Origin of the sequence: Azorhizobium sp. AG788 (genome assembly GCF_943371865.1) — a bacterium.
Lineage (GTDB): Bacteria > Pseudomonadota > Alphaproteobacteria > Rhizobiales > Xanthobacteraceae > Azorhizobium.
The window spans coordinates 1-57671 of record NZ_CALRWL010000035.1 but is presented as its reverse complement, the minus strand read 5'-3'; the positions used below and the strand labels follow the sequence as shown (position 1 = coordinate 57671).

General features: G+C 66.7%; 47 protein-coding genes (1 of these 47 running past the window's edge). 38 read left to right on the top strand and 9 right to left on the bottom strand.

The window, feature by feature from the left end; translation table 11 throughout:
* The 22 genes from AAG816_RS18720 to AAG816_RS18615 form a co-directional block, all read left to right on the top strand.
* A protein-coding gene (locus tag AAG816_RS18720) for an alpha/beta hydrolase fold domain-containing protein (RefSeq protein WP_341991193.1) crosses the window boundary here: on the top strand, positions 1 to 417 show its 3' end. 468 nt of this gene lie to the left of the window's left edge; only the last 417 of its 885 coding nucleotides appear in the window; the start codon falls outside the window, past its left edge; its stop codon occupies positions 415 to 417.
* 23 nt (positions 418 to 440) lie between these two features.
* The gene (locus AAG816_RS18715; RefSeq protein WP_341991192.1) at positions 441 to 1670 is read left to right on the top strand and encodes an efflux RND transporter periplasmic adaptor subunit; all 1230 of its coding nucleotides are present in this window, start codon (positions 441 to 443) and stop codon (positions 1668 to 1670) included.
* A gap of 136 nt (positions 1671 to 1806) precedes the next feature.
* On the top strand, positions 1807 to 5019 hold the full coding sequence (locus tag AAG816_RS18710) for an efflux RND transporter permease subunit (RefSeq protein WP_341991191.1): 3213 nt from the start codon (positions 1807 to 1809) through the stop codon (positions 5017 to 5019).
* Between the two features lie 193 nt (positions 5020 to 5212).
* Entirely contained in the window at positions 5213 to 7300 is a 2088-nt protein-coding gene (locus tag AAG816_RS18705) for a methyl-accepting chemotaxis protein (protein WP_341991190.1), read from the top strand.
* Positions 7301 to 7674: 374 nt separating this feature from the next.
* Entirely contained in the window at positions 7675 to 8481 is an 807-nt protein-coding gene (locus AAG816_RS18700; protein WP_341991189.1) for an IclR family transcriptional regulator, read from the top strand.
* A 4-nt stretch (positions 8482 to 8485) separates the two neighbouring features.
* Positions 8486 to 10549, top strand: coding sequence for a hydantoinase/oxoprolinase family protein (locus AAG816_RS18695; RefSeq protein WP_341991188.1), 2064 nt, complete (start codon positions 8486 to 8488; stop codon positions 10547 to 10549).
* An 11-nt stretch (positions 10550 to 10560) separates the two neighbouring features.
* Positions 10561 to 12129, top strand: a complete 1569-nt coding sequence (locus tag AAG816_RS18690; protein ID WP_341991187.1) for a hydantoinase B/oxoprolinase family protein — start codon at positions 10561 to 10563, stop codon at positions 12127 to 12129.
* Positions 12130 to 12268: 139 nt separating this feature from the next.
* Positions 12269 to 13411, top strand: coding sequence for an ABC transporter substrate-binding protein (locus AAG816_RS18685; protein ID WP_341991186.1), 1143 nt, complete (start codon positions 12269 to 12271; stop codon positions 13409 to 13411).
* Positions 13412 to 13413: 2 nt separating this feature from the next.
* Complete coding sequence (locus AAG816_RS18680) at positions 13414 to 14172, top strand: ABC transporter ATP-binding protein (RefSeq protein ID WP_341991185.1); 759 nt, start codon at positions 13414 to 13416, stop codon at positions 14170 to 14172.
* Positions 14141 to 15118 carry a branched-chain amino acid ABC transporter permease gene (locus tag AAG816_RS18675; RefSeq protein WP_341991184.1) on the top strand — a complete coding sequence of 326 codons (978 nt, stop codon included), beginning with the start codon at positions 14141 to 14143 and terminating at the stop codon, positions 15116 to 15118. The genes AAG816_RS18680 and AAG816_RS18675 overlap by 32 nt, the downstream gene beginning before the upstream one ends.
* Positions 15115 to 15912, top strand: a complete 798-nt coding sequence (locus tag AAG816_RS18670; RefSeq protein ID WP_341991183.1) for an ABC transporter ATP-binding protein — start codon at positions 15115 to 15117, stop codon at positions 15910 to 15912. The genes AAG816_RS18675 and AAG816_RS18670 overlap by 4 nt, the downstream gene beginning before the upstream one ends.
* Positions 15905 to 16783: a branched-chain amino acid ABC transporter permease gene (locus AAG816_RS18665; RefSeq protein WP_341991182.1), complete on the top strand. Its 879-nt coding sequence runs from the start codon at positions 15905 to 15907 to the stop codon at positions 16781 to 16783. Before AAG816_RS18670 ends, AAG816_RS18665 begins: the two co-directional genes overlap by 8 nt.
* 21 nt (positions 16784 to 16804) lie before the next feature.
* Positions 16805 to 17137 (top strand): cupin domain-containing protein, encoded by a 333-nt coding sequence (locus tag AAG816_RS18660; protein WP_341991181.1) that lies wholly within the window; start codon positions 16805 to 16807, stop codon positions 17135 to 17137.
* A 35-nt stretch (positions 17138 to 17172) separates the two neighbouring features.
* Entirely contained in the window at positions 17173 to 18708 is a 1536-nt protein-coding gene (locus AAG816_RS18655) for an AMP-binding protein (protein WP_341991180.1), read from the top strand.
* Entirely contained in the window at positions 18705 to 19457 is a 753-nt protein-coding gene (locus tag AAG816_RS18650; protein ID WP_341991179.1) for an aldolase/citrate lyase family protein, read from the top strand. The genes AAG816_RS18655 and AAG816_RS18650 overlap by 4 nt, the downstream gene beginning before the upstream one ends.
* Before the next feature lie 439 nt (positions 19458 to 19896).
* Entirely contained in the window at positions 19897 to 21237 is a 1341-nt protein-coding gene (locus tag AAG816_RS18645; protein ID WP_341991178.1) for a CmpA/NrtA family ABC transporter substrate-binding protein, read from the top strand.
* A 134-nt stretch (positions 21238 to 21371) separates the two neighbouring features.
* Positions 21372 to 22292: a nitrate ABC transporter permease gene (gene ntrB / locus AAG816_RS18640; RefSeq protein WP_341991177.1), complete on the top strand. Its 921-nt coding sequence runs from the start codon at positions 21372 to 21374 to the stop codon at positions 22290 to 22292.
* A gap of 11 nt (positions 22293 to 22303) precedes the next feature.
* A complete protein-coding gene (locus AAG816_RS18635; RefSeq protein ID WP_341991176.1) occupies positions 22304 to 23098 on the top strand; it encodes an ABC transporter ATP-binding protein in 795 nt (264 codons plus the stop codon).
* A 33-nt stretch (positions 23099 to 23131) separates the two neighbouring features.
* The gene (locus AAG816_RS18630; protein WP_341991175.1) at positions 23132 to 24337 is read left to right on the top strand and encodes an FAD-dependent oxidoreductase; all 1206 of its coding nucleotides are present in this window, start codon (positions 23132 to 23134) and stop codon (positions 24335 to 24337) included.
* Between the two features lie 10 nt (positions 24338 to 24347).
* A complete protein-coding gene (locus AAG816_RS18625) occupies positions 24348 to 26123 on the top strand; it encodes a NirA family protein (protein WP_341991174.1) in 1776 nt (591 codons plus the stop codon).
* On the top strand, positions 26120 to 27718 hold the full coding sequence (locus AAG816_RS18620; RefSeq protein ID WP_341991173.1) for a sulfite reductase subunit alpha: 1599 nt from the start codon (positions 26120 to 26122) through the stop codon (positions 27716 to 27718). The genes AAG816_RS18625 and AAG816_RS18620 overlap by 4 nt, the downstream gene beginning before the upstream one ends.
* Before the next feature lie 124 nt (positions 27719 to 27842).
* Positions 27843 to 30575 carry a nitrate reductase gene (locus AAG816_RS18615; protein WP_341991172.1) on the top strand — a complete coding sequence of 911 codons (2733 nt, stop codon included), beginning with the start codon at positions 27843 to 27845 and terminating at the stop codon, positions 30573 to 30575.
* 106 nt (positions 30576 to 30681) lie between these two features.
* On the opposite strand, the gene ppa is transcribed toward AAG816_RS18615, so the two are convergent.
* Positions 30682 to 31215 carry an inorganic diphosphatase gene (ppa, locus tag AAG816_RS18610; RefSeq protein WP_341991171.1) on the bottom strand — a complete coding sequence of 178 codons (534 nt, stop codon included), beginning with the start codon at positions 31213 to 31215 and terminating at the stop codon, positions 30682 to 30684.
* 150 nt (positions 31216 to 31365) lie between these two features.
* Positions 31366 to 31875, bottom strand: coding sequence for a GNAT family N-acetyltransferase (locus AAG816_RS18605; RefSeq protein WP_341991199.1), 510 nt, complete (start codon positions 31873 to 31875; stop codon positions 31366 to 31368).
* A gap of 237 nt (positions 31876 to 32112) precedes the next feature.
* Between AAG816_RS18605 and AAG816_RS18600 the strand changes: the two genes are divergently transcribed.
* The 5 genes from AAG816_RS18600 to AAG816_RS18580 all read left to right on the top strand — a co-directional run bounded on the left by AAG816_RS18600 (position 32113) and on the right by AAG816_RS18580 (position 35479).
* A complete protein-coding gene (locus AAG816_RS18600) occupies positions 32113 to 32427 on the top strand; it encodes a hypothetical protein (RefSeq protein WP_341991170.1) in 315 nt (104 codons plus the stop codon).
* A gap of 78 nt (positions 32428 to 32505) precedes the next feature.
* Complete coding sequence (msrA, locus tag AAG816_RS18595; RefSeq protein WP_341991169.1) at positions 32506 to 33162, top strand: peptide-methionine (S)-S-oxide reductase MsrA; 657 nt, start codon at positions 32506 to 32508, stop codon at positions 33160 to 33162.
* A gap of 141 nt (positions 33163 to 33303) precedes the next feature.
* On the top strand, positions 33304 to 33999 hold the full coding sequence (locus tag AAG816_RS18590) for a fumarylacetoacetate hydrolase family protein (protein WP_341991168.1): 696 nt from the start codon (positions 33304 to 33306) through the stop codon (positions 33997 to 33999).
* 457 nt (positions 34000 to 34456) lie between these two features.
* Positions 34457 to 34762 (top strand): KGG domain-containing protein, encoded by a 306-nt coding sequence (locus AAG816_RS18585; protein ID WP_341991167.1) that lies wholly within the window; start codon positions 34457 to 34459, stop codon positions 34760 to 34762.
* Positions 34763 to 35095: 333 nt separating this feature from the next.
* A complete protein-coding gene (locus tag AAG816_RS18580) occupies positions 35096 to 35479 on the top strand; it encodes a hypothetical protein (RefSeq protein ID WP_341991166.1) in 384 nt (127 codons plus the stop codon).
* Between the two features lie 234 nt (positions 35480 to 35713).
* Here AAG816_RS18580 and AAG816_RS18575 read toward each other — a convergent pair whose 3' ends face one another.
* On the bottom strand, positions 35714 to 36040 hold the full coding sequence (locus AAG816_RS18575) for a hypothetical protein (RefSeq protein ID WP_341991165.1): 327 nt from the start codon (positions 36038 to 36040) through the stop codon (positions 35714 to 35716).
* A 361-nt stretch (positions 36041 to 36401) separates the two neighbouring features.
* On the opposite strand from AAG816_RS18575, the gene AAG816_RS18570 reads away from it, so the two are divergent.
* Positions 36402 to 38987, top strand: coding sequence for an HWE histidine kinase domain-containing protein (locus AAG816_RS18570; protein ID WP_341991164.1), 2586 nt, complete (start codon positions 36402 to 36404; stop codon positions 38985 to 38987).
* 58 nt (positions 38988 to 39045) lie between these two features.
* On the opposite strand, the gene AAG816_RS18565 is transcribed toward AAG816_RS18570, so the two are convergent.
* Positions 39046 to 39261 (bottom strand): hypothetical protein, encoded by a 216-nt coding sequence (locus AAG816_RS18565; protein WP_341991163.1) that lies wholly within the window; start codon positions 39259 to 39261, stop codon positions 39046 to 39048.
* A gap of 133 nt (positions 39262 to 39394) precedes the next feature.
* On the opposite strand from AAG816_RS18565, the gene AAG816_RS18560 reads away from it, so the two are divergent.
* A complete protein-coding gene (locus AAG816_RS18560; protein WP_341991162.1) occupies positions 39395 to 40708 on the top strand; it encodes a cation:dicarboxylase symporter family transporter in 1314 nt (437 codons plus the stop codon).
* Positions 40709 to 40719: 11 nt separating this feature from the next.
* Here the strand turns inward: AAG816_RS18560 and AAG816_RS18555 are convergent, their stop codons facing one another.
* Positions 40720 to 41670 (bottom strand): LysR substrate-binding domain-containing protein, encoded by a 951-nt coding sequence (locus AAG816_RS18555; protein ID WP_341991198.1) that lies wholly within the window; start codon positions 41668 to 41670, stop codon positions 40720 to 40722.
* A gap of 137 nt (positions 41671 to 41807) precedes the next feature.
* Between AAG816_RS18555 and AAG816_RS18550 the strand changes: the two genes are divergently transcribed.
* The 7 genes from AAG816_RS18550 to AAG816_RS18520 all read left to right on the top strand — a co-directional run bounded on the left by AAG816_RS18550 (position 41808) and on the right by AAG816_RS18520 (position 48521).
* On the top strand, positions 41808 to 42593 hold the full coding sequence (locus AAG816_RS18550; protein ID WP_341991161.1) for an alpha/beta hydrolase: 786 nt from the start codon (positions 41808 to 41810) through the stop codon (positions 42591 to 42593).
* Positions 42594 to 42606: 13 nt separating this feature from the next.
* On the top strand, positions 42607 to 43218 hold the full coding sequence (locus tag AAG816_RS18545; RefSeq protein WP_341991160.1) for a hypothetical protein: 612 nt from the start codon (positions 42607 to 42609) through the stop codon (positions 43216 to 43218).
* A 5-nt stretch (positions 43219 to 43223) separates the two neighbouring features.
* On the top strand, positions 43224 to 44036 hold the full coding sequence (locus tag AAG816_RS18540; RefSeq protein WP_341991159.1) for an alpha/beta fold hydrolase: 813 nt from the start codon (positions 43224 to 43226) through the stop codon (positions 44034 to 44036).
* An 8-nt stretch (positions 44037 to 44044) separates the two neighbouring features.
* Positions 44045 to 44593 (top strand): carboxymuconolactone decarboxylase family protein, encoded by a 549-nt coding sequence (locus AAG816_RS18535; protein WP_341991158.1) that lies wholly within the window; start codon positions 44045 to 44047, stop codon positions 44591 to 44593.
* A gap of 10 nt (positions 44594 to 44603) precedes the next feature.
* Positions 44604 to 45404 (top strand): SDR family oxidoreductase, encoded by an 801-nt coding sequence (locus tag AAG816_RS18530; RefSeq protein ID WP_341991156.1) that lies wholly within the window; start codon positions 44604 to 44606, stop codon positions 45402 to 45404.
* 1 nt (position 45405) lies between these two features.
* On the top strand, positions 45406 to 46326 hold the full coding sequence (locus AAG816_RS18525; RefSeq protein ID WP_341991155.1) for an amidohydrolase family protein: 921 nt from the start codon (positions 45406 to 45408) through the stop codon (positions 46324 to 46326).
* A gap of 101 nt (positions 46327 to 46427) precedes the next feature.
* Positions 46428 to 48521, top strand: a complete 2094-nt coding sequence (locus AAG816_RS18520) for a methyl-accepting chemotaxis protein (protein ID WP_341991154.1) — start codon at positions 46428 to 46430, stop codon at positions 48519 to 48521.
* A gap of 122 nt (positions 48522 to 48643) precedes the next feature.
* Here AAG816_RS18520 and AAG816_RS18515 read toward each other — a convergent pair whose 3' ends face one another.
* Positions 48644 to 50536 (bottom strand): sigma-54-dependent Fis family transcriptional regulator, encoded by a 1893-nt coding sequence (locus AAG816_RS18515; RefSeq protein WP_341991153.1) that lies wholly within the window; start codon positions 50534 to 50536, stop codon positions 48644 to 48646.
* Between the two features lie 242 nt (positions 50537 to 50778).
* Here AAG816_RS18515 and adh point away from each other — a divergent pair, with 242 nt between their 5' ends.
* Together adh and adhP are read left to right on the top strand one after the other, a co-directional pair.
* Positions 50779 to 52299 (top strand): aldehyde dehydrogenase, encoded by a 1521-nt coding sequence (adh, locus tag AAG816_RS18510; protein WP_341991152.1) that lies wholly within the window; start codon positions 50779 to 50781, stop codon positions 52297 to 52299.
* A 99-nt stretch (positions 52300 to 52398) separates the two neighbouring features.
* Entirely contained in the window at positions 52399 to 53427 is a 1029-nt protein-coding gene (gene adhP / locus AAG816_RS18505; RefSeq protein WP_341991151.1) for an alcohol dehydrogenase AdhP, read from the top strand.
* A gap of 396 nt (positions 53428 to 53823) precedes the next feature.
* Here adhP and AAG816_RS18500 read toward each other — a convergent pair whose 3' ends face one another.
* The 3 genes from AAG816_RS18500 to AAG816_RS18490 form a co-directional block, all read right to left on the bottom strand.
* Positions 53824 to 54387: an invasion associated locus B family protein gene (locus tag AAG816_RS18500; RefSeq protein ID WP_341991150.1), complete on the bottom strand. Its 564-nt coding sequence runs from the start codon at positions 54385 to 54387 to the stop codon at positions 53824 to 53826.
* Between the two features lie 100 nt (positions 54388 to 54487).
* Positions 54488 to 56278, bottom strand: coding sequence for a ShlB/FhaC/HecB family hemolysin secretion/activation protein (locus AAG816_RS18495; RefSeq protein ID WP_341991148.1), 1791 nt, complete (start codon positions 56276 to 56278; stop codon positions 54488 to 54490).
* Positions 56278 to 57671, bottom strand: a 1394-nt coding sequence (locus AAG816_RS18490) for an MBG domain-containing protein (RefSeq protein ID WP_341991147.1), incomplete at its 5' end; no start/stop codon positions are given. The genes AAG816_RS18495 and AAG816_RS18490, both read right to left, overlap by 1 nt.

Genomic DNA, 57671 nt, shown 5'->3' with positions numbered 1-57671 from the left:
CGCGCCGCCGACGCCGGCTCGGTGGGGTGCAAATGGGCGGAGGGCTGGCGCACTTATCTGGGCACCGCCGACAAGGCGGCCCATCCCTATGCGGCCCCCATGGGCGCCTCCCGGCTTGCCGGTATTGCACCGGCCCTGGTGGTGACCTCGGTGGACGACCCCATGCATGACGAGGCGCTGCGCTATGCGGCGCGGCTGCGGGAGGCGGGCGTGCGCGCCAGCGCCCACACCCTGCCCGGCCCCACCGGCTGGCCCGAGGCCATGGCCGATCCCTTGCCGGAGGACGGCGTACCCCGTGCCTCGTGGGCCAGCGCGGTGCAGGCGCTGTTCTCCGCTTTCCTGTCCGATCCGCTCGCGGATTTTTCATCCTGCGCCACGGCCGCCCAGACGGCCGGGCCCGCACCCACCAATCTTTGATCGTCCGGCCGAGGAGGCCCGCCATGCTCCGTTTGTCCCTACGCGCCCGTTTGCTCGGTGCCGCCGTCGCCCTCACTGCGGTTGGCGGCGCTTATGCGCTCGTCTCGCCCACAATGATCTCCCGCGCCGTGGCCAGCGATGCTGCCGCCAAGGCGCCCCCCGCCATGCCGGTGGCGGTGGCGATCGTGGAAAGTCGCGACGTCACGCCGTTTGATGAGTTCTCCGGCCGGCTGGAAGCGGTGGAGCGGGTGGAAGTGCGCGCCCGCGTCGCTGGCGAGATCCAGAAGGTGCATTTTCGCGAAGGCGAACTGGTGAAGGCCGGCGACTTGCTGTTGACCATCGACCCGGCCCCCTATGCCGCCGAGGTGGATCGGCTGAAAGCCCAGATGGCCGCCGCCCAGGCCCGCGTCGCCCTTACCAAGAGCGACCTGGAGCGCGGCCAGCGGCTGTTCGAGACCAAGATCAGCGTCTCCCAGCGCGTGCTCGACGAGCGGGAGAATGCCAGCAGCGAGGCCGACGCCAATTATGCCGCCGCACAGGCGGCGCTGAAGGCGGCGCAGCTCAATCTGGATTATACCCAGGTCCGCGCGCCGGTGTCCGGCCGGGTGGGCAAGCTGGAGATCACCACCGGCAATCTGGTGGCCTCCGGCGCCACCGCGCCGCTGCTGACCACGCTGGTGTCGGTGGACCCCATCTATGCCAGCTTTGCCGCTGACGAGCATGTGGTGCTCAAGGCCCTGAAGGCGCTGGGCGGCGGCACCCTGGCCCAGACCCAGGTGGCACGCATCCCGGTGGACATCCTCACCGCCGCCGACGGTGCCGTGACCCGCCACGGCAAGCTGCAGCTGATCGACAACCAGATCGACGCCAAGAGCGGCACGGTGCGGGTGCGCGCCGTGTTCGACAATCCCGATGGCGAGTTGATCCCCGGCCAGTTCGTGCGCGTGCGCATGGGCCAGCCCAAGGCGGAGCCCACCTTGCTGGTGAGCGAGCGCGCGGTCGGCACCGACCAGAACAAGAAATATGTTCTGGTGGTCGATGCCGACAACAAGGCGATCTATCGCGAAGTCACCCTTGGCGGCGCCCTCGGCGGCCTGCGGGTGGTGACTGGCGGCCTGAAGAGCGGCGAGCGCATCGTCGTCAACGGCTTGCAGAAGCTGCGGCCGGGAGCCGTGGTTGCCCCCGAGGTGGTGCCCATGACCGTGGCGTCCGCCGATGCCGCCAAAGGCGGCGCGGACGTCGCGCAACGCTGATCAAAGGATCGGACCCGGCGCCGGGACTGCCCCCGCGCCGCTGAGTCCGGCCTGAACCTGACTATGAGCACGCCGCAACCGACCTGCCCCGCAGGCCGGCCAAGGCGGCTTTGACCCGCAAGGGTGCGAGGGCGACATGAACTTATCCAAATTCTTCATCGATCGGCCGATTTTTGCCGGTGTGCTGTCCGTTCTGATCTTCCTGGGCGGCCTCATCGCATTGCGGGTAATGCCCATTTCGGAATATCCCGAGGTGGTGCCGCCGCAGATCGTGGTGCGGGCCACCTATCCCGGCGCCAGCCCCAAGGTGATCGCCGAGACCCTCGCCACCCCTATTGAGGAATCGCTCAATGGTGTGGAGGGCATGCTCTACATGACCAGCCAGGCCACCACCGACGGCCTGATGACGCTGACCGTCACCTTCCGCCTCGGCACCGACCCCGACAAGGCGCAGCAATTGGTGCAGAACCGCGTCTCGCAGGCCGAACCCCGCCTGCCGGAAGAGGCGCGGCGCCTGGGCGTGACCACCATCAAGAGCTCCCCCGACCTGATGATGGTGGTGCATCTGCTCTCGCCCAATGACCGCTACGACATGACGTATCTGCGCAACTATGCGGTGCTCAACGTCAAGGATCGCCTCGCCCGCATCGACGGCGTGGGCGATGTGCAACTGTTCGGCTCCGGCGATTATTCCATGCGGGTGTGGCTGGATCCGCAGAAGGTGGCCGAGCGCGGCCTCTCCGCCAGTGACGTGGTGGCGGAGATCCAGGCCCAGAACGTGCAAGCAGCCGCCGGCGTGGTGGGCGCTTCGCCCGGCGTGCCCGGCCTCGACGTGCAGCTCACCATCAATGCCCAGGGCCGCCTTGCCACCGAGGAAGAGTTCGGCGAGATCGTGGTCAAGACCGGCACCCGTGGCGAGATCACCCGGCTGCGCGACATCGCCCGCATCGAATTGGGCGCCGCCGATTATGCCCTGCGCTCGCTGCTGAACAACAAGTCGGCGGTGGCGGTGCCTGTGTTCCAGTCCCCCGGCTCCAACGCCATCGCCATCTCGGACAAGGTCCGCAAGGTGATGGACGAGATCAAGGAGAACATGCCGGAGGGCGTGGAATATGCCATCGTCTACGACACCACCCAGTTCGTGCGCGCCTCCATCGATGCGGTGATCCACACCCTGCTGGAAGCGGTGCTGCTGGTGGTGCTGGTGGTGATCCTGTTCCTGCAGACCTGGCGGGCGTCCATCATCCCGCTGCTGGCGGTGCCCATCTCCATCGTCGGCACCTTCGCGGTTATGTATGTGCTGGGCTTCTCCATCAATGCGCTGACCCTGTTCGGCCTGGTGCTGGCCATCGGCATCGTGGTGGATGACGCCATCGTGGTGGTCGAGAATGTGGAGCGCAATATCGAGGCCGGCCTTGCCCCCCGCGAGGCCACCTACAAGGCCATGCGCGAGGTCTCCGGCCCGATCATCGCCATTGCTTTGGTGCTGATCGCGGTGTTCGTGCCGCTGGCCTTCATCACCGGGCTGACGGGCCAGTTCTACAAGCAGTTCGCCCTCACCATCGCCATCTCGACGGTGATCTCGGCCTTCAACTCGCTCACCTTGTCCCCGGCTCTGGCAGCGTTGCTGCTGAAGAGCCACGACGCGCCCAAGGACCGCCTCACCCGTATCCTGGATGCGACGCTGGGATGGCTGTTCCGCGGCTTCAACAAAGCCTTCAACCGCGGTTCAACGGCCTATGGCAATGGCGTCAAGGCGGTGATCTCCCGCAAGACGCTGATGATGGTGCTGTATCTGGGCCTGGTGGCGCTCACGGTGGGCATGTTCAAGACCGTGCCCGGCGGCTTCGTGCCCGGCCAGGACAAGCAGTATCTGGTGGGCTTCGCCCAGCTCCCGGACGGCGCCACCTTGGACCGCACCGAGGAGGTGATCCGCCAGATGAGCGACATCGCCCTGAAGACGCCGGGCGTTGAATCCGCCATCGCTTTCCCCGGCCTGTCCATCAACGGCTTCACCAACTCGTCCAATTCCGGCATCGTCTTCGTCAGCCTCAAGCCGTTCGAGGAACGCACGACACCGGACCTGAACGGCGGCGCCATCGCCATGACGCTGAACATGAAATATGCCGGCATCCGCGAGGCCATCATCGCCATGTTCCCGCCGCCCCCGGTGCAGGGGCTGGGCACCATCGGCGGCTTCAAGCTCCAGATCGAGGATCGTGCCGGCTTCGGCTATGAGGCCCTCGACCAGGCCACCAAGGCCTTCATGGCCAAGGCCACCCAGGCGCCGGAACTGGCGGGGCTGTTCTCCTCCTATCAGGTCAACGTGCCCCAGCTTTATGCCGACATCGACCGGGTGAAGGCCCGCCAGCTGGGGGTCGCCGTCACCGACGTGTTCAATACGCTGCAGATCTATCTGGGCTCGGCCTATGTGAACGACTTCAACACCTTCGGGCGCACCTACACCGTGCGGGTGCAGGCCGATGCGCAATTCCGCGCCCGCCCGGATGATGTGGGCCAGTTGAAGGTGCGCTCGTCAAATGGCGAGATGATCCCGCTCTCTGCTCTGCTCAAGGTCAAGCAGGCGGCGGGTCCGGAGCGGGCGATGCGCTATAACGGCTTCCTCTCCGCCGACGTGAACGGCGGCGCGGCGCCCGGCTTCTCGTCCGGCGAGGCGCAGGCGGCGGTAGAACGCATCGCGGCGGAAACCCTGCCCAAGGGCTTCAGCTTCGAATGGACCGAGCTGACCTATCAGGACATCATCGCCGGCAACTCCGCCATCTGGGTGTTCCCGCTGTCGATCCTGCTGGTGTTCCTGGTACTCGCGGCTCAGTACGAGAGCCTGACCTTGCCGCTGGCGATCATCATGATCGTGCCCATGGGCCTGCTCGCCGCCATGGTGGGGGTCTGGTACACGGGCGGCGACAACAATGTCTTCACCCAGATCGGCCTGATCGTGCTGGTGGGACTGTCGGCAAAGAACGCCATTCTCATCGTGGAGTTCGCCCGCGAACTGGAGTTCACCGGCTACACCCCGGTGGCCGCCGCCATCGAGGCCAGCCGGCTGCGGTTGCGGCCGATCCTGATGACGTCCCTGGCTTTCATCATGGGTGTGGTGCCGCTCGTCACCTCCACCGGAGCAGGCGCGGAAATGCGCCATGCCATGGGCGTCGCGGTGTTCGCCGGCATGATCGGCGTGACGGTGTTCGGCATCTTCCTCACCCCGGTGTTCTATGTGCTGCTGCGCCGCCTCGCCGGCAACCGGCCGCTGGTCCACCACGGCGCGGTGGAGCCGTTGGAGGGGCCCGGCCCGCACCCGGCCCCGCCGGTGCCCGCCCCGCACCACTGAGAACAAGGCCTTCCGCTTGAGGGGGGCGGGAACACCGCCCGGTTCCTGTCATCCCTCAACCCGGCACCGGCGGTTCGCCGCCGGTGCCGGAGACGCCTCTGATGGCGTACATTGATACCTATGCTGTGGTCAGCTTCACACAAGGATTCAACCCCAAGGTGCCGAAGACTGTATTCACACACTAGGCACCGTCATGCACCTGTCGATCAAGACAACGCTGATCTCGATGTTCGGCATTCTGAGTTTGATCCTGGCCGGACTGTGCTCCGTCGCCTTGCTCAATGCCTACCGCGCCTATGACGCTGCCTCTGAGGTCTCCGAACTGGCGGATATCGATCGTTACCTGTTTAACGCATTGTCGCAATTCCGCTTCGAGCGTGGCAACAGCATGACCGGCCTGAAGGCGGAGAATTCCGCCACGCTGGCGGCGACTGTGCGGCCCCAGCGGGCCGCCACCGACGCTGCCCTGGCGGCCGCCTTCGCCAATTTCGACAAGGTGGACGTCCCCGCCTTCAAGCCGCAGGTGGCCAAGCTGCGCAGTGACTACGAGATCATCAAAGCCCTGCGCCCGCAGATCGAGCGGGATTTCAACCTGCCTCTCTCCCAGCGCGACCCCGATGTGGGCAAGACAATCGACGCCGAAGGTCAGAAGATGCTGACCACGCTGGAGCAACTCTCGTCCACCGTCGAAGACGAGATCCTGCTGCATGATGCCTCCCTAGCTCCGATCATAACCGCACGGGTCATGGCCTGGGCCGCCCGCAGCTTCGGCGGTTCCAATGGGCTGATGATGAACTTCGCGGTGGCTGCCGGTCGCCCATTGACGCCGGAAGAAGTGAAGACCCTTACGATCAATGAAGCGCGCACCCAGTTTGCCTGGAACCAGGTGCGCAGCATAGGCAATCGCGTCAACACGCCCCAGTCTCTCAAGAGCGCCATCGACAACGCCCATGCGGTCTTCTTCAGTGGCGACTTCAAGGCCTTGCAGGACGCTCTGGTGGCCAAGATCGCCAATGGACAGAAGACCGAATTGACCTTTGACCAGTGGAATGGGCCGCTGACCACTAACCTCATTCCGCTCGGCAAGGTTGCCCTGACAGCAGTGGATGCTCTGAGCGAAACTGCGGCCGCCACGCGCGCCGAGGCCCAGCGCATGCTCGCGCTCTACAGTGGCGCGCTGGGAGTCTCTGTGGTCATTGCGGTCGCCGCTTTGCTCATCGTGCTGCGTCGGATCACCGGCCCGCTCTCGGCCCTCACCCGGGTGATGACCGAAGTCTCCGGCGGTGACCTCACGGTGGAGGTGCCCGGCGCCCGGCGACATGACGAGATCGGCTCCATGGCGAAGGCCCTGCTGGTGTTCAAGGACAGCCTGTTCCGCAATGCCCAGATGGAGCAGGAGGCCAAGCAGGCCCGCTTGGTGGCGGAAGAGGAACGCCGCCGCGGCATGCTGGCGCTGGCAGACCAGTTCGAGGCGGCAGTGGGTGGCATCATCGGCGGCGTATCCACCGCCTCCGGCGCCCTGCACCAGACGGCCCAGAAGATGACCGCCGCCGCACAACTCACCTTGTCCCAGTCCACGGCTGTGGCCGCCGCGGCCGAACAGGCGTCCACCAATGTGGTGATGGTGGCCTCCTCGGCGGAAGAATTGGGCGCCTCGGTGGGCGAGATTTCCCGCCAGGTGGAGCAGTCCTCGCAAATGTCGGCGATCGCGGTGGCAGAAGCCGCCAAGACCGGCGACGTGATCCGGGAACTGGCGCAGGCCGCCACCCGCATCGGCGACTTCATCGGCATGATTTCCACCATCGCCTCGCAGACCAACCTGCTGGCGCTCAATGCCACCATCGAAGCCGCTCGCGCCGGTGACGCCGGCAAGGGCTTCGCGGTCGTGGCCTCGGAAGTGAAGGTCTTGGCCACCCAGACCGGCAAGGCCACCGAGGAAATTGAATCGCAGATCAGCGCCATCCAGCAGACCACCCAGCAGGCGGTGGCGGTGATTGAGGGCGTCGGCGCCCAGATCCGCCGCATGAGCGAGGTGGCCGCCGGCATTTCGGCGGCGGTGGAGGAACAAGGCGTCGCCACCGGCGAGATTGTGCGCAATGTGGAGCAGGCGGCCACCGGCACCAGTTCCGTGACCACGCATATCGCCGACGTGGCGAAGACCGCCGACGAGACCGGCGCCGCGGCGGGACAGGTGCTGAACGCCTCCGCCGCTCTGACCGACCAGTGCAACCTGTTGCAGCGGGAGATGAAAATCTTCCTCAGCACCGTCCGGGCGGCCTGATCGCACATCGCAATCCTCCCAGACTGGCCGCGCGGAGCGATCCGTGCGGCCATTTTCTTTTGCGCGGGCGCCATCCACGCCCTTCCCGGGTGAGATGACCGCCCGGCCGGCGCTCGCCTGCTCTTGATCCAGTCATCAATAGCGCAACAGCGCGCCCCGTCCGGCTATGGCGACCAAAGGGCGGAAGGCCTTCCTGTGCCGCCGCGAGAGGCCTGCCGGCACGGCGGGCGAAGATCCGTCCATGGTGCAGCGCAAGATGAGAAAGGGTTTAGCGACCCTTGACCAAAGTCGAACTAGCCAATAGCCTGATGATAATGAAATGACGTTTCATTATTCAAAATGAAACGCACCGGAAACGCCACGAGGAACGGACCGTGCCAGCACGTGCGACCCCGCATGCCCAAAGCGATGCGGCGCCCTCTTCAGCCACTGGCACCAGCACGCTCGACCTCGCCTTGCGTATGGTCGAATACCTGGCGCTACAGAGCCGCCCCGTGCAACTGGCACAGATCGCGACGGCGTTTTCCGCCTCCAAGGCCACCGTCTATCGCCATTTGGTCACGCTCCAGCGCCATGGTTTTGTGCGACAGGATCCCGACACCGGGCGCTATGAGGCGGGCGTCAAATTGATGGTGCTGGGCGAAGCCCTGCGCGCCCGCTTCGACGTACTCTCCGCCGCCCGCGAAGACCTGATGCGGCTGCGCGACCAGACCGGCCAGGCGGTCACGCTCTGCGCCCTCATCGATGCCGAACTGGTGGTGCTGGAACTGGTGCAGGGCCGCACCCTGATCGAATTTGCCACCCGCCCCGGCACCCGGCTGGATTTCCACGCCAGTGCCCATGGCAAGGTGTGGCTGGCCTTTGGCCCGGCAACGTTGCGCGACACCGTATTGGCCGGGCCGCTCAAGGCCTGGACTGCAAGCACCATTTCCGAGTCCGCCGCGCTTCGCACCGAAATCGCGGCTGTCGCGACTCGCGGCTGGTCCACGGCCCCGGACGAAGTGATCACCGGCGTCAACACCCTGGCGGCCCCGGTGTTCGACCATCGCGGTGATCTTGTGGGATCGATCGCTATTGTCGGCGCCACCCAGTTCATTCCCCCCGTTCCCGATGACGCGCAGGTGGTGGAGGTGGTCGGCGCAGCCGGCCGCATCTCCAAGAGCCTGGGATGGAGACCCTGACCCCATGACCTATTCCCTCGCCGTCGATATTGGCGGCACCTTCACCGATATCGTGCTGCGCCACGCCGATGGCCGCCTCCAGGTGGACAAGACCCTGACCACCCATCACGATCTACTGGAAGGCTTCTTCCGCGGCGTTGACCAGGTGCTCGGCAAGGCTGGCGTCTCCGCCGACGACGTCAACGGCGTGGTGGTGCATGCCACCACCGTGGTCACCAATGCGCTGATCGAACGCAAGGGCCTGCCCACCGCTCTGGTGGTGACCGAGGGTTTTCGCGATGTGCTCGCCATCCGCAACGAGCACCGCTACGACATGTACGACCCGCAGATCGAATTCCCCGAGCCGCTGGTCCCCGCCCACCTCACCTTCGGCCTGAAGGAGCGGGTGCTGGCCGACGGCACGGTGCAGCTGGCCCCCACCGAGGCGGACATCGCCGCGCTGGCTGACACGCTGCGCGCGTCGGGCGCAAAGGCGGTGGCCATCTGCTTCCTCAACAGCTTCGCCAATGGCGCCAACGAGACTCAGGTGGCGACCGAGTTGCAACGGCTGCTCAACGACACCTTCATCTGCACCTCGTCCGACGTGGCCCCCCAGATCCGCGAATATCAGCGCGCCTCCACCGCCACGGTGAACGCTTATGCCATGCCGATCTCGCAGCCTTATCTGCGCCGGCTGAGCGAGCGCCTGCGCGATGAAGGCTTCTCCAACACCCCGCTCATCATGCTGTCGTCCGGTGGCGTGGTGGGGGCGGAGACCGCCGGCCGCAATCCGGTGCGCATGATCGAGAGCGGCCCGGCCGCCGGGGCGCTGGCCGCCTGCCATTATGCGGAAATGCTCGGCATCGACCGGCTGATGAGCTTCGACATGGGCGGCACCACCGCCAAGGCCTGCCTGATCGAGAACCGCACCCCGCTGGTCACCGGCCTGTTCGAGGTGGATCGCCGCTACCGCTTCAAGGAGGGCTCCGGCCTGCCGGTCACCGTGCCGTCCATCGACCTGATCGAGATCGGCGCCGGTGGCGGCTCCATCGCCCATGTGGATGATCTCGGCCTGCTGAAGGTCGGTCCCGAGAGCGCCGGCTCCAATCCTGGCCCCGCCTGCTACGGCCGCGGCGGCAAGGGGGCCACCGTCACCGATGCGGATCTGGTGCTGGGCCTGATCGATGCGGAGAACTTCCTCGGCGGCGACATGCCGCTCGACCTGCCCGCCGCCAACGCGGCCATGACCCGGCTGGGCGAAGACCTCAAGGTCTCGCGCATCCAGGCGGCGCGCGGCATCTATCGCATCGTCACTGAGGCCATGGCGTCCGCCGCCCGCACCCATGCCACCGATCGCGGCGTGGATTATCGCGGCTTGCCGCTGTTCGCCTTCGGCGGCGCCGGCCCGCTGCATGCCTGCGGCGTGGCGGACCTGTTGCAGAGCACGGCGGTGATCGTGCCGCCGCAATCCAGCGTACTGTCCGCGTTCGGAACCCTGGTGACGCCGGTGCGGCTCGATCTGGTGCGCTCCGACCTCACACGCGTGGACGGGCTGGATTGGGACCGCGTCGCCCGCATCATCGGCGATCTGGAAGCCGAGGGGCGCGCCGCCTTGCGCGAGGCCGGTTGCGCCAGCGCTGACGTCACCATCCTGATCGGCGCCGACATGCGCTATCTGGGCCAGCAGCATGAGGTCAACGTCACCTTCGACGCCGACCCGCGCGAGGCCCGCGACAGCGCCGCCATCGCCGATCTGTTCGCCGCCGCCTATCACCATCTCTATGGGGTGAACCCCTCCCATGTGCCGATGGAAATCGTCACCTGGCGCGTCACCGCGCGCGGCCCGGTGGTGCCCTTCCACGCCACCGCACGCACCTCGCAGGCGCCCGGCACGCCCAAGGCGTTCCGCAAGCTCCACGCCTGGAACGATGACCAGGACGCGGCGGTCTATGAGCGCATGAGCTTGGCCACCGGCCAGAGCGTCACCGGCCCCGCCATCATCGAGGAACGCGAGACCACCACCGCGATCCCGCCCGGCTGGACCGCCACCATCGACCGCTTCGGCTGCATCGTCGCCACCAAGAATTGAGGAAGAGAAATATGTCCGAACTCAAAATGGATGGCGTCGAGCTGGAAATCCTGTGGTCGAACCTGATCGGCGTGGTCACGGAGCGGGCCAAGGCCCTGCAGCGCATCGCCTTCAGCCCCATCGTGCGCGAGGCTGGCGATCTCGCCTGCGCCTTGTTCGACAAGCGCGGCCGCATGGTGGCGCAGGCCAATACCGGCACCCCCGGCCACATCAATTCGCTTGCCTTCGCCGGCGCCCATCTGGTGCGGCTGTTCGAGGGAAAATGCAGCCCCGGCGACGTGCTGATCACCAATGATCCCTGGCTCTCCGCCGGCCACTTCTTCGACATCACCATTCTCACCCCGATCTTCGACGGTGAAAATCTGATCGCTTATATCGGCTCCACCATCCACCACACCGATATCGGCGGCTACGGCATCGGCGCCGGTGCCCGCGACGTGCATGAAGAAGGCCTGTGGATCCCGCCGCTCAAGCTCTATGACAAGGGCGAGCCGGTGGAGGTGCTGCACGCCATCATCCGCCGCAATGTGCGCACGCCCGATGCGGTGTTCGGCGATCTCTCGGCGCAGGTGTCCTCCGGCCAGGCGGCCGCCGAGCATCTGATCGCGCTGTGCCGCCGCGCCGGGCTCTCCGACATCGAGACCCTGTCCGACGAGATCATCCAACGCTCGGAAGACGCGACCCGCGCGGCGATCCGCAAGCTGAAAGCCGGCACCTATCATGGCGAAAGCCAGTTCGACGTGCCCGGCGGCGAGATCATCACCCTGAAGACCGCTGTGACCGTGGATGCGGAGACCGGATCCATCATCGTCGACTTCACCGGCTCGTCGCCGCAGACCGCCACCGGCATCAATGTGGTGCTGAACTACACCCACGCTTATTCCACCTTCGCCATCCGCTCCTGCCTCAATCCGGACCTGCCGAACAACACTGGCTCGCTGGCCCCGATCGAGATCCGGGCGCCGGAAGGCTCGATCATCAATTGCAGCTATCCGGCGCCGGTGAATGCCCGCCATGTGGTGGGCATGTATGTGCCCATGCCCATCCTCAAGGCGCTCTATCAGGTGATGCCGGAACGGGTGCTGGCGGAAGGCTCCGGCGCGGTGTGGACCATGCAGGTGCAGGGCAAGCAGGCGGACGGGCGCCCGTTCACCTCCTCCATGTTCAACTATTCCGGCGGCATGGGCGCGCGGGCGGAGAAGGACGGGCCGAGCGCCACCTGTTATCCCACCGGCGTCGCCGCCGTGCCGATCGAGATCCTGGAAGCCGCGATGCCCATCGTGTTCGATCGCAAGGAATTGCGCCGCGGTTCGGGCGGCGCCGGCCGCACCCGCGGTGGCGACGGCCAGACCATCCAGTTCCACATGCGCACCGAGCATCCCTGGCTGCTCAATGCGGTGCCCAGCCGGCTGGAGAATGGGCCGGACGGCCTCGCAGGCGGTGCACCAGGGGCGGCGGGACGGTTCCTGGTCAATGGCCAGCCGGTGAGCGAAGCCAAGAAACTGACCATGCAGGCCGGCGACGTGGTGACTCTCGAAACACCGGGCGGCGGCGGCTACGGCCCACCCAAGGCCGCCTGATCCGACCTCCGGCGCATTGCGCCAATCCGACAGTCGCGTCCCGCTTCGGCGGGGTGCGGTGGACGCAGAACCGGCCGCAGCCAAAGGCCGGACAGTGATGACGCCAAACGCATCAAAAAAGAACCTCGGGAGGGACGCCGTGACGTTTCGCACTTTCATTGCCGCCGGCCTGCTCAGCGCCGTGTCGGTTCTCGCCGCCGGCGCCGCCGCGGCGCAGGAGACCTACAAGGTCGGCATTTCCGCCGGCCTCACCGGCTATGCCGCCACCGTGGATCGCGCCTGGCGCGACGGGGTGGAACTGGCCGCCGAAGCGCTCAACGCCCGTGGCGGCGTCATGGGCCGCAAGATCCAGGTGATCGTGGAGGACAACCGCTCCGAACCGCAGGAAGCGGTGACGGTCTATCGCAAGATGCTGTCCTCCGACGGCGCCCAGGTGTTCGTCTCCGGCTGCGTCTCGGCGGGCAATTTCGCCGCCGCCGGCCTGCTGGTGCGGGCCAAGGTGCCGATGATGCTGTGCTCCATCCTGCCGCAGCAGCCAGACCAGTTGAAGTGGGCCTTCTCCACTCTGCCCCCGGCGGGCTTCGAGGTGGAGAAGCGCCTGGAATATCTGCGCGACAAGACCCAGATCAAGAAGGTGGGCATCCTGCATGACCCCACGCCCTACGCCAATCTCCAGAAGAGCGTGGCGGAGAAGGTGGCGGCCAAATACGGCATCGAGATCGTCGCCATCGAGCAATACAAGCAGGACGATGCCGACCTCTCGGTGCAGATCAGCAAGATGCGCGCAGCCGGTGCTGGCGCGGTGCTCAAGATCGGGCTGGGTGGCACCACGCTCACCGCCGCCAAGAACATCAAGCAGCTGGGCGCCGACATGCTGCTGATGACCAGCCTGGAAGACCTGGCGGTGTTCGGCCCGGTGGCCGAGGTGCTGGGTGACAAGTTCTTCTTCGTCGCCTCGCCCTCGCAGGTCTATGACGCCTTGCCCGAAGGCCCGCTGAAGGCCGAGATTACTAAGTTCCTCGGCCCCTGGAAGGCCAAGTATGGCGATCGCGATCCAAACTGGGCCTCGCGCGGCTGGGATGGGCTGATGCTCACCGCCGCCGCCTTGGAGAAGGGCAAGTCGTTCGAGGGCTCAGCGGTGCGCGATGCCTATGAGGGCATCACCGGCTTCCAGGGCACCACCGGCGTCTACAATTTCTCCCCCGAAGTGCACCAGGGCATCACCATCAACCCGTTCGTGCTGGCCACCATCGTCAACGGCAAGATCAAGGTGGTGCAGTGAGCATGGCGCTCGCCCCGCAGCGGGAGGCGGCCTCCGCCGCGCCCGCCCCCGGCAGCGTCCCGATGCTGGAGGCGCGCGGGCTGTCCGCGCGCTATGGCCATGTGGAAGTGCTCCACCCCACGGACCTGTTCGTGGGCGAGGGCGAATTGGTGGCGGTGCTCGGCCCCAATGGCGCCGGCAAGTCCACCTTGCTGCGGGCCATCCTCGGGCTGGTGAGCAATTCCGGCAGCGTGCATCTGCGCGGCACGGCGCTGCCCCGGCTCGATCCGGTGGCGGTGGCCTCGCGCGGGGTGGTGCTGGTGCCGGAAGGGCGCGGCATCTTCGGCCCCATGAGCGTGGCGGAAAACCTGGAGCTGGGCGCCTATCGCCTCAAGGATCGCCACGAGTTCCAACGCCGCCATGAGAAGGTGATGGCGCTGTTTCCGCGCCTGAAGGAGCGGCTCACCCAGATCGCCGGCTCCATGTCGGGGGGCGAGCAGCAGATGCTGGCCATCGGCCGGGCGCTGATGGCAGGACCCCAGGTGCTGCTGCTGGACGAGCCCTCCCTCGGCCTTGCCCCGCGCGTGACCGGAGAAATCCTGGAGACCCTCGGCCGGCTGAATGGCGAGGGCCTCTCGATCATCCTGGTGGAGCAGAAGGCGCCGCTGGCGCTGCAGCTTGCCAATCGCGCCTACCTGCTGTCGGTGGGCCGCATCGTCGCCACTCTCGATCCACGCGAGATCACCTCTTATGACGAGCTCGCTCAGCATTACTTCGCCTGACACGAAGCCCCGCCAAGGCCGCCGCAACTGGCGCGCCGCGCTGCCTTATGCGGCGGTGGCGGGCGTGGTCGGCTATGCCGCCTTCGCCGGCGGCTATCCCGCCACCGTGGTGTCATTCGCGCTCATCTATGCGGTGTTCGTGATCGGGCTCAATTTGTTCATGGGCTTCGCCAATCAGGTGTCGTTCGGGCAGAATGCGTTCGCGGCCATCGGCGGCTACACCTCCGCCGTGCTCACCGCCACCTATGCCTGGGAGCCGCTGCCGGCCATGGCCGTGGGCATGGCTTTGGCCATCGCCGCCGCCTGCGCCATCGGCTATCCCACCTTGCGCCTGAAGGGCCATTATCTGGCCATGGGCACGCTGGCCATCGGGCTCATCGTCTATGAGATCACCGTGGAATGGCAGTCGGTGACCCAGGGTTATATGGGCCTGTCCGGCATCCCGCCCATGGGGGCACTCGGCTATGAGATCACCTCCGATCGCGGCCAGTTGCTGATGCTGGCGGGCGTGGTGGCGGGTGCCACCTTCCTCTCCGCCCGCCTGCGCACCTCGCGCATGGGCCGGGCGCTCTCCGCCGTGGCGGGCAGCGAGGAGGCGGCCCGCGCGCTGGGCATTCCGGTGGCGCGCTACAAGCTTTTGGCCTTCATCCTGTCGGCGGCGCTGGCCTCGCTCTCCGGCACGCTGTTCGTGCATGTGGTGGGCTTCGTCAGTCCCGAAGTGTTCGGCCTGCACATGGTCATTCTCACCTTCACCATGCTCTATGTGGGCGGCATCGGCACCATCGCCGGCCCGGTGGTGGGCGCGCTCATCATCAGCCTGCTGCCGGAAACGTTCCGCGGCTTCAAGGACTATCAGGACCTCGCCTATGGCGCGGCTTTGATCGTGATGCTGATCTACGCCCCCAAGGGCCTGTCCTCCCTCTTTGCCGCGCGGGGGGACAAATGAGCCGCCTGGTTCTGGAAAACGTCACCCGCCGATTCGGCGGGCTGGTGGCCGTGGACGATGTGAGCTTCTCGGTGCCCACGCAGGGCGTCACCGCGGTGATCGGGCCCAACGGCGCCGGCAAGACCACGCTGTTCAGCCTGATCTCCGGCTTCCTGCCCCCCTCATCCGGCCGCATCCTGTTCGACGGCACCGAGATCACCGGCCTGGCGCCGGAGAAGGTGGCCGCGCGCGGGCTGGTGCGCACCTTCCAGTTGGTGAAGCTGTTCGAGGATCTCACCACGCTGGAGAATGTGAAGGTGGGACGCCACCTGCACACCAAGGCCGGCCTGTTCGCAGCGCTCGCCCGCACACCCGCCGCCCGGCGGGAGGAGCGGGAGGTGGAGGCACGGGCGCGCGATCTGCTCGCCTTCGTAGGACTTGCTGCCAAGGCGGACGCCCACGCCTCGGGCCTCTCCTACGGCCAGCAGCGGCTGCTGGAAATGGCCCGGGCGCTCGCCGCCGATCCGCGCCTCGTCCTGCTGGACGAGCCGGCGGCGGGGCTGAACGGGGAGGAATCCGAACAGCTTTCCCGCATCATCCGCCGCATTGCGGAGGCCGGCACCACCGTGCTGCTGATCGAGCATGACATGACCCTGGTGATGAACACCGCCGACCGGGTGGTGGTGGTGGATTTCGGCCGCAAGATCGCCGAGGGCACCCCGGCGGAAGTGCGCGCCAACCCCGCCGTCATCGCCGCCTATCTCGGCGGCACCGAGACCGCTCCCACCCGCAGGACGGAGGCCGGCCGTGGCTGACTTTTCCTATATTCCCCAGGTGCTGGTGTCCGGGCTCGGCATCGGCTGCGTCTACGGGCTGATCGGCATCGGCTTCTGCGTCATCTACAACGCCTCGGGCATCGTGAACTTCGCCCAGGGCGCGTTCGTCATGCTGGGCGGGATGATCACCCAGGCGCTGCTCAACCGCTACGGCCTGCCCCTGCTGCCTGCCGCCCTCATCGCCATCGCCTTCGTCGCCTTGGTGGGGGTGGCGCTGGAGCGGGTGGTGGTGCGCCCGCTGTGGGACCGCAAGGCCACCATGTTCGCCATGATCCTGGCGACGCTGGCGGCGCAGATCGTCATCGAGCGCCTCACCCTGCTGGTGGGCGGCGACCAGCCGAAAACCCTGCCCATGTTCACGGACAGCCCGCCGATCCAGATCGGCGGCGTGGCGGTGAGCTATCAATTGCTGTGGATCGTCGGCTCGTCCCTGCTGGCGGTGGCGGCGCTGGCCGCCTTCTTCCGCCTGACCCGCACCGGCAAGGCCATGCGGGCGGTGGCGATCAATCGCGAGGCTGCCGCCCTCCAGGGCATCCCGGTCTCGCGCATGCTGGCGGCGGCCTTCGCCATCAGCGCGGCGCTGGGCGCCATGGCCGGCATCCTCATCACCCCCACCCAATATACCGCCTTCAACGTGGGCGTACCGTTCGCCATTTCCGGCTTCATCGCCGCCATCGTCGGCGGCTTCGGGCGGCCGTTCGGGGCGTTCCTGGGCGGGCTGATGCTGGGGCTGATCCAGTCGCTGGCCATCCTCGGCTTCGGCGCCGGCCTCAAGACTGTTGCGGCGCTCTCGGTGCTGCTGCTGTTCCTGTTCATCCGGCCATCCGGCATTCTCGGCGCCGCCAAATAACCCTATCTCCAGGAGCTTGCCATGGACATCACCCGCATCAATTGGAACGAGATGGAATGGACCCCGGTGCGCCAGGGCGTGGACCGCAAGGCGGTCTCTGGTGATGGCGCGACCGTGGCGCTGCATCGCCTCATGCCCGGCCACGAGCCGGTGCCGCACAGCCATCCCAATGAGCAGATCGCTTATATCGTCTCCGGCACCATCCGCTTCTTCGTGGGCGAGGACGAATATCTGGTCGGCCCCGGCGGCGTCATCGTCATTCCCCCCAACGTGCGCCACTGGGGCGAGGTGGTGGGCGATGAGCCAGTGATCAATCTGGATGTCTTCACCCCCCGCCGCCCCGAATACGCCTGAGCGCACCGCGCGCCAGGCCCCGAAGAGGTAGTCCCATGAACCTTGCGCTGTGGCTCGCCCGCGCCGGCCGCGAAAGCCCCGATGCCCCGGCCGTGGGCTTTGGCACTGCCACTCTCCTTACCTATGGGGCGCTGGCCGAGCGCGCTGCGCGCCTGGCCGGTGCCCTGCGCGGGCCCCTTCAGGTGCCGGTGGGTGGGCGGGTGGCGGTGATCGCCAAGAACGTCCCGGAATATCTGGAAATTCTCTACGGCATCTGGCTGGCCGGTGCGGTCGCGGTACCGGTCAATGCCAAGCTGCACGGCTCGGAATTCGGCTATATCCTCGAGCACTCCGGCGCCACCGTGGCCTTCGCCTCCAAGGACCTCGATGCCGCGCTGGCGCCGTTCGCGCCCGACAGCCTGCGCCACGTCCTGCCCATTGGCGGTGCCGCTTATCAGCAATTGCTCAGAGCAGAGCCTCTCGCCGTCCATCCCAGCACCGATGACGATCTGGCGTGGCTGTTCTACACCTCCGGCACCACCGGCCGGCCCAAGGGCGCCCTGCTCTCCCACGGCAATCTGGCCGCCATGTCCTATGCTTATGCCAGCGAGGTGGACCCCATCGCGCCCGGCGACGTGCTCTATCACGGCGCGCCCATGAGCCATGGCTCGGGCCTCTACATCATGGCCCATGTGATGCGCCGGGCGATCAATGTGGTGCCCGAAAGCGGCGCCTTCGAGCCGGACGAAATGCTGGCGCTGGCGGCTCATTGGGGCCGCACCTCGCTGTTTGCCGCCCCCACCATGGTCAAGCGGCTGGTGGCCTCCGGGGTGGCGTTCGATCCCGCGCGCCTGCGCTCCATCGTCTATGGCGGCGGGCCGATGTATGTGGAGGACACCATCGCGGCGCTCGACGTGTTCGGCGACCGGCTGGTGCAGATCTACGGCCAGGGCGAAACGCCCATGACCATCACCACGCTCGGCCGCGAGGACATCGCCAACCGCGCCGATCCGCGCTGGCGCGAGAAGCTGGGTTCCGTGGGCCGGCCCTTCGCCATGATCGATGTGGCGGTGGCGGATGGCGACGGCACGCCTTTGCCCGCAGGCGAAGTGGGCGAGGTGATCTGCCGTGGCCCCACCGTCATGTCCGGCTATTGGAACGACCCCGCCGCCACCGCCAAGGCCCTCAAGGACGGCTGGCTCCATACCGGCGACGTCGGTGTTCTGGATGAGGCTGGCTATCTCACCTTGAAGGACCGCTCCAAGGATCTCATCATCTCCGGGGGCACCAATATCTATCCCCGCGAGGTGGAGGAGGTGCTGCTCACCCATCCGCAGGTGCAGGAAGTCTCGGTGATCGGCCGGCCCGATCCGGAATGGGGCGAGGTGGTGGTGGCCTATGTGGTGGGCACCGCCCCGCCCGAGCCGCTGGATGCGCTCTGCCTGTCGCGCATCGCCCGGTTCAAGCGGCCCAAGCACTATGTCTATGTGGAGGCCCTGCCGAAGAACAATTACGGCAAGGTGGTCAAGACCGAGCTGCGCGACCGCGACGCCAAGAGCCTCACCGAACCCCAAGGCGGAGCCTCCGCATGACAGCGCCAGAAGCCTTCCGCGATCGTCTCAAGCGGCCGCTGATCGGCACCTTCGTGAAGACCGCCGCTTACCAGAACATGGAAATCCTTGCCCTGGCCGGGCTCGATTGCGTGGTCATCGACGCGGAGCATGCGCCCTTCTCCCCCGGCGATCTGGACCGCATGATCCTGGCCGGCCGGGCCGGCGGCCTGCCGGTGCTGGTGCGGGTGGCGGGGCTGGAGCCCGGCCCCATCGCCGCCTGCCTCGACATGGGCGCCACCGGCATCGTGGTGCCCCATGTGCGCAGCGTGGCCGATGCGCAAGCCGCGGTGGCGGCGGCCAAATATGCCGGCAGGCGCGGCTTCTCGCCCTCGCCCCGCGCCGGCGGCTACGGCACCCGCGGCGCCACCGCCTATCTCGCGGCAGCGGACGGCGAGACCTCGGTCTGGTGCCAGATCGAGGATGAGGAGGCGCTGGCGCATCTGGACGCCATCGCCGCCGTGCCGGGGGTGGACTGCCTGTTCGTGGGGCGGGCGGATCTGTCCTTGTCGCTGAAGGTGGAGAGCACCGCCGATCCCAAGGTGACAGAGGCGGTGCGCGCCGTGGGCCGCGCCTGCCAAGGCGCCGGCATCGCCGCCGGCCTGTTCGTGCCCGGCACGGCGGAAATCCGCGAGCGGATGGCGGAAGGCTATGATGCCTTCATCTGCGGCTCCGACCAGAGCTGGCTGCTGGACGCCGCCAAGGCGAAGAAGGCGGGGTTTCCGAGCTGAGACGCCCGCCAGAAATGGGACCACGCACCTGTGTTCAACCTCACAGGGGCTGGATGCCATTCTGCGCCTTTGAGGCCGCACCGCTGGGGACCAGCCGCGCTGCAGCGCACAAAGCGCAAGCAACTGCCCTCTCATTCTGCCTGAGATCCACGCAGAAGCCGACATGCCGCTTTTTCGCTCTTTCTAGAATGCGAACAATACCAGACGCTTAGGAAAACCTGCCATCTGGCACGTCTCTTGAATGGAGAAGGCGTGCCGTCAACGCTGATGGCGCACCCTATTCGTCCCAATGACGGGACCCGCAGCAGAGCCGCTGACACCGATGGCGAAACCGCCGTCCGGTTGTCCGCGGCTTTTTTCGTTTCTGGCCTCCGTCATCGCCGACCCGAACACCTAACCAGACGCCGGCTCAACGACAGCCGATCCACAGGGGAACAGAATGAGCGACGCGATCAAGTCCGGTTCCGCCCAGCCCACCACCGCCGGCGTCTCCCGCCGTTCGCTGCTGAAGGGCGGCGCCGCCGCGCTCGGCACCGCGGCCCTGTTCGAGGCGGCCAAGGTCGCCTTCCCCGGCGGCGTGCCCTCGGCCCATGCGGCGGCGCCGGAAACCACCAAGGCCATCCTCGGCTATATCGCGCTCATGGATGCCTCGCCTTTGGTGATCGCCAAGGAGAAGGGCCTGTTCGCCAAGCATGGCGTGCCGGATGTGGAAGTGGTGAAGCAGGCCTCCTGGGGCGCCACCCGCGACAATCTGGTGCTCGGCGGCGCCGCCAACGGCATCGACGGCGCCCACATCCTCACCCCCATGCCTTACCTGATTTCCACCGGCAAGGTGACCCAGAACAACGCCCCCACCCCCATGTACATCCTCGCCCGGCTCAATCTGGATGCGCAGGCGATCTCGGTCTCCAACGAATACAAGGACCTGAAGGTCACCGCCGATGCCTCGGCGCTGAAGAGCGTGTTCGCCAAGAAGAAGGCGGACGGCAAGGAAGTGAAGGTGGCCATGACCTTCCCCGGTGGCACCCACGATCTGTGGATCCGCTACTGGATGGCCGCCGCCGGCATCGATCCGGACAAGGACGTCTCCACCATCGTGGTACCGCCGCCGCAGATGGTGGCGAACATGAAGGTGGGCAACATGGACGCCTTCTGCGTCGGCGAGCCCTGGAATGAGCAGCTGGTCAACCAGGGCATCGGGTTTACCGCCTGCACCACCGGCGAGATCTGGAAGAACCATCCCGAGAAGGCCCTCGGCATGCGCGCCGACTTCGTGGACAAGAACCCCAACGCCACCAAGGCCATCGTCATGGCGGTGCTGGAGGCCCAGCAGTGGTGCGACAAGTTCGAGAACAAGAAGGAAATGTCCGAGATCGTCGGCAAACGGCAGTGGTTCAACGTGCCGGTGGCCGACATCTACGGCCGCACCATCGGCGACATCAATTACGGCAATGGCCGGGTGGTGAAGGGCTCCGACCAGTACATGAAGTTCTGGAAGGACAACGCCTCCTATCCGTTCAAGAGCCACGATGCCTGGTTCATCACCGAGGACATCCGCTGGGGCAAGTTCGAGCCCACCACCGACATTTCCGCTTTGGTGGACAAGGTGAACCGCGAGGACATCTGGCGCGCCGCCGCCAAGGAATTGAACGTGGCCAGCGCCGACATTCCCGCCACCACCTCCCGCGGCGTGGAAACCTTCTTCGACGGCAAGAGCTTCGATCCGAAGAACCCCACAGCCTACCTGAAAAGCCTCGGCATCAAGCGCGTGGAAGTGTGAGCGTGGGCGGGTCTTTCGTCTTCCACGCAACGCGGGTCATGCCCGGACTTGTGCCGGGCATGAGGAAACTCTCAGGGCGTGCAACCGGCGCCCTTTCACCGAACGCCTGAAATGCCTGAAGGGAACCGCAGCCCATGCCCGTGACCGCCCTCAAAGAGGCCCCGCAGCCCGCCCGCCTCGCCGGCGCTGCCCATCCGGCACCCGCCCAAGGCAGTGCCGCCGTGGTCCGGCTCAATCGGCCGAAGACGCCCCTCGCCAGCCGGGCGCGGGCAGCCGGGCATTGGCTGGCGGTGAGCGTGCTGCCGCCGCTGGTGGTGGCAGCACTGCTGCTGCTGCTGTGGGAACTGCTCTGCTCCGGCCCCGGCGCCACTTTGCCGCCGCCCAGCCGCATCTGGGCCGACAGCAAGGACCTGATCCTCGATCCGTTCTTCGTCGCCGGGCCGCAGGACATCGGCCTCGGCCTGCGGGTGCTGGTGTCGCTGCAGCGGGTGGCGGTGGGCTTTGGCCTGGCTGCCGTGGTGGGCGTGCTGGTGGGCGCGTTGATCGGCCAGTCCGTCTGGGCCATGCGCGGCCTTGACCCCATCTTCCAGATGCTGCGCACCGTGCCGCCTTTGGCCTGGCTGCCGCTGGCGCTGGCCGCCTTCCGCGACAGCAATCCCTCGGCCATCTTCGTGATCTTCATCACCGCAATCTGGCCGATCATCATCAATACGGCGGTGGGCATCCGCAACATTCCCCAAGACTATCGCAACGTCGCGCTGGTGCTGCGGCTGAACCCGATCGAATTTTTCTGGAAGATCATGCTGCCGTCGGCGGCGCCTTACATCTTCACCGGCCTGCGCATCGGCATCGGCCTTAGCTGGCTGGCGATCGTGGCGGCGGAAATGCTCACCGGCGGCGTCGGCATCGGCTTCTTCATCTGGGATGCGTGGAACTCCTCCCGCCTGCCCGACATCATCGTGGCCCTGGTCTATATCGGCGTCGTGGGCTTCGTCCTCGACCGTCTCGTGGCCGCTGTGGGTGGCTTCGTCACTCGCGGCACCTCGGCATCCTGAAGGAGGCTCCCATGTCCGCCTATCTCCAGCTCAGCCAGGTCGGCAAGACCTTTTCCCGCGGCGCCGCCAGTACGGAAGTGCTGAAAGAGGTGTCGCTCGACATCGCCAAGGGCGAATATCTCTCCATCATCGGCCATTCCGGTTGCGGCAAGTCCACCTTGCTCAATATCGTCGCCGGCCTCACCACCGCCACCACCGGCGGCGTGATCCTGGACGGGCGGGAGGTCAATGCCCCCGGCCCCGACCGGGCGGTCGTGTTCCAGAACCACTCTTTGCTGCCCTGGCTCACGGTCTATGACAATGTGCGCCTCGCCGTGGACAAGGTGTTCTCCGGCACGCGCTCCCGCGCCGAACGCCACGACTGGACCCTGCAAAATCTTGATCTGGTGCAGATGGGCCATGCCAAGGACAAGCGCCCGGCGGAAATCTCCGGCGGCATGAAGCAGCGGGTGGGCATCGCCCGGGCGCTGGCCATGCAGCCCAAGGTGCTGCTGCTGGACGAGCCGTTCGGCGCTTTGGATGCGCTGACCCGTGCCCATCTCCAGGACAGCGTGATGCAGATCCACGCCACGCTGGGCAACACCATCCTCATGATCACCCATGACGTGGACGAGGCGGTGCTGTTGTCCGACCGCATCGTGATGATGACCAACGGCCCCTCCGCCCGCATCGGCGAGGTGCTGGAGGTCAATCTGGTGCGCCCGCGCAAGCGCCTGGAGCTGGTGGCCAACCCCACCTATCTGAAAGCCCGCGAGGCGGTGCTGAAGTTCCTCCACGAGCGCCACCGCTTCGTGGACGCCGCCTGATCTCGCGCACCCATAACAATAAGGAAACGCCCCGTGAGCGAACCGCTCGTCATCGTTGGCAATGGCATGGCCGCCGCCAAGCTCTGCGAGGAGCTGAGTGCCCGCGCATTAGGGCGCTATGCGGTGGCGGTCATCGGCGCCGAGCCGGGCCTCGCCTATAATCGCGTGCTGCTCTCCGACGTGCTGGCGGGCAAGGTGCCCGCCAGCGACATCCAGATGAAGCCCGCCGCCTGGTGGCGGGCGCAGGGCGTCACCCTGATTCAGGGCCGCCCCGTGGCCGCCATCGACCGCCCCGGCCGCGCCGTGGTGCTGGCGGACGGCTGCCGCCTGCCGTTTGCCAAGCTGGTGCTGGCCACCGGTTCGCACCCCATCCGCCTGCCCTTGCCAGGCGCGGACCTGCCCGGTGTCACCACCTTCCGCGATCTGGCCGACGTTTCCGCGCTGCTGGCGGCCGCCAAGCCCGGCACCCGCGCCGTGGTCATCGGCGGCGGCCTGCTGGGGCTGGAGGCCGCCAGCGGCCTTGCGGGCGCCGGTGTCGCCACCACGCTCGTGCACCTCATGGAGCGGCTGATGGAGCGCCAGCTGGACGCCCCCGCCGCCGCCTTGCTGCGCCGGGCGGTGGAGGCCCGTGGCATCACGGTGCGGCTGGAGGGAGCCAGCGCCGCCATCGAGGGCGAAGGTCATGTCACGGGCCTGCGCCTGGCCGATGGCGAGGTGCTGCCCGCCGACCTCATCGTCATGGCCTGCGGCGTCAAGCCTAATGCGGATCTCGCCCGCGCCGCCGGGCTCACCTGCAATCGCGGCGTGGTGGTGGATGACGCCCTCGCCACCGACGATCCCGCCATCTTCGCCCTGGGCGAATGCGCCGAGCATCGTGGCGCCACCTATGGCCTCGTCGCCCCGGCCTATGAGCAGGCCCGCGTGCTGGCCCGCCGGCTGGCGGGAGGGGACGCGACCTATGCCGGCAGCGTCGTCTCCACCAATCTCAAGGTCTCCGGCGTGCATGTGTTCTCCGCCGGCGACATCTCTGGCGGCCCCAGTTGCGAAGACATCGTGCTCACCGACCGGGGCCTGTGCCTCTATCGCCGGCTGATCGTCAAGGACGACCGGCTGGTGGGCGCCGTTCTGTTCGGCGACACCGTCGACGGCCTCTATTATCTCGATCTCATCACCCACCGCCCCCCCATCACCGCGCTGCGCGCCGAGCTGGCCTTCGGGCGACCGGCGCTGGCCGCGTGAGGAGAGACCCATGAGCGGCGATTTCACCATCGATCAGAAGCGCTATCTGGAAGGCTTCGTCTCCGGCGCCCAGGTGGCCCGCGTGGCTCGCGCCCCCGGCGCGGCCGCCGCCGCCGAGCCCGCCGGGCCGGATGCCGCCAGCCTGAAGGCCATGGCCCGCACCGAAGCGGAAGGCATGAAGCTCACCCCCGAGGAGAAGGCCAAGCGCGAGGAAATGGGGCTAGACGCTTATAGCCGCATGGAAGCCGCGGCCGTCGAAGGCGTGTTCCCCAAGGGGCCGGACATCCTGCGCTGGAAATATCACGGACTGTTCTATGTGGCGCCGGCGCAAGACAGCTTCATGTGCCGCATGCGCATGCCCAACGGCATCCTCACCCATTGGCAATTGCGCGGCATCGCCGACATCGCGCAGACCCATGGCGGCGGCTATGCGGACGTGACCACCCGGGCCAATCTCCAGGTGCGCGAGATCCCCGCCACCGATGGCGTCATCCTGCTGGAGAAGCTCGTTGATCTGGGGCTCACGGCCAAGGGCGCGGGCGGCGACAATATCCGCAACGTCACCGGCACCCCCACCGCCGGCATCGACCCGCAGGAACTGCTCGACACCCGGCCCTATGCCAAGGCCTGGCACCACCACATCCTCAACACCCGCGCCATGTACGGCCTGCCGCGCAAGTTCAACGTCGCCTTCGATGGCGCGGGGATGATCGGCGCGCTGGAGGACACCAACGACATCGGCTTCCAGGCCATTGAGGTTAAGGACGGCTTCGGCGTCGCGGCCGGCGTGTGGTTCCGCCTCGCCCTGGGCGGCATCACCGGCCACAAGGACTTCGCCCGCGATACCGGCGTGATCCTCCCCCCCTGCGATGCGGTGCGGGTGGCCGATGCCATCGTCCGCGTCTTCATCGACAGTGGCGACCGCACCGACCGCAAGAAGGCCCGCCTGAAATATGTGTTGGACGCCTGGGGCTTCGAGAAATTCTTAGGCGCCGTGGAGGAGAAGCTGGGCGCCAAGCTCCAGCGCCTGCCCGCCGAGGCGGTGGCGCCCCGTCCCGAGCCGGACCGGCTGGCGCATCTGGGGGTGCATCCGCAGAAGCAGGCCGGGCTGAACTGGATCGGCATCGGCCTGCCGGTGGGGCGCATGAGCGTAGCGCAGATGCGCGGCCTCGCCGACATCGCCGCCCAGTATGGCGACGGCGACGTGCGCTTCACCGTCTGGCAGAACCTCCTGCTCTCCGGCGTGCCGGATGCCCGCGTGAGCGAGGCGAAAGCGGCCATCGTCGCGCTGGCGCTCACCGCCGAGCCGGACGTGCTGCAGGCGGGCATTGTCGCCTGCACCGGGGCGGCGGGCTGCCGCTTCGGCAATGCGGACACCAAGGCCACGGCCCTCGCCATCGGCGTCCATTGCGGGCCGAAACTGACGCTGGACAGCGCGGTGAACATCCATGTCACCGGCTGCCACAACAGCTGCGCCCAGCATTATATCGGCGACATCGGCCTGATCGGCGCCCGCGTCGCCATCAATGACGAGGGCGACACTGTCGACGGCTATCACGTGCTGGTGGGCGGCGGCTTCGGCAGCGAGGCCGCCATCGCCGAAGAGCTGCTCCAGGACGTGAAGGCACCCGATGCCCCGGGGGTCATCGAGCAATTGCTCAATCTGTGGATGGCCCAGCGCCTGCCGGGCGAAGCCTTCGCCGCCTTCAGCCGCCGCCTCGGCGCGCAGGCGCTGAAATCCCACCTCACGCTAAATGCCACGCCCGCCTTGGAGCGCGCCCAATGACCCTCCAGACCCGCGTCCCCCTGGTGCCCTTCCTGCCGGAGAGCGCCCCCTTCTCCCCCGAGCAGCGCGCCTGGCTCAACGGCTTCTTCGCCGGGGTGTTCTCCGCCGACGCCCCGCCCGGCGCCACCGCTTTGTCCGCCGCCGACAGCGCCGCCTTTCTGCCCGCGCCGGCGGACGACGATGATGCCCCCTGGCACGACGCCGCCATGCCCATCGACGAGCGTATGAAGCTGGCGGAAGGCAAGCCGCTCGCCCGCCGCATGATGGCGGCCATGGCCCAGCAGGATTGCGGCCAGTGCGGCTATCTGTGCGACACCTATTCCAAGGCTATCGCCTCGGGAACTGAGCCCAAGCTCAATCTGTGCGCGCCCGGCGGCAAGGAGACGGTGCGCATGCTCAAGCAGCTCGCCGCCGAGCTGGACGGCGCCCCCGCCCCCGCAGCGGAGGCAGCCGCAACGCCTGCTGCCGCGCCCGCGCCGACCACCCCCGGCACCCGCGACCATCCCGCCGACGTCACCTTCCTCGGCCGGTTCCGGCTCAATGGCGAAGGCTCCGAGAAGGAGACCTGGCATGTGGATTTCGATCTGGAAGGCTCCGGCCTCGAGTATGCCGTGGGCGACAGCTTCGGCCTGTTTCCGGTCAATGATCCCGATCTGGTGGCTCAGGTGCTGGCCGCTTTGCACGCCCCGACGGATTTCCCCATCGGCGAGAGCACGCTGGAACAGGTGCTCACCCGCAATGTGTGCCTGAAGTCCCCGCCCGACACGCTGTTCACGCTGATTTCCTACCTCACCGGCGGCACCCGCCGCGCCACCGCCAAGGCCCTGGCGGGGGGCGGCGATCCCGATGGCGATGCGGCGCTGCTGGATGTGCTAGCGGCACTGGTGAAATTCCCCGGCATCCGGCCCGATCCGGAAGCCTTCATCGAGTGCCTGGAGCCGCTCCAGCCCCGGCTCTATTCCATCTCCTCCAGCCCGGTGGCGACGCCGGGCAAGCTCTCCCTCACCGTGGATGCGGTGCGCTATGACCATGCCGGGCGCACCCGCCATGGGGTGTGTTCCACCTTCCTCGCCGGCCGGGTGGCGCCGGGCACGCGCATGAAGGCCTATGTGCAGAAGGCGCACGGCTTCGCGCTGCCGCCCGATCCCGCCACCGCCATCATCATGGTCGGACCCGGCACCGGCATCGCCCCGTTCCGCGCCTTCCTGCATGAGCGCAACGCCACCAAGGCGCCGGGCAAGAACTGGCTGCTGTTCGGCCACCAGCGCGAAGCCACCGACTTCTTCTATGCGGACGAACTGGCGCAGATGCAGGCCAGCGGCACCTTGACCCGCCTCGACACCGCCTGGTCGCGCGATGGCGCCGCCAAGGTCTATGTGCAGGACAAGATCCGCGCCGCCGGTCCCGATCTGTGGGCCTGGCTGCAACAGGGCGCGCATTTCTATGTCTGCGGCGATGCCAAGCGCATGGCCAAGGATGTGGAAGCCGCCGTCACCGAGGTGGCGGCCACCCATGGCGGGCTCCCGCCGGAGGAAGCCGCCCGCTTCGTCGCCGGGCTGAAGAAGGCCGGACGCTATCAGGCGGACGTCTACTAGCCGTGGCCCCCGCACCCGCCACGCTCCGGCTTTACAGCTGCCCCGGTTCCGGTTCAGCTTCCGCTCCGTCGGCGCCGGGCCGGTTGGAGCGCGCGGTTCCCTTATGGCTCACAGGACCTCGTCCATGAATGCGCCGCTGACCACGCCTCAGGCGATCGCCACCACCTGTCCCTATTGCGGCGTCGGCTGCGGCATCACCGCCACGCCGGATGGCATGGGCGGCGCGCGGGTGGCGGGGGATGAGACCCATCCGGCCAATCTCGGCCGCCTGTGCTCCAAGGGCGCGGCGCTGGGGGAAACCATCGGCCTCGACACCCGCCTGCTGCACCCCATGGTGCGCGGCGCCGACGGGGCGCTGGCTCGCGCCAGTTGGGAGACGGCCCTGGACCGCGCGGCGGAAGGGTTCCGCGCCACGCTGGCCGAACATGGGCCGCAGGCGGTGGCCTTCTATCTCTCCGGCCAATTGCTGACCGAGGATTATTACGTCGCCAACAAGCTGGCCAAGGGCTTCCTCGGCACCGCCCATGTGGACACCAATTCGCGCCTATGCATGGCCTCCTCGGTGGCCGGCCACAAGCGCGCCTTCGGCTCCGATACGGTGCCGGGCAATTATGAGGATCTGGAGCAGGCGGACCTGCTGGTGCTCACCGGCTCCAACACCGCCTGGTGCCATCCGGTGCTGTTCCGCCGCATGGTGGCAGCGCGGGTGGCGCGCGGCACCAGGATCGTGGTGATCGATCCCCGCCGCACCGCCACGGCGGATGAGGCCGATCTGTTCCTCCCCGTGGCCCACGGCACCGACACGCTGCTGTTTTCCGGCCTGCTGGTACATCTGGCCGATGCCGGCGCGCTCGATCCGGCCTACATCGCCGCGCACACGGAAGGGTTCGAAGACGCCCTCGCCCACGCTCGCTCTGTCGCACCGGATCTGGCCGCCACCGCCCGCGGCACCGGCCTGACGCTGGAGGACGTGGCGCGCTTTTTCGATCTGTTCCGCGCCACGGTGCGCACCGTCACCTGCTATTCCCAAGGGGTGAACCAATCGGCGCAGGGCACCGACAAGGTCAGCGCCATTCTCAATTGCCACCTGGCCACCGGGCGCATCGGGCGGCCGGGCATGGGGCCGTTCTCCCTCACCGGCCAGCCCAACGCCATGGGCGGGCGCGAAGTGGGCGGGCTCGCCAATCAATTGGCCGCCCATATGGGCTTTTCCCCCGCCGAGGTGGACCGGGTCCAGCGCTTCTGGGATGCGCCGCACATGGCGACCCGGGAAGGGCTGAAGGCGGTGGACATGTTTGCCGCTATTGAGCGCGGCGATATCAAGGCGCTGTGGGTGATGGGCACCAACCCCGCCGTGAGCTTGCCCCGCGCCGATGCGGTGCAGGCCGCGCTGGCCCGGCTGGATCTGTTCGTGCTGTCGGAGAATGTCGTCGGCACCGATACCGCGCTCGGCCGCCCGCACGTGCTGCTGCCCGCCGTCGCCTGGGGCGAGAAGAACGGCACGGTCACCAATTCCGAGCGCCGCATCTCGCGCCAGCGGCCCTTCCTCGCCCCGGCCGGGGAGGCCCGGCCCGACTGGTGGGCGCTCTCGCAGGTGGCCGCCCGCCTCGGCCACGGGACGGCCTTCGCCTATCAGGGACCGGCGGAGATTTTCCGCGAGCATGCGGCGCTCTCCGCCTTCGAGAATGACGCGGAATTCGGGAGCCGCCGCGACTTCGATCTCTCCGGTCTCGCCACCCTGTCGGATGCTGCCTACGAGACCCTCGCCCCGGTGCAATGGCCGGTGCGGGCGGCGGCGGACGGCGCCGGCGCGCCGGTGGGCACCGAGCGGCTGTTTGCCGATGGCGGCTTTTTCACCGCGAACCGGCGGGCGAAATTCATCCAGCCGGCGCCGCTGGCACCGCCGCAGGTCACGGCGGACTTTCCGTTCCTGCTCAACACCGGCCGCATTCGCGACCAGTGGCACACCATGACCCGCACCGGCCTCTCGCCCCGCCTGGGCAGCCATGTGCCGGCCCCGTTCGTGGCGGTGCATCCGGACGATGCGGCGGCGCTCGGCCTCACGGAGGCCCTGCTGGCCGCCGTCACCTCCGCGCATGGACGGGCGGTGCTGGAGGTGCGGCTCGATGCCGGGCAGGCGCGCGGCACGGTGTTCGCGCCCATTCATTGGAGCGCGGCCACCTCATCCGGCGGGCGGGTGGGAGCGCTGGTGCATCCGCGCACCGATCCGTTTTCCGGCCAGCCGGATGCCAAGGCGACGCCGGTGGCGCTGGCACCGGTGGCGGTCGCCGCCCAAGGCTTCCTGCTGGCGCGCACGCGCCTGGCGCCGCCGGACGGCATGGACTGGGCGCGGGCGCGGCTGGAGGGTGGCCATGGCTGGCGCCTCACCGGGCCGGCGGATCCCGCCGCCTGGGCCGCCTTCGCCCGCGCCACCGCCGAGGCGGCTGGCGTGATGGACACGCTCGCCGAAATCACCGACACCCATGGCCGGCGCTATCGCGCCGCCGCCTTCACTCCCTCCGGGGCGCTGGCCTTTGCCTTGGTGCTGGCCCCGCCGGGAGAGGCCCCGCCCTGGGATGCCCTCGCCGGACTGCTGGCGCAGGATGAGGTGAGCACCGCCGACCGCCGCGCCATCCTCTCCGCCCGCCGCGCCGATGGCTCGGCTCCCGGCGGTCCTTTGGTGTGCGCCTGCTTCGGCGTGCCTTATGGCGCCATCACGGCGGCCATCGCCGCCGGCGCCCGTGACACCGGCGCCATCGGCACCGCGCTCAAGGCCGGCACCAATTGCGGCTCCTGCCTGCCGGAACTGCGGCGGATGCTGTCCCAAGCCGCCGCAGAGGCTCCCGTTCCCGCGTAGGGCTGGGCCGCCCTTCCGACTCAAAAAGGGCCGGATGCTCGCGCATCCGGCCCTTTCTTATTCTGCCCTAAGCCGGCGCCATTGGCCGTCGGCGTGGGCGCGCGGCTCAGGCCTTGGTCTTGGCGCGCTCGATGCCTTCGACGATCAGCTTCTGGGCTTCCTCGGCATCACCCCAGCGCAGGATCTTGACCCACTTGTTGGGCTCCAGGTCCTTGTAGTGGGTGAAGAAATGCTCGATCTGCTTCAGCGTGATCTCGGCCAGATCGGTGTAGGACTTCACCGCTTCGTAGCGCTTGGTCAGCTTGGAGCCGGGGACGGCGATGATCTTCTCGTCCACGCCGCTCTCGTCTTCCATGAGCAGGACGCCCACCGGACGCACCGCCATCACCGCGCCCGGCACGATGGCGCGGGTGTTGGCGATGAGCACGTCGCACGGGTCGCCGTCGCCGGAGAGCGTGTGCGGGATGAATCCGTAATTCCCCGGATACCGCATGGCGGTATACAGGAAGCGGTCTACGAACAGAGCGCCGGATTCTTTGTCCATCTCATACTTGATGGGCTCCCCGCCAATGGGAACCTCGATCACCACATTGACTTCGTGGGGCGGGTTCTTGCCGATCGGGATCGCTTCGATACGCATGTGTCAGCGCTCACTTGCCGCGTCGAGCCGTTCCACACCGCCTGCGGGCACGGAACGAACTCTCGTTGAAAATCAGAGGCGGTATCAACGTCCAGAGCAACACTCTGGCCGGCGCCGGCCCTCAAGGATGTGCCGTTGGTGGCGGCGGTGCTACCGCTGCCAACCGAAAGCGGTCTTGTCCAGGGTTTTTGCGCCGAAACGTTCAGTTGAGGCTGCGACCGGTTGCCCTCCCAAGGCCTCATAGAAGCCGATGGCGGGACGATTCTCCGCCAGCGCCCACACCACCAGACCGTTCAGACCGGCCAATTGCAGATCCCGCCGCGCGGCGGAAAACAGCCGTTGCCCAAAGCCGAGGCCCTGATAGACGGGCTTGAGATAAATTTCGTAGATCTCGCCGCCATAAGCCAAGCTTTTGGCGCGGTTACCACCATAATTGGTGTAGCCCGCCACATCCTCACCCACCAGAAGCACCGAAATGCGGCTGCCGCGGCGGATGGCCGACTGCCACCACTGCGGGCCGCGCCGCTCCACCATCTGCTCCAGTTCCACACCGGGGATCAGGCCACGATAGGCCGTGCGCCATGCGTCGTCATGGATGGCCGCAATGGCGGGAGCATCTTGCGGTTTGGCGCGACGGATCTCAATGAGGCCTGTGCTCATGGGGCAATGGAAGCAAGAACCGGCCTGCTCTTCAAGGGGCGTGAACATCACGAAACCGCCTCATCCACCGCCCACGCCCGGGCCAAACCGGCGGAACGGTCACAAACAACAGTGAAAACACATGCATGGACAAACTGTTAGCCAGAGAGATACCGACGGTGTTCACCTCGCTTCGAACTTGCTCTAATGAAGGGCATTGAGCCCCGCCCCGCCTCTCCGGCCCATCAGCGAGCCGCCATGATCCGCTTTCTGTTCCGCTTTTCCGGCTTCTGGCTCATGGCCGGCGCATTCGTGGCCCTGGTCGTGGACGGCACTCGCTCCATCGCCGGCTCGCAATTGATCTTCACCTCCGCCCTCGATTCATGGACCGCCGTGTCACCCAACAGCCTCGACATGGCCCAGGCGAATCTGCGGGCGCTCTCGCCTTTGGCCTGGACCGGCGTGGCGGCGCCCGTACTCAGCCTGCCGCTGTTTCTGCTCCTGGGCGTGCTGGGCGTGGCACTCCTGGCCATCGGCCGGGCGCCCGAGCGCTCGCCCTTCGATGCCGACTGAAGCGCACCTGACAGGCATCCCCTCTCGCAACCGGCCGTGGGCATCCCCATATCTGCGGTCGAGATAAGGAGCGCTGCCATGTTCTGGTCGAAGAAGCCCCTGGACCTGCCTACCGCCGAGAGCGCCCTGAAGGGCCGCCCGGATGCCCTGCCCACCGCCCGCCTGCATCATGTGAACCAAAATCCCCTGAAGGGTCCGTATCCCGACGGATATGCCACCGCCATATTCGCCCTCGGCTGCTTCTGGGGCGCCGAGAGGGTGTTCTGGCAGACCCCTGGCGTGTGGGTGACGGCGGTCGGTTATATCGCCGGCCACACCCCCAACCCCACCTATGAGGAAGTGTGCAGCGGCCGCACGGCTCACACCGAGGCGGTGCGTGTCGTCTATGACCCCGCCAAGGTGAGCTATGGGGAGTTGGTGCGCCTGTTCTTCGAGAGCCATGACCCCACCCAGGGCATGCAACAGGGCAATGATGTCGGCACCCAATACCGCTCCGGCATTTATGGCGGCAACCCTGCCGAGGTTGCGGAGGCCAAAGCGGTGCGCGATGCCTATCAGGGCGCGCTGAAGGCCCGTGGCCTTGGCCCAATCACCACTGAGATCATCGACGGCGGCCCGTTCTATTTCGCCGAAGATTACCACCAGCAGTATCTCTCCAAGAACCCGCGCGGCTATTGCGGGCTCGGCGGCACCGGCGTCACCTGCCCGATCGGGGTCGGGGTCGCCGCGCAATGACTTTCGTGGCCGGGCAACCTCCGGCCGCGCTTCCCTTGGGGAGCCGATGAAATCGGCGTTTTCGGTTCCGAAGACTGATGGGCGCTTCAACTGGCGCCCAACTTGCTCTAAGCGGGAACGTCCGTTTCAGGAGCCCTCTCAATGGCCAATTCCACCTTTGTCATTTCGGCCCCGCCCGTCCCCACCTTGCCGGTGACGGGCTCAGACGCGCTGTTCCCCGTGCATCGCATCTATTGCGTCGGGCGCAACTTCGCCGACCATGCCATCGAGATGGGGCATGATCCCAATCGCGAGCCGCCCTTCTTCTTCCAGAAGAATCCGGACAATCTGGTGCTTTCGGGCGCCACTATCCCCTATCCCAAGCGCTCCAGCGACGTCCATTACGAGATTGAGCTGATCGTGGCGCTGAAGTCCGGCGGCGAGGACATCCCGCTGGAGAGCGCGCTCGACCATGTCTACGGCTATGGGGTCGGCATCGACCTCACCCGTCGCGACCTCCAGGGCGAGGCCAAGAAGCTCGGCCGGCCGTGGGAAGTCGGGAAGGCGTTCGAACAGTCCGCCCCCGCCACTGCCCTGGTGCCGGCGAGCCAAATTGGGCATCCCGATGCTGGCCGCATCTGGCTTTCTGTCAATGGCGACGTGAAGCAGGATGGCGACCTGAACATGATGATCTGGAAGGTGCCCGAGATGATCGCCACCCTCTCCACCTTGTTCAAGCTGGAACCGGGCGACCTGATTTTTGCCGGCACGCCGGCTGGCGTCGGACCGCTGAAGACCGGCGATGTGATCAAGGGCGGCGTAGCAGGCGTTGCCGAACTGGACATCACCATCGGTTGATCGTCAGGCGGTATCCCGGCCGGGCGCATCCGGCAGGCGGCGCACGAAGTCCGCGAAGGCTTCCGCCGCCTGCGGGCGCAGCGCTCCGCATGGTGCAGTACAGGGACATCGCGCGGCGGGGCTCGCATCGGCAGTACCCGCGCGTTCCCGCCGCGCCCACCACCAGGACAAATTCGTCCCGTACTCCAGGCAATCCAGAGCTGCTCTACTCGCCCTTCCACACAGCAGAGTTGGCAAGCCGAAAACCCAGCATCAGGGCGAACGTGTCGCCAGCCCTTCCGTCGATGGCCACTGGCTGTCACCCAGCCAGAAGGATAGATGCTTGCAAACACCCTCAAGCGCGCCGCTCAAGCTATCATACTGATACCATTGCATATTTTTATGATACTCCGCGGGAACGCACCCGCGGGCTCCTCGTTGGTCTCTTAAGGGCATGGGGAAAACGAGGAGACACACCATGGCAAACGAACAGCGTGACAACGAGCAGCGCGGCGGCTCCGGCAATTTCGCCAATGATCCGCAGCGGGCCGCTGAAGCCGGCCGCAAGGGTGCCCAGCAGGGTGGCCAAGCCCAAGGCGGTCAGCAATCCCAATCCGCGGGCGGCGACCAACAGCAGCGCGGCGCCGGCGACTCCAGCCAGGATCCATCCCGCGCTGCGCAGGCGGGCCATAAGGGCGGCCAGAGCGTACCCGATGACAAGCGCAGCTTTTCCCAGGACCCGGATCTTGCTTCCGAAGCCGGGCGCAAGGGCGGCCAGCGCTAGGTCCACGGAGCGATAGGTTCATTGATCGGGCCGATGGGGCCGATTAGTGGCTGCTCTTCGAACATCGATTGAAAGATGCCGGCCCGGATTTGACCGGGCCGGTCCTTTCGCCTCTCCGCATCGCACCGAGATATAGGTAAAAACCACCGCGTTGCAGCGACAGCCTCGTTCAAGCTCAACATGGGATTGAGCTGCCGGAGCAAGGGGCTCGCGAAACGAATTTCCGACTGACTCACTTTTCGTTTTCTTTGGAACGAAGGTAGAGGACGTGCGTTCCTATCGGGCGACGGTTTTCAAGGGAGATCCGCGCTTCGGCTACAGCGGCGAAGAGCCATGAGCCTGAGACGAGAGTGGCCGGGGAACACGCCGACGTCGGGCATAGAAGCCATCGCCGGTGCAGAAAGTGAGAGCCCGGTTCGGACGACCGTCGATCGGGAGGATAAAATGACATTGGAAGTGAAAACGCCACAAGCTCTCGCCCCCCCTCTCTGCATCTGGTTGGATGGTCATCGCCATGTCGTGCGTTCCCTTGGCGATGCGATCGATCTGTTGAACCGCGGCACCGGGCACCCGCTTGCGCGCTATTCTGAGCTGCTCGTTCACCAATTGGAAACCGCCTCCACCGCCGAACTCCAGGCCCGCGCATGGCAGGCGTTCCAAACCTGGATCGAAGCCTTGCGGGCAACGGCCATGATCGGCACGCGCTGCGCGGCCTGAAATCGTCGCCGGGACGGGGCAGAGATGCATTACGCTGCAGGCGCCACGCTCATCGTCACAGGCCCGGACATCGCCCGGGCTCCTCCCGCGATCTTGATTGGGCCTCACGACGACGCTCTGCTGAACGCGTCTCTTTGCGCTGCACCTACACTGTTGCACTTGGACGACCGATGCCCATCAGAGCGACTTCCGATGGCGAGTTCCGACGGAGAATCGTGCCCCGGAGACCCGCGTTCATAGCACCGTCAATGCCGCCGAGGCCGCCAGTACCGTCATAGCCGCCAGGATCACCACCCAGAACCGCATCGTGGGCAAGGCACCTGGCAGCGGTTGGCCGTTGGCTTCGCGCATCGCCGCCGCGAGTTGATCCAGTTCAACCTCGCCATCCACCGGGCGATCGCCCGGCTCCGGCGGCGTCGCGCTCAGGCGACTGGCGCGGTAGGATCGGCTCGGCTCGGCGTTGGGCGGAAAACCCCAGCGCGTCGACGCAGGAACGAGATCCTCACCGTCCGGCCTCATTGTGGCATCGAGGCTGAAGCGCCCCGCATAGGCCTTGGACATGGCTTCTCTCCATACATGTTAAAGATGCAACGGCAGGAACTGCCCAGAGTTCCCTGCCCGGCCCGAATCAGCCCATGTGCATACAACCCACAGGCGTGCACCCACTGTCGCGGCGCGGCCGCATCCATAGCCAGCGCCCGAGACCGATCGCTCGGCGCGCGAGATCGCAAACGGTGAGGGCCCCGGTGTGGGACCTGTCGCGCGCCGGCTCCTGGTGGGAACTCATCTCGGTGGAGGCGGTTAAACTGCAATCTGGGGCGCAGCAACGTCACTCGGTGCGATCCACGCAGCGCATTGCGTGCTACCGATCACGCAGGACGGCGGCCAAGACAACGCCAGCCCCCTCCGAGAGGCACGTTTCATGAGCGACCGCGACCCGGTCTTCGGTCAAGTCGATCTGACCAATTGCGACCGTGAGCCCATCCACATCCCCGGATCCATCCAGCCGCACGGCGTACTGCTGGCGCTGGATTCCAGCCATGCGGTGGTCGAGCAGGTCGCCGGCAGTACCGAACGGCTTCTCGGTGTTCCGCCCGAAGAGATCATCGGCCAGCGACTGGACAATTTACTCGGTGCCTCCGCGCTCTATCGCCTCCAGGCCGTGGTGGCGCAAAGCATCTGCGTGCCGCATCCCCAGTTCGCCTTCGAGGCGTTGCTCCAGACCACGGGGCAGATGCTCGACGCCGTGGTCCACATGAGTGGAGGCGGCATCATCGTCGAGCTTGAGCCCCGCCTGGAGATGCCCCAAGGCAATCCGCTGGTGCTGGTCCAGGAGATGATCCAGCGCCTCCAGGCATCTCAGGGGGTTGATGATTTCCTCGATGGCGTCGCCCACGCCGTCCGTGGGGCCACCGGCTTCGACCGGGTAATGATCTATCGCTTCCTGGAAGACGACAGCGGCGCGGTGGTCGCAGAGGCGAGAGGCCCCGAGATCGAGAGTTATCTGGGGCTGCGCTATCCCGCATCCGACATCCCCGTCCAGGCCCGGGCCATGTATCTCAAGTCGTGGATTCGCCTGATTCCCGATGCGCGTTATACGCCCGCCCCGCTGCAGCCCCCGTTGAACCCGCAGACGAACCGGCCTCTGGACCTGACCCACGCGGTCCTGCGCGCCGTCTCCCCACTGCACCTGGAATATCTGGCCAACATGGGGGTCGCCGCCTCCATGTCGCTATCGCTCGTGGTCGGCGGGAAGCTGTGGGGGCTAGTGGCCTGCCACCATCAAACTGTGCGCCACCTTCCCCACGGCGTGCGCGCCGCCTGCGAATTGTTCGCCCAGATGGCGAGCCTGCACCTGAGCGAAAAGCTGATCCAGGCGGAACAGGCGCTGCGGCTGCGGGCCAAGACCACCCTGCCGAAACTGATTGAGATCATGACGCAGGACGAGGACCTCGCCTCGGCCCTGACCCAGTATCAGCCGAATTTGCAGGACTACATTCCTGCAAATGGTGTGGTGGTGTGGTGGGAGGGCAAAGCCACCAGCAAGGGCGTCACCCCCAGCGGACATGAGATTGCCGCTCTGGTGGCGTGGCTCAACGCAACGATGCGCGAGGGCGTGTTCATCACCGATCGGCTATCGGAGTTGTATCCGCCCGCGGCAGCCTATGCGGCCATCGCCAGCGGCCTTGTGGCTTTGTCCATCTCTCGTGATCCCAAGGACTACGTGCTCTGGTTCCGGCCCGAGTTGTTGGAAACCGTCACCTGGGCGGGCAACCCCGCCAAGCCGGTGGAACCAGGAGATGACGGCGAGCGCCTGAGCCCGCGCAAGTCGTTCGCCGCATGGCGCGAGACCGTGCGCGGACGCTCACGCGCCTGGAATCCGGGCAAGCAGCAGGCCGCGCAGGACTTGCGACTTGCCATTCTTGAAATTGTGTTGCGCCGCCTGGACCTGATCACCCGGGAGCGCGAACGCGCCCGGGCGCAGCAGGATTTCCTGATGGCCGAGCTGGACCACCGGGTAAAGAACACCCTGGCCACCATTCAAGCACTGGTACTCTATTCCGCGAGGCATGCGCAGACGCTGAGGGCCTTTACCGAGACCATCCAGCAGCGCCTGCATGCCCTCGCGCGCACCCATGATCTTCTGACCCGAGGCCGCTGGGCGGGCGCCGATCTCAGTGCTCTGGTCCATGATGAGATGGATATGTACGGAGCAGCTCGCGTAACCATCGCCGGCCCTGTGGTGACGCTGAAGCCGAAGGCAGCCCTGAGCCTGTCTCTCGCGGTTCACGAGTTGGCTACAAACTCGGTTAAGTACGGTGCTCTGTCTGCGGATGGCGGCCAGGTGACGATTTTCTGGAAGGTCCCACCCGGCGCGGACGCGGCGCCCGCGCTGGCATTCGCCTGGATCGAGCGGAACGGCCCGGAGGTGACGCAGCCGACCCACAAGGGCTTCGGCCGCACGGTGATCGAACAGATGCTGGCGTTTGAAGTTCGAAGCACCGTTGACCTCCGGTTTTCGCCGGACGGCGTCACCTGCACCGCCATCGTGCCCGCAGACCTATTTGAAATGACGCAGTCAGCCTCGGCCGAACCGCTTCCGATTTCGCCAAGAGCGTTGCCGGATCCCGCACGAGAGCTGACAGGCCGTCGGGTCCTGGTGGTGGAGGATCAGACCCTGATCGCCATTGAGCTTCAGGATCTTCTGGAGCGCGATGGACTGGTCGTCGTTGGGCCGTTCGGGCAGCTGGACTCTGCCAGGGCTGCGGCTACCAGCGAAGGCTTCGACGCCGCTTTGCTGGACGTGGACCTCGACGGCGAGCGCAGTTGGGACGTGGCAGACATCCTGATCGAGCGCGGCATACCGTTCGCATTCACAACCGCCTATCAGCGAGAGGCGCTTTTCCCGGCTCGGTTTGACAACGCCGTGGTGCTGGCAAAACCCTATATGGAGGGGGTGGTCTTGGAGGGGATCAACCGGCTTCTGGCCCAAGGGACACGGGCTTGAGGTGCGTTCCGTCGGCAGCGATGCCACATGCGGTTGTCCATGGTGCGCTCCCTGCACGCTATTCCTCCCTCAGAAACCCTGCCCGCTTCAAGAATGAGGACTGGCCGACGGAGATGCCCGTTACGCCTTCCGCCAGCTCGATGTCTCCGGCGGAGAGCCGCGTGATCTCGTCCAGCGCCTCGGCAATGCAAGGCTGACCCACCTGCATCGCATTGCCCGACCGACCGCACATCCGATGGCAAAGAACCGGATCACATTCAATCAAAGAAGCCACGAGCGTTCTCATGCCTAAACGGCATAGCTTGATATCGCCCGATTGATTTGGACATGGCAGAGCTGAAGTTGGTGTAATCACCCGCGATAAAAAGGCGTGGCAAAGCTCGCCCGATCAGGGAGCACCATCGAACATGGCACGCCTTCGCCAGCTTTACGTCCAGGTGCTCATCGCCATTGCATTCGGCATCGCATTGGGTCTGCTCGCGCCGGCAACTGCCATCGAGATGGCGCCGTTGGGAGACGGCTTCATCGCCCTCCTGCGGATGCTGCTGGGGCCGATCATCTTCTGCTCCGTGGTGCTGGGCCTCACCCACGTGCGTGACATGCGCCGATTGGGCCGGCTGGCGTTCAAGGAGCTGCTCTATTTCGCGATCCTGACCACCGTGGGCATGGCGCTGGGCTTTGTCGCGGTCAACGTCTTCGAGCCGGGTGCGGGCCTGCATGCCACCAACCTCGTGATGAATGATAGTGTTACCAAGATCTCCACCACCGCCAGCGACTTCACGGCGGTCGGCTTTTTCATGTCGATCATTCCCCTCACCATCGTGGATGCCTTCGCCAAGGGCGAGATCCTCCAGGTGCTGCTCGTCTCGATCCTCACCGGCGCGGCGCTAAGCGTCGGAGTGAAGCAAGATTCCGCCATTCTCCGCGGCATTGAGGAGGCGCAGACCATTCTGTTCCGCATCCTCGGCTACATCATGATCGGCGCGCCCATCGGCGCGTTCGGCGCCATCGCGGCGGCAGTCGGCGCCGACGGCTCGGGCACGCTGATCTATCTGGCTCAATCGGTGGCGCTCTATTACGCGACGTCCCTGGTGTACGTGCTGGTAATCCTTGGCTCAGTCTGCGCGGTCGCCAACTTGCCGATGTTCAAGTTGATCCGACTGGTGCGCGAAGAACTGCTGCTGGTGTCGGGCACCGCGTCGGGCGAAGTGGCGCTGCCTCGGCTGATGCAGAAGCTGGAGAAGGCCGGGTGCGACGAGGCCGTCGTCGGCTTCGTCCTGCCGGCCGGCTACAGCTTCAATCTGGACGGTACCGCCATCTATATGGCCATCGCCGTGGGCTTTATCGCCCAGGCCACCGACACGCCGTTCTCGCTGGGTCAGCAGATTGGTGTTCTGGCCATCATGCTGCTGACCTCCAAGGGCGGCACGACGGTGGCCGGTGGCGCCTTCATCAAGCTGGCCGCCACGCTCCAGACGGTACGGGCACGGCCCCTCACAGGGCTTGGCATGCTGTTTGGGGTGGATCGCCTGATGGCGACCTGTACGGCGCTGACCAATGTCGCGGGCAACACTGTCGCCGTGTTTGTGGTCGCGAAGTGGGAAAACGCGTTCGATGCCGCGAAGTTCGCGTCCTACATGGCCGAACGCGCGGCGCTTCCGGGGGCCATATCCAGCGCGCTCCCGCTCTCCACTCCCGCTATAGCAAAGGCCGGCAAATGACCGCACGGGCGTCAGCGGATGTAGTCGTCCACCACCTTAGCGCCGAACCACGCCCCGGCCGCGACGCGTTCGACAATGACGCCGCGGACCACCTTGAACAGTTCATCCTTAAACAGGTCATCGGTGAAGCCGGCGGACTGGCCCTCCCGCGGCATGCCAATAGCCACCGTAGAGAGGAGCGGCGGCCGATCAATGATGCGCACCTGCATCTCGCCGCGCGCCGCCTCGCCCGCCACCGCCGCATGGGCCAGGATGGTCCAGCCCAGCCCACGTTGCACCATGGCCTTGGTCACGGAGACGCTGTCCACCTCCAGCACCACGTTGAGGCGGGCGCCACGCTGGATCGCCGCCTGCTCGATCATGCGGCGGTTGCTGTGGGGCAGCGACGGCAGGATGAGCGGCAGAGCCGACAGATCGCGCCAACGGATCGCCCGGCCATTGCCCTCGCCCTTGCCGATGGGCCCAGCCGCCACCATCCGCTCATGGAGAATGGGCGTGAGTACGATGCCATCCAGCGGCGGTGGATTGTAGAGCACCGCGAGGTCGAGGCGTCGGTCCAGCAGCCATTCCTCCAGCGAGGAACTGATGCCTTCGCGTACATGGATAGAGGCATGCGGCCAGCGCTCGCGCAGCGTCTCCACCACCAACGGTGCGACAACCAGACCCGCCGCTGGCGGCACGCCGAAGACCACATGCCCGGCGAAGCTGGTCTCCGGCGCCCGCACCAGCTCGGAAATCTGGTCCACCTGGCGCAACACCGCATTGGCGTGTTCCAGCAGCGAACTGCCGGCGCGTGTGAGGCGCACGCCGCGGCCATGACGCAGCAGCAGGCTGACGCCAATCTCCTCCTCCAGCTTGATGAGCTGACGGCTCAAGGCAGGCTGCGCGATGTTCAGGATGGTCGAGGCGCGGCTGATGCTGCCGGCGCGCGCCACCTGCACGAAATAGCGAAGGCCTCGGATATCGATGGTCGGTCTCCGTCATCAACTGGGGCCGGGGGCGCGAACGCGTCGGACAATTCTCTCGCAGGCGCTTCCGGTCCCGTCAAATCTCCATTTGGACCCGTTGCCGCATGAGTTGGATTGGCCTCGAAGACGTTATGCTGCGCTACGAGCTTTCCGGGCGTGGGAGCCCCGTTCTCGTGCTGCTGCACGAACTCGGGGGAAGTCTGGAGAGCTTCGACGGACTGATGCCGCAGTTGGAGGCTCACTTCCGCGTTCTGCGCTACGATCAGCGCGGGGCCGGTGGATCGGAGAAGCCGCGCCTTCCATTCTCGATGGCTGATCACGCCGACGACTTGGATCAGTTGGTGACGGCCCTCGGCCTTCCAACGCCGCTATTCCTGGCGGGTGTCGCAGCAGGCGCGGCGATCGCAGTGGCCTATGCGCTCGATGCGCCGCAGGCGGTCGCGGCGCTCGCCCTATGCGCACCCGCCCTGACGGTGGAGCGCGACCGTGTTGACTATCTCGCAGCGCGCTCTGAACTGGCCGTCACCGAAGGCATGGCCGCCATCGTCGACGGCAGCCTCGAGCGCTCGTATCCGCTGATTATGCAGCGCGATCCCGCCACTTATGCCGCCTATCGCTCACGGTTCCTGGCCAATGATCCTGTGGGCTATGCCCATGCCAACCTCGCCCTGGCCCATGTCCAACTGGAGCCCCGCCTGGAAGAGTTGCGCCAGCCCTGCCTGCTGCTGGCCGGCACCCACGATCTCCTGCGCCCGCCGCAGACCGTGGCACCGCTGGCGGCACGGATCGGGCATGGATCGTTTGACGTCATTGACAGCGGCCATCTGATGCCGGTGCAAGCACCGGAAGAGATGGGCCGCCAACTGGTGAATTTCTTTGCCGCTGCCAGGCGCAACGCCCTGGTGCGAGCCTCGTGAAAGCCGAACGCCCATGACTGCAAAGACTGCCAAGGGTCTCCTCCTGGTCACCATGGAGCCGCCGGCCGGCCTCGAGGAGGAATTCAATGACTGGTACGACACTGAGCATTTCCCCCAGCGCCGCGCCCTGCCCGGCTTCGAGAGCGCATCGCGCTGGATCTGCCTCAATGGCTGGCCGCGCTGGCTTGCGGTCTATGACCTCGCCTCCACTGCAGCTTTGGCCACAGAGGCCTATCATGCCGTCTCCGCCGGCAATTCGACGCCGTGGAGCAAGCGCATCCTGCCGCGCACCATAGGTCGGCAGCGGATCGTCGCGGACCAGATGCTGCCGGGCGATGCCCTCACCGGCCCCGCTGGAGAGACCTCCGCCCTGCTTCTGGCATGCTATCGGCCACGCTCTGAGCACGATGACTTTGCGAACCAGGCGAGGGCCGCGACATTGACACGGCACGGACTGTGTCAAATGCGCCTGTTCCGGCAAGAACAGGGAGGCGAGGCCGCCATCTGGTTGGTCGCGGAGTTCGCCGGGCCCGTATCGTGGGACAGCCTGTCCACCTCCCTGGGCGTGATCGCAGGCGTCGGCGCCCATCCCTTCAATCTCTATTCCCGCTATTTCCGCGGGTGACGGCCATGTCCACCACAACAATCGCCTCCCCCGGCGATCACATCATCACCTTGGACGGTCTCGCCTTTCGCTGCAGGATCGAGGGGGCTGACGGGGCGCCGTGGCTGGTGTTCAGCAATTCACTGATGACCGACCTCACCCTATGGGACGCGCAGGTTGCAGCCTTTGACTCCCACTTCCGCATCCTGCGCTACGACCAACGTGGGCACGGGGCAACCGGCGTGCCCACGGAGGATTGCACCATGGCGCAATTGGCCGGAGACCTGCTTGGCATCATGACCGCCTGCGGCATTGCTCGCGCCCACCTCGTGGGGATTTCCATGGGGGCGGCCACCTGCCTGGGCGCGGCCCTGAAATCCCCGGAGAAGGTCGCCCGGCTGGTGCTGGCGGACGGGCAGGCAGCAACACCGCCCGGTGGCGCGCAGGCCTGGGAGGAGCGCATCGCTGTGGCCCAAGGCCAAGGCATGGTCGGCCTTCGGGCGCCCACCCTGGCCCGATGGTTCACGCCGGCTACACTGGCGGCGAACGGCGCGGATGTGCAGCGCGTAGCCGCCATGATCGCGGCAACGCCGCTATCCGGCTTTCTGCGGGCGGTGCGAGCGCTGCAAGCCTTCGATTTTAGCGGCGACCTCGATCACTTGCCCTGCCCGGCCCTGATGCTGGCGGGTGCCGAAGACGGTGTCTTGCCTCGGACCCTTCGCACCCTGGCGGCAGCGGTGCCGGACGGCCGCTTCATTGAGATCGCCGGCGCCGGCCACCTCCCCAATATCGAGCAGCCGGCTGCATTCAATGCGGCCCTCGCCGATTTCCTCCTGTGAGAGCCGCCATGCGCATCAAGGACCTGACCCTCGACGAGATGACGCCGGCCCAGCGGGCCGTCGCTGATGAGGCCATCGCGGGCAAACGAGGCCGAGTTCCGGCACCGCTGCGGGCATGGTTGCACAGCCCGGAACTGGGCCGTCGCGCGCAACATCTCGGCGCGTTCGTGCGCTATGACACCAGCCTGTCGCCGGCTTTGTCGGAACTGGCCATCCTGGTGGTGGCCCGCTTCTGGACCTCCCATTTCGAATGGTACGCCCATGCGCGCGAAGCCCTCAAGACGGGCGTCTCGCCGGACGTGATCGCCGCCATCGCCGCCCGCGCAACACCGCCCCTGGAGAGCGAGGCGGACCAGATCGTGTTCGACTTCAGCACCGCGGTGGTGACCAGCGGCCGGGCATCCGACGCCCTCTATGCCCGCGCCGTCGCCGCCCTCGGGGAGAGCGGCGTGGTCGAGCTTGTAGGCATCCTTGGCTACTACACCCTGGTGGCCTTCACCCTGAACGTCTTCGACATCGGCCTGCCCGACGGAGAGACCTCCATTCTGAAAGCTTGAGGACCTCGCCATGACCGGCAGATTGGCAAACAAGATCGCGATCATCACCGGGGCCGGCTGCGTCGGCCCCGGATGGGGCAATGGCCGCGCGGCGGCGGTGCTGTTTGCCCGTGAAGGGGCGAAGATATTCGCCGTCGACAAGAACATGGCCAGCATGGATGAGACGCTGGAACTGGTGCGCGCGGAAGGCGGCTCCATCACCCCTCAGGCTTGCGACGTCACCGATAGCGCGCAGGTGGCCGCCATGATCGCCGCCTGCCGGGAGGCATTCGGCGGTATTGACATATTGGTCAATAATGTCGGCGGCTCGGCCCCCGGCGGGCCGGTGGAACTGTCCGAGGAGCAGTGGGACCGGCAGATCGCCGTCAATCTCACGAGCGTCTTCCTCACCTGCAAGCACGTGCTGCCGGCGATGGAGGCGCAAGGGGGCGGCGCCATCGTCAATACCGCCTCCACCTCCGGCATCCGCTGGACCGGCGCGGCGCAAGTGGGCTACGCCGCGGCCAAGGCCGGCATTATCCAGTTTTCCCGGGTCACGGCGGTGCAATATGCCGCCCGCGGCATCCGGGTGAACACCGTCATACCCGGTCAGATGCACACCCCCATGGTGGAGGCCCGGCTTGCGGGCCAGCGGGCGGGCGGTGACGTGGACGCGCTGCTGAAGACCCGTCTTGCGCGCATCCCCCTCGGCTTCATGGGCGACGGCCGCGACACCGCCGCCGCCGCTTTGTTCCTGGCCTCCGACGAGGCGCGCTTCGTCACCGGCACCGAGATCGTGGTGGACGGCGGCATGAGCGCGCGGTGTGACTGACATGGCATTGAACCTTACCCCCTGCCCGCCACCGCATCCCGCTCCCCACCCACCCGCGCGACGCCCGCCCGCGCGACGCCCGCCCGAGGACGCGTGCGATTCCCACTGCCACATCTTTGGCCCGTTTGAGCGCTTTCCCCTGCCGGACGATCGCAGCTTCACCCCCTCCGAGGCCCCAGAGCCGGCCCTGCGCGCCTTGCACGACACCCTCGGCTTCTCCCGGGCGGTGATCGTCCAGAGCCAAGGCCATGGCGTCGATCATGGTCCGCTACTGGAGGCCCTGGCGGGCAATCCCGAACGCTATCGCGGCGTGGCGTTGCTCAAGTCCTCAACACCGCAAGCGGACATCCTGCGCCTTGATGCCGCCGGTGTCTGCGGCGTCCGTTTCAATTTTCTCAGCCATCTGGGCGGGACGCCGGACCTGGATGCCGCAGGCATGGTGGCACGGCGGGTGGCGCCACTTGGCTGGCATGTGGCGATCCATGTGGCGGGAACGGATCTGGTGCGCCACGCCGATTTCATCACCGGTCTGCCAACGCCAGTGGTGATCGACCATATGGCGCGCCCCGATCTGGACGAAGACCTGGACGCCATCCGTGCCACTCTGTTCCGGCTCCTGGATACCGGCCGGGTCTGGGTCAAGCTCAGCGGCGCCGACCGCCTGTCGAAGGCGGGGGCGCCCTATGCGGACGTGGTGCCCTATGCCCGCAGCCTGCTGGACCATGCGCCCGAGCGCATGCTGTGGGGCAGCGATTGGCCCCATGTGAACCTCCACGGCGCCATGCCGGACGACGGAACCTTGGTGGACTGGATCGATGCCATCGCCCCAAGCGCGGATCTGAAGCGGCGCCTTCTGGTCGACAATCCGCAGGCCCTGTTCGGCTTTCCAGCCTCAGGCAATCCTCTCCGGCCAGAAAGGTAACGAGGACTTACCAAAACGCCCATTCCAGAATCCGCATTTTACCTTCGCCCGCAGCCTTGCTGGCATCTGGCACCACGCATTTAATCGATCCGGAGAGCGGTATGTTCAAGCGATTGTCCGTCAGCACGCTGTTGACGTCCGTCATTGCCCTTCTGGCCACGGCAACGGTGGGGATCCTGGCGCGCGGCGCCTGGGAATCCTCGCAGGCCCTGGCGGAGGCCACACGTATCGCGGCGGTGACCCGCGTTTCGGGTGACCTGTTTACGTCGCTGCACAACCTGCGCCTCGACCGGGCCTCATCCCTGCGCGACCTCCCGGCTGATCGGGTCTTCACATCGCTGACGCCGCAACTTGAGAGGTCGCGCACCGCGGAACTCCCGGCCCTGAAAGCGAGCGTGGCGGGGTTGCGGGCGTTGGACTTCCCCGGTCACGACACCGTTGCGGAGGAACTCGATCGTGCGGTGAAGCGGCTGGTGGCCCTGCACGGGGAATCCGTGACCGCTCTCGGCCGCCCGAAGGCGGAACGGCGTGCCGGGCTGCTCGCGGACTATTCAAAGGAAACCGCTGCCCTGCTTGAATTCCTGGACCGCACCTCGGCGCAATTGGTCAAATCGGTGAAGCTTCAGGATGCTTATGTGGATCAGATGCTCGAGCTCAAGCAGTTGGCCTGGGTCACGCGCAATGCCGCCGGTGACACCGCACTCCTGGTCTCCAATCCCCTCGCCGGCCAACCGCTGGTGAAAGACCCGCTGATCACATACGCCGCGATGGTCAGCAAGATCGATAGCACCTGGGCGGTACTGCTGGATCTCGCCGCGGGCATGCGGCTGTCGCCGGATCTGAGCGCCGCCATTGAGACAGCCAAGCGGGAGTTCTTCGCCCCCGCCTTCTCCGATCTGCGCCTGACCACCCTGAAGGCCCTGATCGCCGGCACGCCGCCGGGGATCTCGGGCGAAGACTGGACCCCGCTGGCAGTGTCCAAATTGACCTATCTCCAGGCGGTGGCGCAGAAGTCGCTCGACGACGCGACACGCTATGCGGAGGACCAGCAGGCGGCGGCGACCCGCGCGCTGTGGGTCCAGCTCGGTCTCCTGGCCACCGCGGCGGTGTTTGGCATCGCCATGATCGTCGTCGTGACCCGACGGGTCATCCGCCCGCTGGTCCGCCTGACCGGGGTCATGAAGGTTCTGGCGGGCGGCGACGTCAGCGTCACCGTGACCGACACCCGGCGCTCGGACGAAGTGGGAGCGATGGCGCAGGCTGTCCTGGTCTTCCAGCAGGGCATGGTGCGCAACAACCAGCTGGAGCAAGAAACCGCCCAGGCCAGGCTCCGGGCGGAAGAGGCGCGCCGAAACGGCATGCATGCGCTGGCCGACGAATTCGAGCAGGCGGTTGGCGGCATCATCCGCAACGTGTCGGCCTCCTCCGGGGCCCTGCACGAAACCGCCCAGACCATGACCGCTGCGGCGCGCAAGACCTCCACCCAGTCCACAGCCGTCGCGGCAGCAGCGGAGCAGGCGTCCACCAATGTGGTGATGGTCGCCTCCTCCGCCGAAGAACTGGGCGCATCCGTGGATGAAATCTCGCGGCAGGTCGAGCAGTCCGCCGATCTGTCCTCCACCGCGGTGGCGGAGGCCGCCAAGACCGGCGACGTCATCCGCGAACTGGCCCTGGCCGCCGCGCGCATCGGCGACTTCATCGGCCTCATCTCCAACATCGCCAACCAGACCAATCTGCTGGCGCTCAACGCCACCATTGAGGCGGCCCGCGCCGGCGATGCCGGCAAGGGCTTCGCGGTGGTCGCCTCCGAAGTCAAAGCCCTGGCCGCGCAGACAGGAAAGGCGACGGAAGAGATCGAAAGTCAGATCAGCTCCATCCAGTCCACCACCGATCATGCGGTGAAGGTGATCGACGGGGTGAGCACTCAGATCCGCAAGATGAGCGACGTGGCCACCGGCATCTCCGCCGCGGTGGAACAGCAGGGGGTCGCCACCCGCGAAATCGTGCGCAACGTAGATCAGGCGGCCACCGGGACCAACAGCGTCACCAGCCACATTGCCGACGTGGCCCGCACCGCCGATGAGACCGGCACCGCCGCCGCCCATGTGCTCACCGCATCCGCCGCCCTTTCCGAGCAGGCGCAGCAATTGGAAACCCAGATGCAGCGCTTCCTCACCACGGTCCGCGCCGCCTGAGATCAACGGCTCGGTCCCCAATCACGACAGCTGCGGGTGACCGGTTCACCCGCAGCTCCAAGCGACTGAGGACGGCCATTCGCTGTCGGATACCGCTCGCCCGTAGGAGCCTGAATAAGGACTTAGCTCTGGCGCCGCCGGTCCCAGAGCACCCGACGATACAGCGTACTGCGATCGATGCCCAAACGGCGGGCGGCGCGGGAGACATTGCCGCCGCACGCCTCCAGGGCGGCGCGCATGGCCTCGCGGGTCACGTCCGACAGGGCCCCCTCTCCGGTGGGAGGGACCGTGGGGAGTGCCGCTGCCTCCGGCTTCTCCCGCAGGAACTCGGACGGCAAGGCGGAGGCGTCCAGCGTCTGACCCGGCTCCGCAAGCGCCAGCATGGCCCGCAACAGGCCTGACAATTGCCGGAAATTGCCCGGCCAATCATGGTCCGCCAGCAAATCCTCCACCCCTGGCGACAGTGCCACGTTCAGTCCCGCGCCCCCGAGGCGCGACCAGATGGTGCGGACCAGATCCCGGCGGTCCGGCAAGGTGCGCAGCGCCGGCAGGTCGATCACATAAGGCGCAATGCGGAAATAGAGATCCTGGCGGAACTGCCCCGCCGCCACCAGATCGCCCAGAGCGCGATGGGTGGCGCAGACCAGAGCGAAATCCACCGGCACTGGCCGCCCGCTGCCCAGCGGCGACACGGCCCTGTCCTGAAGCACCCGCAGCAACCGGGCCTGCAGCCCCAGCGGCATGTCGCCGATTTCATCCAGGAACAGCACGCCGCCATCGGCCTGACGCAGGAGGCCCTTCTGCCCCTGCCGGCGGGCGCCGGTGAAGGCTCCTTCCTCATAGCCGAACAGTTCGGCCTCGATCAGGCTCTCCGGCAGGGAGGCGCAGTTGATCGCGATGAAGGGCTGCCCCGCGCGGGTGCTCCGGCCATGGAGCGCGCGGGCGAACATGTCCTTGCCGGTCCCGGTCTCCCCCTGGACCAGAACAGGCACATTGGCCTCCAGCAACCGCACCGCTCGCGCCAGCGCTGCCTGTGTCTGCGCCGACAGCACGGGCTGGGGCTCCTTAGAGGAGCGGGCGGACTGCGGGCTTAGCGAACTCTTCCCGCCACCGGTGATGCTGTGCGTGCGGGGGGCGATCACCCGGCCTATGACCTCGAGCCCCGCCTGGGTCCGCATCTGGCGCGGCGTCTGCGAAGGTTCTGCCTGCCCGAACACCTCTGTTGCGGTCACCTGATCCAGCGCGGACCAGTCGAGCTGGATCAGGTGCAGCCCATATCGATTGGCTGCCACCAAGCGCTCGCCCTCGAACACGAGGATGCCTTCACGCGCGGTACCCAGCAATTCCCGCTCGCGATGAAAGCGGAAGACGGTGCAATGGTCGAAACCGTGCTCGAACAGCCGATGCTCGATCTGCTCCACCGCCAGCCGCACCAGGCCGAGCGCATGCAGATGGCGCACGCCCGCATGGCCGGACATATCCAGCACCCCGGCGAGAGCCCCGCGCGGATCGAGAATGGGAGCGGCCGCGCAGGCCAGGATGCGGTGCGGATGGAAGAAATGCTCGGCGCCATGCACCGCGATCGGGCGCTTCTCCACCAGCGCCGTGCCGATGGCATTGGTGCCGGTGGCCGCCTCGCTCCACGGCACGCCGGGGCGCAGGTCCACCTTGGAGGCGCGGTCGGCGAAGTCCGCATTGCCGGCCATGTCGAGCACGAGGCCCGCGGCATCGGTGAGAATGACCACGCTGTCGGTCAGCTTGGCATCCGCCCGCAACGCCTCGATTTCCGGCCGGGTCATCCGGCGCAGCAGATCGTGGCGCTGCTGCAGCTCGCGCAAAGCGGGCGCGCTGATGGGCTCGACCCGCGGGGGATCGGCAATGTCCAGCCCCTGCTGCGCGCAACGCTGCCAAGAGCGCAGGATCGGCGCCGCCACCAGCCCCTCGGCCACCTCTCCATGGGTGAAGAAGCGCTGCCGCGCCGAGCGCACAGTCTCCGTCGTCGCCTGCGGCGCCATGGGCTGCGTCCTCCGAACTGTGGCAATCTGCAACACATGTTGCAGTTGGCATCTCTGTGTTGCTCCAATTCTCGCATGCAACACCCAGGACCGTCTATGGTCTCAGTTCAGAACTGATCTCGACTATTTGACACAGCCTCGATTTGCAGAGACTTCCCGCATTGCAGCGCAGGTTTGCAATTGCGAAATCAGGCAATTGGCACGGCCGCTGCACAGCTCCCGGCATCACGAGGGAGGATAAAATGAACAAGCCTGCATTCCTGTCAGCCCAGTCGCGCTCGCCGTTCAAGCCGCGCTATGGCAATTTCATCGGCGGCCAGTGGGTGGAACCGGTGGATGGCCGCTATTTCGACGACACCACCCCCATCACCGGCGAAGTTCTGACCCAGATCCCGCGCTCGCAGAAGGAAGACGTGGAGCTGGCGCTGGATGCCGCCCATGCGGCCAAGGACGCCTGGGGCCGCACCAGCACCACTGAGCGAGCGCTCATTCTGAACCGCATCGCCGACCGGCTGGAAGCCAATCTCGAGCTGCTGGCCCGCGCCGAGACCTGGGACAACGGCAAGCCCATCCGCGAGACCATGGCGGCGGACATTCCCCTCGCCATCGATCATTTCCGTTATTTCGCCGCCGCCGTGCGCGCCCAGGAAGGCTCCATCGGCGAGGTGGACCATGACACCATCGCCTATCATTTCCACGAGCCGCTCGGCGTGGTGGGCCAGATCATCCCGTGGAACTTCCCCATTCTCATGGCCACCTGGAAGCTGGCGCCCGCCCTGGCGGCGGGCAACTGCGTGGTGCTCAAGCCCGCCGAGCAGACCCCGGCCTCCATCCTGGTGCTGGTGGAGCTGATCGCTGACCTGCTGCCGCCGGGCGTTCTCAACGTGGTCAACGGCTTCGGCCTGGAGGCCGGCAAGCCTCTGGCGTCGAGCCCGCGCATCGCCAAGATCGCCTTCACCGGCGAGACCACCACCGGCCGGCTCATCATGCAGTATGCCAGCCAGAACCTCATTCCCGTCACCCTGGAACTGGGCGGAAAATCGCCCAACATCTTCTTCGCGGACGTGCCGGCGGAAGACGATGACTTCCTCGACAAGGCGGTGGAAGGCTTCGTCATGTTCGCCCTCAACCAGGGCGAGGTGTGCACCTGTCCCAGCCGGGCGCTGATCCAGGAGAGCATCTATGACCGCTTCATGGAGAAGGCGCTGAAGCGGGTGAATGCCATCGTGCAGGGCGATCCGCTGGATCCGGCCACCATGATCGGCGCCCAGGCCTCTGGCGAGCAGATGGAGAAGATCCTCTCTTATATCGACATCGGCCGCCAGGAAGGCGCCGAGGTGCTGGCCGGCGGCGCGCAGGCCCATTTGGAGGGCGCTCTGGCGGGCGGCTATTATGTCCAGCCCACCGTGTTCCGCGGCCACAACCGCATGCGCGTGTTCCAGGAGGAGATCTTCGGCCCGGTGGTGTCAGTGACCACCTTCAAGGACGAAGCCGAAGCCCTCGCCATCGCCAACGACACCCTCTACGGCCTTGGGGCCGGGGTGTGGACCCGCGACGGCACCCGCGCCTATCGCTTCGGCCGGGCGATCCAGGCCGGGCGGGTATGGACCAATTGCTACCATGCCTATCCCGCCCATGCGGCGTTCGGCGGCTACAAACAGTCGGGCATCGGGCGCGAGAACCACAAGATGATGCTGGACCACTACCAGCAGACCAAGAACCTGCTGGTGAGCTACAGCGCCAAGGCCCTGGGCTTCTTCTGATCACGCCACCCCGCCCGTCCGCAACAGCCATCGCGGACGGGATGGCGCGCGGCGCTGAGGCTGCGCGCCTTGCCCTTCCAGCCATCAGGAGTTTCCATCATGTCCAAGACCATGAGAGCCGCCGTCGCGCGCACCTTCGGTCAGCCGCTGGTGTGCGAAGAGGTGAAGATCCCCGAGCCCGGCCGCGGCCAGATCCAGGTGAAGATCCAGGCCTCCGGCGTGTGCCACACCGACCTGCACGCGGTCGAAGGGGATTGGCCGGTGAAGCCCAACCCGCCCTTCATTCCCGGCCATGAGGGCGTGGGCTTCGTCTCCGCCGTCGGTGCGGGTGTCACCCATGTGAAGGAAGGCGACCGGGTAGGCGTGCCCTGGCTCTATTCCACCTGCGGCCATTGCGTGCACTGCCTCGGCGGCTGGGAGACCTTGTGCGAGGAGCAGCAGAACACCGGCTATTCGGTGAATGGCGGCTTTGCGGAATATGTCATCGCCGATCCCAATTATGTCGGCCACCTGCCGGCCAATATCGGTTTCGTGGACATCGCGCCGATCCTGTGCGCGGGGGTGACGGTCTATAAGGGCCTGAAGGTGACCGATACCAAGCCGGGGGATTGGGTGGTGATTTCCGGCATCGGCGGCCTCGGGCACATGGCGGTTCAGTATGCCAGGGCCATGGGCCTCAACGTGGTGGCCGTCGACATTGCCGATGACAAGCTGGACCTGGCCCGCCGGCTCGGCGCCAGCCTCACCGTCAATGCCCGGGAGCAGGACCCCACGGCGGTGATCAAGAAGGAGATCGGCGGTGCCCATGGCGTCCTGGTCACGGCGGTCTCCCCCAAGGCGTTCGAGCAGGCGCTCGGCATGGTGCGCCGAGGCGGCACCATCGCCCTCAACGGCCTGCCACCCGGCAGCTTCCCGCTGCCCATCTTCGACATGGTGCTGCAAGGCATCACCGTGCGCGGCTCCATCGTCGGCACCCGGCTCGATCTGCAGGAATCCCTGGACTTCGCCGCCGAGGGCAAGGTCAAGGCGACGGTGCAGACCGACCGGCTGGAGAACATCAATGCCGTGTTCGACCGCATGCGCCGGGGTGAGATCGAGGGCCGCATGGTCATCGATATGAACGCCTGAGGAGTCGGGGCGGGACGTCCCCGCCCCTTCCTCTTTGCGAAGTTAGCCTGTCCATCGCCCCCGTCACCACCACGCCCGCGGCCCAGAATTCTCCGGCGGAGATCGTCGCCGCACGGCGCTGCGCCATCAATCGGACGCCGCCGCGCACGACGAGAGCATCGCCGCGGTCGCCCGGCCGTACCACCATTCGCACACCCGATGTGGGGGGCCCCCGCGGTGGTCTCCCTGCGCGGGCGATGCATCTCTAAGTTATTAAATATATTGGGCCTTTGGCTGGGGGACTCGGCATTGACCTTTTCCCCAACTCCCATCCTGGAGGGGACGGCTCAAATCCATGGCCATGGATTGGCCCGCCCCCTCCGCCACGCGCCGATGGGCACGGCGCGCTTCAGCGCGCTACTTCTGGCTGGCATCCAGGGCGGCCGCAAAGCCGTTGAAGGAGACCGGGAGCTGGACCTTGCGACGTGAGCCGTCCTCGAAGGTGAGAACTCCGGGACCGCTGGCGCTCCGCAGCGCCTGGACCTGATCGGGCTTCAGCTCCAGCTCAGCAAAGCAGGACCGTGGACATGTCTGGAAGGCGAGGGTCAGGGGGGATGCCTTCTCCGAGGTCTGCACGGTCACGCCGGCGGGCAAGCGCACGCCGGGCGGCAGCTCGACGATCAGACGCATGGGATCCGTCTTCGTGGCGCGGCCGAGCGCGATCTGGGCGATGGCGCCCTGTCCGCCTTGGGCTTGAAACGTTTGCGCCACTTCGCAGGCTTTGGGCTGGCCCTCGGGACTGGCGCACCGCACCAGCCAATCCTGGTAGGTGGCCGTGGTGGTCTGCGGTGCGGGCGGCGTCTGCGCGCCCGCGCTTTGGCTCATGCCCGCAAGCGCGATGCCCACCATCCCGCATAGCGGCAACACCCGCGCCAGCGCGCGGGACCGTCCGGCCCACGACCAGACCATTTTCACACTCATCTCAGGTCCTTTTCCGGAAGATGGCACCCGCACGCGTGGCGATGCCTTGCTTCATCGCCCGCGCGAGGAAGCCGTTGGTGTTGAGGGACATCCCAAGTCGTCAGTAGCTCACATACACCCGGGCCTGGAGGTTGAAGTCTCCGGCTTTGGTATAGGTGGCGTCGGTCAGGGCGAAGCCACCCACCAGGGTGGCGGTGACGTTGCGGTTCAGCGTGTAGTCCACGCCGAGGCCGACACCGGCCAGGGAGGAATCGTTGCGCGGCACCGTGCCCAGCAGCCCCTCATAGCCATAGCTCCGCCCCCAGCCCAGGTCGAAGAAGCCGTAAGGCGAGACCTGGTCGCTGATGCCCTTCACCCCAAGCGTGGACAGGAGGGCGAATGTCGGGGTGCGCAGTTCGTTGCGCCACACCAGCCCGGTATCCGCCGTCGCATCATCCAGCGTATAGCCGCGGGTCGCGTAGAGGCCGCCCAGGCTCATCTGCTCGGTGTCCGGCAGCGGCTGGCCGGCGGCCAGCACGCTGAGGTCGCTCACCCAGTTGAAGCCCGCCGGCAGGCGCGTGACCCGATTGAGGTCCGCCAGGCCATAGACATATTGGACATCGGTGACCCGGCCACCGCTATAGGCGCTCCATCGCGCCGCATTATTGCCCCCGATCACCCCGCCGGGATTGACCACCAGCTTCACATCCAGGCTGGTGGTGCCATAGGCATCCCCGCGGGCCACCGACCATCCGGCGCTCATTTCGAACAGATCTGCAGTGGCCCCCCCAATATCCACGCCGGTGAAATAGCTGCCGCGGGAGGCGGTCTTGCCCGTGACGCCCAGGATCAGGTCCCCGGCATAGAGGCCGGGGACGAGGTTGGAGATCGCGGTGCGATAAGAGATCGGGATTTCCAGTGTGGTGGTGTCGAAGGCAAAAGACGTGGGCTGCCCGTTCTGGCGCGTGGCCACATAGTTCGGCGCGATCTCGATGCTCTGGCGCTCGCCGGTGGACAGGACGAGGCGCGCCGCCTGGCTGTAATAGCTGGGCTGCTCCGCCCCGGCGCCCACGCGACCGGGATCGGTCCAGAAGTTCGGGCTGCCGGTGACCTGATAGGACAGGAAGCTCTCCGGCACCCCGAGGAAGGCCGCGCCGAAGCCGGCGAAATAGCGGTCGAAACCGGTGGCATGGGTGCCGGTGTTGGACCAGCCGGCGAAGATCTGCCACGGCTTCTGCGGCGTCACTTCCAGGGTGAGGGTGCTCAGGCCCACATCGTCTCCGGGCGCGAATACGCCGGAGACCGAACGGTAGGGATAGCGGTTCAGCCAGACCAGATCCTCGTCCAGCGCATCGGCGGAAATCCGCTGGCCCGGCCCTGTGCGGACCCGACGCACCAGGGCCGCCTCGGTGCCCGCCTCGGCACCGGAGACCTTCACCGATCCGGTGCGGAACTCCACCACCCGCAAGGTCAGCACGCCGCTGGTGACCTCCTGCGGCGGCAGGGTGACGGAGACGAAAGGATAGCCCGCCTCGCGATAGACCTTGGCGATCGCCGCCTGGATGTCGCTGACCTGCTTGCGCGACAGCGGCTGGCCGAGGAAGGGGGCCAGCGCCCGCTCCAGCGCCGCGTGCGGGATATCACCGATGGCGCCGATGCGGATCCCGCGGCCGCCTCGGGTGAGCACACTCTCCTTGGCGCCGATGAGGGTGATGCCGGAGAGCGCCACGCCGAGCGCCGTATCGTCGGGGCTGCCGGCCAGATCCTGTGGCCCGATGACCAACCGTCCCTGCCCGGAGACCACCGGCGGCAGATTGCGTTCCACCGGCGCCCGCACCTGAGCGAAGGCGGGATCGCACACGAAAAGGCCAAGCGCCGTGGCGGTGAGGAGGCGGAGGTTGAAGCGGGACATCAACGGACGGCACCTGATTGCGCCAGCGCTGATTGCACTTGGAACGTCAGCCAGCGGCCATAATTCTGATTGTCGGGATGGGGCGAGCGCTCGCAGGCGGAGGAGAAGGAAGATCCGCTGCATCCGCTGCCGGAGGCGCTCGTCGAAGTTGAAGACGATGCCGTGCCGGTGTCTGACCCACTCTCCTGGATCAGCACCACGATCTGGCTGGTCTGGACCCACTGGTCAGTTGGAGGCTGTGGAACCAGAAGGGTGGGCAAGCTGGACACGATAACGGTCTGAGCGACTTGCGCTGGAGTTGCCGCCGTCCCTCCCCCGGCCGTATTTCCACCGCCAGGGGCAGGCGCGACTGTGAGCACCCCGCCCACGTAGGTGAGCCGGTAATTGCCGGAGGCCGCCAGCGTGTTTTGCTGGATCGCATAGGTGCCCGCCGGTGATGTGGCATCCGCCGACGTACTGAGAACGCCGGTCAGGCTGTCGCCATTGACAAGGTTGCCGCTGGAGACCGACCAGGTCAGCACCGGATTGGCGGCGCCGAAGGCACGGCTCTGATCATCCGCCGTCACCGTGAGCGGACGGGCCGTCACCGCGACGGTCGCCCCGATATAGGTGAGCGTGTAGTTGCCGGAGGCCGCCAGCGTCCCCCGGGTGATGCCGTAGCTCCCCACATTGGCGGTGGCGCTCGCGGTCGTCGCCAGGGCGCCGGTGAGGCTGTCGCCATTCACCAGCCCGCTGCCGCCCACGCCATAGGTCAGGGTCGGGACCACATTGCCATAGACCATGCTCTGGCCATTGGCCGTCACCGTAAGCGGACGGGCCGTCACCGCGACGTTCGCGCCGATGTAGGAGGTGATGGTGTAGTTGCTGTTGGCCAGCGTCCCCTGGGTGATGCCGTAGGTCCCCACATTGGAGGTGGAGCTGGCCGTGGTCGCCAGGGCACCGGCGAGGCTATCGCCGTTCACCAGTCCGCTGCCGCCGACGACATAGGTCAGGGTTGGCAGGCTGTTGCCATAGACCATGATTTGGGCATTGGCCGTCACCGTGAGCGGACGCGCCGTCACCGCGACGTTGGCGCCAGTATAGGTGAGCGCATAGTTGGCCGAGGCCGCCAGTGTGCCCTGGGTGATGCCGTACGTCCCCACATTGGACGTGGAACTGGCGGTGGTCGCCAGCGCGCCGCTGAGGCTATCGCCGTTCACCAGCCCGCTACCGCCCACCACAAAGGTCAGCGTCGGCAGGCTGTCGCCATAGACCATGCTCTGGCCATCCGCCGTCACCGTGAGCGGACGCGCCGTCACCACGACGTTGGCGCCGGTATAGGTGAGCGCATAGTTGGCCGAGGCCGCCAGCGTGCCCTGGGTGATGCCGTAGGTGCCCACATTGGAGGTCGAGC

Coding starts and splice junctions, on each gene's coding strand:
- AAG816_RS18520 (WP_341991154.1), top strand. CDS start 46,428: ATGTTCAAGCGATTGTCCGTCAGCACGCTGTTGACGTCCGTCATTGCC.
- AAG816_RS18605 (WP_341991199.1), bottom strand. CDS start 31,875: ATGAGCACAGGCCTCATTGAGATCCGTCGCGCCAAACCGCAAGATGCT.
- AAG816_RS18680 (WP_341991185.1), top strand. CDS start 13,414: ATGGCGCTCGCCCCGCAGCGGGAGGCGGCCTCCGCCGCGCCCGCCCCC.
- AAG816_RS18615 (WP_341991172.1), top strand. CDS start 27,843: ATGAATGCGCCGCTGACCACGCCTCAGGCGATCGCCACCACCTGTCCC.
- AAG816_RS18655 (WP_341991180.1), top strand. CDS start 17,173: ATGAACCTTGCGCTGTGGCTCGCCCGCGCCGGCCGCGAAAGCCCCGAT.
- ppa (WP_341991171.1), bottom strand. CDS start 31,215: ATGCGTATCGAAGCGATCCCGATCGGCAAGAACCCGCCCCACGAAGTC.
- AAG816_RS18625 (WP_341991174.1), top strand. CDS start 24,348: ATGAGCGGCGATTTCACCATCGATCAGAAGCGCTATCTGGAAGGCTTC.
- AAG816_RS18675 (WP_341991184.1), top strand. CDS start 14,141: ATGACGAGCTCGCTCAGCATTACTTCGCCTGACACGAAGCCCCGCCAA.
- AAG816_RS18515 (WP_341991153.1), bottom strand. CDS start 50,536: ATGGCGCCGCAGGCGACGACGGAGACTGTGCGCTCGGCGCGGCAGCGC.
- AAG816_RS18635 (WP_341991176.1), top strand. CDS start 22,304: ATGTCCGCCTATCTCCAGCTCAGCCAGGTCGGCAAGACCTTTTCCCGC.
- AAG816_RS18695 (WP_341991188.1), top strand. CDS start 8,486: ATGACCTATTCCCTCGCCGTCGATATTGGCGGCACCTTCACCGATATC.
- AAG816_RS18525 (WP_341991155.1), top strand. CDS start 45,406: ATGGCATTGAACCTTACCCCCTGCCCGCCACCGCATCCCGCTCCCCAC.
- AAG816_RS18710 (WP_341991191.1), top strand. CDS start 1,807: ATGAACTTATCCAAATTCTTCATCGATCGGCCGATTTTTGCCGGTGTG.
- AAG816_RS18690 (WP_341991187.1), top strand. CDS start 10,561: ATGTCCGAACTCAAAATGGATGGCGTCGAGCTGGAAATCCTGTGGTCG.
- AAG816_RS18500 (WP_341991150.1), bottom strand. CDS start 54,387: ATGAGTGTGAAAATGGTCTGGTCGTGGGCCGGACGGTCCCGCGCGCTG.
- AAG816_RS18670 (WP_341991183.1), top strand. CDS start 15,115: ATGAGCCGCCTGGTTCTGGAAAACGTCACCCGCCGATTCGGCGGGCTG.
- msrA (WP_341991169.1), top strand. CDS start 32,506: ATGTTCTGGTCGAAGAAGCCCCTGGACCTGCCTACCGCCGAGAGCGCC.
- adh (WP_341991152.1), top strand. CDS start 50,779: ATGAACAAGCCTGCATTCCTGTCAGCCCAGTCGCGCTCGCCGTTCAAG.
- AAG816_RS18495 (WP_341991148.1), bottom strand. CDS start 56,278: ATGTCCCGCTTCAACCTCCGCCTCCTCACCGCCACGGCGCTTGGCCTT.
- AAG816_RS18645 (WP_341991178.1), top strand. CDS start 19,897: ATGAGCGACGCGATCAAGTCCGGTTCCGCCCAGCCCACCACCGCCGGC.
- AAG816_RS18570 (WP_341991164.1), top strand. CDS start 36,402: ATGAGCGACCGCGACCCGGTCTTCGGTCAAGTCGATCTGACCAATTGC.
- AAG816_RS18585 (WP_341991167.1), top strand. CDS start 34,457: ATGGCAAACGAACAGCGTGACAACGAGCAGCGCGGCGGCTCCGGCAAT.
- AAG816_RS18575 (WP_341991165.1), bottom strand. CDS start 36,040: ATGTCCAAGGCCTATGCGGGGCGCTTCAGCCTCGATGCCACAATGAGG.
- AAG816_RS18705 (WP_341991190.1), top strand. CDS start 5,213: ATGCACCTGTCGATCAAGACAACGCTGATCTCGATGTTCGGCATTCTG.
- adhP (WP_341991151.1), top strand. CDS start 52,399: ATGTCCAAGACCATGAGAGCCGCCGTCGCGCGCACCTTCGGTCAGCCG.
- AAG816_RS18590 (WP_341991168.1), top strand. CDS start 33,304: ATGGCCAATTCCACCTTTGTCATTTCGGCCCCGCCCGTCCCCACCTTG.
- AAG816_RS18620 (WP_341991173.1), top strand. CDS start 26,120: ATGACCCTCCAGACCCGCGTCCCCCTGGTGCCCTTCCTGCCGGAGAGC.
- AAG816_RS18715 (WP_341991192.1), top strand. CDS start 441: ATGCTCCGTTTGTCCCTACGCGCCCGTTTGCTCGGTGCCGCCGTCGCC.
- AAG816_RS18540 (WP_341991159.1), top strand. CDS start 43,224: ATGTCCACCACAACAATCGCCTCCCCCGGCGATCACATCATCACCTTG.
- AAG816_RS18545 (WP_341991160.1), top strand. CDS start 42,607: ATGACTGCAAAGACTGCCAAGGGTCTCCTCCTGGTCACCATGGAGCCG.
- AAG816_RS18580 (WP_341991166.1), top strand. CDS start 35,096: ATGAGCCTGAGACGAGAGTGGCCGGGGAACACGCCGACGTCGGGCATA.
- AAG816_RS18535 (WP_341991158.1), top strand. CDS start 44,045: ATGCGCATCAAGGACCTGACCCTCGACGAGATGACGCCGGCCCAGCGG.
- AAG816_RS18600 (WP_341991170.1), top strand. CDS start 32,113: ATGATCCGCTTTCTGTTCCGCTTTTCCGGCTTCTGGCTCATGGCCGGC.
- AAG816_RS18530 (WP_341991156.1), top strand. CDS start 44,604: ATGACCGGCAGATTGGCAAACAAGATCGCGATCATCACCGGGGCCGGC.
- AAG816_RS18560 (WP_341991162.1), top strand. CDS start 39,395: ATGGCACGCCTTCGCCAGCTTTACGTCCAGGTGCTCATCGCCATTGCA.
- ntrB (WP_341991177.1), top strand. CDS start 21,372: ATGCCCGTGACCGCCCTCAAAGAGGCCCCGCAGCCCGCCCGCCTCGCC.
- AAG816_RS18550 (WP_341991161.1), top strand. CDS start 41,808: ATGCTGCGCTACGAGCTTTCCGGGCGTGGGAGCCCCGTTCTCGTGCTG.
- AAG816_RS18660 (WP_341991181.1), top strand. CDS start 16,805: ATGGACATCACCCGCATCAATTGGAACGAGATGGAATGGACCCCGGTG.
- AAG816_RS18650 (WP_341991179.1), top strand. CDS start 18,705: ATGACAGCGCCAGAAGCCTTCCGCGATCGTCTCAAGCGGCCGCTGATC.